The sequence below is a fragment of the Acidobacteriota bacterium genome (assembly GCA_018268895.1).
Lineage (GTDB): Bacteria > Acidobacteriota > Terriglobia > Terriglobales > Acidobacteriaceae > Edaphobacter.
The window spans coordinates 1-56,897 of record JAFDVP010000013.1; the positions used below are offsets into that span (position 1 = coordinate 1).

Annotated in this window: 60 protein-coding genes and 1 tRNA gene; 44 read left to right on the forward strand and 17 right to left on the reverse strand. The window is 55.6% G+C overall.

Annotated elements, in window-relative coordinates:
- From tuf to JSS95_16110, 33 genes are all read left to right on the forward strand, one after another.
- Positions 1-138, forward strand: a 138-nt coding sequence (gene tuf / locus JSS95_15950) for an elongation factor Tu (GenBank protein ID MBS1801305.1), incomplete at its 5' end; no start/stop codon positions are given.
- Between the two features lie 72 nt (positions 139-210).
- Positions 211-528 carry a 30S ribosomal protein S10 gene (gene rpsJ / locus JSS95_15955; protein ID MBS1801306.1) on the forward strand — a complete coding sequence of 106 codons (318 nt, stop codon included), beginning with the start codon at positions 211-213 and terminating at the stop codon, positions 526-528.
- A 63-nt stretch (positions 529-591) separates the two neighbouring features.
- Positions 592-1,323 (forward strand): 50S ribosomal protein L3, encoded by a 732-nt coding sequence (gene rplC / locus JSS95_15960; GenBank protein ID MBS1801307.1) that lies wholly within the window; start codon positions 592-594, stop codon positions 1,321-1,323.
- 109 nt (positions 1,324-1,432) lie between these two features.
- Positions 1,433-2,104 carry a 50S ribosomal protein L4 gene (rplD, locus tag JSS95_15965; GenBank protein ID MBS1801308.1) on the forward strand — a complete coding sequence of 224 codons (672 nt, stop codon included), beginning with the start codon at positions 1,433-1,435 and terminating at the stop codon, positions 2,102-2,104.
- Positions 2,104-2,397, forward strand: coding sequence for a 50S ribosomal protein L23 (locus tag JSS95_15970; GenBank protein ID MBS1801309.1), 294 nt, complete (start codon positions 2,104-2,106; stop codon positions 2,395-2,397). The genes rplD and JSS95_15970 overlap by 1 nt, the downstream gene beginning before the upstream one ends.
- 102 nt (positions 2,398-2,499) lie before the next feature.
- The gene (gene rplB, locus JSS95_15975) at positions 2,500-3,324 is read left to right on the forward strand and encodes a 50S ribosomal protein L2 (protein MBS1801310.1); all 825 of its coding nucleotides are present in this window, start codon (positions 2,500-2,502) and stop codon (positions 3,322-3,324) included.
- Positions 3,325-3,353: 29 nt separating this feature from the next.
- Positions 3,354-3,638 (forward strand): 30S ribosomal protein S19, encoded by a 285-nt coding sequence (gene rpsS / locus JSS95_15980; GenBank protein MBS1801311.1) that lies wholly within the window; start codon positions 3,354-3,356, stop codon positions 3,636-3,638.
- Positions 3,639-3,686: 48 nt separating this feature from the next.
- Positions 3,687-4,208 (forward strand): 50S ribosomal protein L22, encoded by a 522-nt coding sequence (gene rplV / locus JSS95_15985; GenBank protein MBS1801312.1) that lies wholly within the window; start codon positions 3,687-3,689, stop codon positions 4,206-4,208.
- A gap of 91 nt (positions 4,209-4,299) precedes the next feature.
- Positions 4,300-4,974 (forward strand): 30S ribosomal protein S3, encoded by a 675-nt coding sequence (gene rpsC, locus JSS95_15990; protein MBS1801313.1) that lies wholly within the window; start codon positions 4,300-4,302, stop codon positions 4,972-4,974.
- A 71-nt stretch (positions 4,975-5,045) separates the two neighbouring features.
- Positions 5,046-5,480 (forward strand): 50S ribosomal protein L16, encoded by a 435-nt coding sequence (gene rplP, locus JSS95_15995; protein ID MBS1801314.1) that lies wholly within the window; start codon positions 5,046-5,048, stop codon positions 5,478-5,480.
- A 27-nt stretch (positions 5,481-5,507) separates the two neighbouring features.
- On the forward strand, positions 5,508-5,768 hold the full coding sequence (gene rpmC / locus JSS95_16000) for a 50S ribosomal protein L29 (GenBank protein ID MBS1801315.1): 261 nt from the start codon (positions 5,508-5,510) through the stop codon (positions 5,766-5,768).
- A 3-nt stretch (positions 5,769-5,771) separates the two neighbouring features.
- On the forward strand, positions 5,772-6,101 hold the full coding sequence (gene rpsQ / locus JSS95_16005) for a 30S ribosomal protein S17 (GenBank protein ID MBS1801316.1): 330 nt from the start codon (positions 5,772-5,774) through the stop codon (positions 6,099-6,101).
- 103 nt (positions 6,102-6,204) lie between these two features.
- On the forward strand, positions 6,205-6,576 hold the full coding sequence (rplN, locus tag JSS95_16010) for a 50S ribosomal protein L14 (protein ID MBS1801317.1): 372 nt from the start codon (positions 6,205-6,207) through the stop codon (positions 6,574-6,576).
- A gap of 87 nt (positions 6,577-6,663) precedes the next feature.
- A complete protein-coding gene (gene rplX, locus JSS95_16015) occupies positions 6,664-6,990 on the forward strand; it encodes a 50S ribosomal protein L24 (protein MBS1801318.1) in 327 nt (108 codons plus the stop codon).
- A 101-nt stretch (positions 6,991-7,091) separates the two neighbouring features.
- The gene (gene rplE, locus JSS95_16020) at positions 7,092-7,640 is read left to right on the forward strand and encodes a 50S ribosomal protein L5 (protein MBS1801319.1); all 549 of its coding nucleotides are present in this window, start codon (positions 7,092-7,094) and stop codon (positions 7,638-7,640) included.
- A gap of 60 nt (positions 7,641-7,700) precedes the next feature.
- The gene (locus tag JSS95_16025) at positions 7,701-7,886 is read left to right on the forward strand and encodes a type Z 30S ribosomal protein S14 (GenBank protein MBS1801320.1); all 186 of its coding nucleotides are present in this window, start codon (positions 7,701-7,703) and stop codon (positions 7,884-7,886) included.
- Positions 7,887-8,070: 184 nt separating this feature from the next.
- Positions 8,071-8,469, forward strand: coding sequence for a 30S ribosomal protein S8 (rpsH, locus tag JSS95_16030; protein MBS1801321.1), 399 nt, complete (start codon positions 8,071-8,073; stop codon positions 8,467-8,469).
- A 123-nt stretch (positions 8,470-8,592) separates the two neighbouring features.
- Positions 8,593-9,132, forward strand: a complete 540-nt coding sequence (gene rplF / locus JSS95_16035) for a 50S ribosomal protein L6 (GenBank protein ID MBS1801322.1) — start codon at positions 8,593-8,595, stop codon at positions 9,130-9,132.
- A 166-nt stretch (positions 9,133-9,298) separates the two neighbouring features.
- On the forward strand, positions 9,299-9,664 hold the full coding sequence (gene rplR / locus JSS95_16040; GenBank protein ID MBS1801323.1) for a 50S ribosomal protein L18: 366 nt from the start codon (positions 9,299-9,301) through the stop codon (positions 9,662-9,664).
- Positions 9,665-9,718: 54 nt separating this feature from the next.
- Positions 9,719-10,225 carry a 30S ribosomal protein S5 gene (gene rpsE, locus JSS95_16045; GenBank protein MBS1801324.1) on the forward strand — a complete coding sequence of 169 codons (507 nt, stop codon included), beginning with the start codon at positions 9,719-9,721 and terminating at the stop codon, positions 10,223-10,225.
- Between the two features lie 36 nt (positions 10,226-10,261).
- Positions 10,262-10,450 (forward strand): 50S ribosomal protein L30, encoded by a 189-nt coding sequence (rpmD, locus tag JSS95_16050; protein ID MBS1801325.1) that lies wholly within the window; start codon positions 10,262-10,264, stop codon positions 10,448-10,450.
- A gap of 91 nt (positions 10,451-10,541) precedes the next feature.
- Positions 10,542-11,003: a 50S ribosomal protein L15 gene (gene rplO, locus JSS95_16055; GenBank protein MBS1801326.1), complete on the forward strand. Its 462-nt coding sequence runs from the start codon at positions 10,542-10,544 to the stop codon at positions 11,001-11,003.
- 99 nt (positions 11,004-11,102) lie between these two features.
- Complete coding sequence (secY, locus tag JSS95_16060; GenBank protein ID MBS1801327.1) at positions 11,103-12,515, forward strand: preprotein translocase subunit SecY; 1,413 nt, start codon at positions 11,103-11,105, stop codon at positions 12,513-12,515.
- 13 nt (positions 12,516-12,528) lie between these two features.
- Positions 12,529-13,260 carry an adenylate kinase gene (locus JSS95_16065; protein ID MBS1801328.1) on the forward strand — a complete coding sequence of 244 codons (732 nt, stop codon included), beginning with the start codon at positions 12,529-12,531 and terminating at the stop codon, positions 13,258-13,260.
- A 3-nt stretch (positions 13,261-13,263) separates the two neighbouring features.
- Entirely contained in the window at positions 13,264-14,013 is a 750-nt protein-coding gene (gene map, locus JSS95_16070) for a type I methionyl aminopeptidase (GenBank protein MBS1801329.1), read from the forward strand.
- 95 nt (positions 14,014-14,108) lie between these two features.
- Positions 14,109-14,327 (forward strand): translation initiation factor IF-1, encoded by a 219-nt coding sequence (gene infA / locus JSS95_16075; protein ID MBS1801330.1) that lies wholly within the window; start codon positions 14,109-14,111, stop codon positions 14,325-14,327.
- A 134-nt stretch (positions 14,328-14,461) separates the two neighbouring features.
- Positions 14,462-14,575 carry a 50S ribosomal protein L36 gene (gene rpmJ, locus JSS95_16080; GenBank protein ID MBS1801331.1) on the forward strand — a complete coding sequence of 38 codons (114 nt, stop codon included), beginning with the start codon at positions 14,462-14,464 and terminating at the stop codon, positions 14,573-14,575.
- A gap of 156 nt (positions 14,576-14,731) precedes the next feature.
- Positions 14,732-15,112, forward strand: coding sequence for a 30S ribosomal protein S13 (gene rpsM, locus JSS95_16085; GenBank protein MBS1801332.1), 381 nt, complete (start codon positions 14,732-14,734; stop codon positions 15,110-15,112).
- Positions 15,113-15,115: 3 nt separating this feature from the next.
- Entirely contained in the window at positions 15,116-15,535 is a 420-nt protein-coding gene (gene rpsK, locus JSS95_16090; protein MBS1801333.1) for a 30S ribosomal protein S11, read from the forward strand.
- A gap of 139 nt (positions 15,536-15,674) precedes the next feature.
- Positions 15,675-16,307, forward strand: a complete 633-nt coding sequence (rpsD, locus tag JSS95_16095; protein ID MBS1801334.1) for a 30S ribosomal protein S4 — start codon at positions 15,675-15,677, stop codon at positions 16,305-16,307.
- 150 nt (positions 16,308-16,457) lie between these two features.
- On the forward strand, positions 16,458-17,555 hold the full coding sequence (locus tag JSS95_16100; protein MBS1801335.1) for a DNA-directed RNA polymerase subunit alpha: 1,098 nt from the start codon (positions 16,458-16,460) through the stop codon (positions 17,553-17,555).
- A gap of 112 nt (positions 17,556-17,667) precedes the next feature.
- Positions 17,668-18,144, forward strand: coding sequence for a 50S ribosomal protein L17 (rplQ, locus tag JSS95_16105; protein MBS1801336.1), 477 nt, complete (start codon positions 17,668-17,670; stop codon positions 18,142-18,144).
- A gap of 120 nt (positions 18,145-18,264) precedes the next feature.
- Positions 18,265-18,555, forward strand: coding sequence for a helix-turn-helix transcriptional regulator (locus JSS95_16110; protein MBS1801337.1), 291 nt, complete (start codon positions 18,265-18,267; stop codon positions 18,553-18,555).
- A gap of 26 nt (positions 18,556-18,581) precedes the next feature.
- Here the strand turns inward: JSS95_16110 and garD are convergent, their stop codons facing one another.
- The 5 genes from garD to kdgD are packed head-to-tail and all read right to left on the reverse strand — an operon-like array spanning position 18,582 to position 25,386.
- Entirely contained in the window at positions 18,582-20,129 is a 1,548-nt protein-coding gene (garD, locus tag JSS95_16115) for a galactarate dehydratase (GenBank protein ID MBS1801338.1), read from the reverse strand.
- A gap of 15 nt (positions 20,130-20,144) precedes the next feature.
- Positions 20,145-21,728 (reverse strand): aldehyde dehydrogenase (NADP(+)), encoded by a 1,584-nt coding sequence (locus tag JSS95_16120; protein MBS1801339.1) that lies wholly within the window; start codon positions 21,726-21,728, stop codon positions 20,145-20,147.
- 35 nt (positions 21,729-21,763) lie between these two features.
- Positions 21,764-23,110, reverse strand: coding sequence for a glucarate dehydratase (gene gudD, locus JSS95_16125; protein ID MBS1801340.1), 1,347 nt, complete (start codon positions 23,108-23,110; stop codon positions 21,764-21,766).
- Complete coding sequence (locus JSS95_16130) at positions 23,110-24,447, reverse strand: MFS transporter (GenBank protein MBS1801341.1); 1,338 nt, start codon at positions 24,445-24,447, stop codon at positions 23,110-23,112. The genes gudD and JSS95_16130 overlap by 1 nt, the downstream gene beginning before the upstream one ends.
- A gap of 24 nt (positions 24,448-24,471) precedes the next feature.
- Positions 24,472-25,386, reverse strand: a complete 915-nt coding sequence (kdgD, locus tag JSS95_16135) for a 5-dehydro-4-deoxyglucarate dehydratase (protein MBS1801342.1) — start codon at positions 25,384-25,386, stop codon at positions 24,472-24,474.
- Positions 25,387-25,506: 120 nt separating this feature from the next.
- Here kdgD and JSS95_16140 point away from each other — a divergent pair, with 120 nt between their 5' ends.
- Entirely contained in the window at positions 25,507-26,391 is an 885-nt protein-coding gene (locus JSS95_16140; GenBank protein ID MBS1801343.1) for a LysR family transcriptional regulator, read from the forward strand.
- 88 nt (positions 26,392-26,479) lie between these two features.
- On the opposite strand, the gene JSS95_16145 is transcribed toward JSS95_16140, so the two are convergent.
- The 8 genes from JSS95_16145 to JSS95_16180 all read right to left on the reverse strand — a co-directional run bounded on the left by JSS95_16145 (position 26,480) and on the right by JSS95_16180 (position 37,452).
- The gene (locus JSS95_16145; protein MBS1801344.1) at positions 26,480-27,856 is read right to left on the reverse strand and encodes an acetyl ornithine aminotransferase family protein; all 1,377 of its coding nucleotides are present in this window, start codon (positions 27,854-27,856) and stop codon (positions 26,480-26,482) included.
- Positions 27,857-28,259: 403 nt separating this feature from the next.
- Entirely contained in the window at positions 28,260-29,792 is a 1,533-nt protein-coding gene (locus JSS95_16150) for an aldehyde dehydrogenase family protein (GenBank protein MBS1801345.1), read from the reverse strand.
- A 149-nt stretch (positions 29,793-29,941) separates the two neighbouring features.
- Positions 29,942-30,033 (reverse strand) — tRNA-Ser (locus JSS95_16155).
- A gap of 20 nt (positions 30,034-30,053) precedes the next feature.
- A complete protein-coding gene (locus tag JSS95_16160) occupies positions 30,054-30,365 on the reverse strand; it encodes a tyrosine-type recombinase/integrase (protein MBS1801346.1) in 312 nt (103 codons plus the stop codon).
- A gap of 91 nt (positions 30,366-30,456) precedes the next feature.
- On the reverse strand, positions 30,457-30,633 hold the full coding sequence (locus JSS95_16165; GenBank protein MBS1801347.1) for a tyrosine-type recombinase/integrase: 177 nt from the start codon (positions 30,631-30,633) through the stop codon (positions 30,457-30,459).
- 255 nt (positions 30,634-30,888) lie between these two features.
- Positions 30,889-32,334 (reverse strand): sulfatase, encoded by a 1,446-nt coding sequence (locus tag JSS95_16170; GenBank protein ID MBS1801348.1) that lies wholly within the window; start codon positions 32,332-32,334, stop codon positions 30,889-30,891.
- A gap of 254 nt (positions 32,335-32,588) precedes the next feature.
- A complete protein-coding gene (locus JSS95_16175) occupies positions 32,589-35,882 on the reverse strand; it encodes a TonB-dependent receptor (protein ID MBS1801349.1) in 3,294 nt (1,097 codons plus the stop codon).
- A gap of 79 nt (positions 35,883-35,961) precedes the next feature.
- Positions 35,962-37,452 (reverse strand): sulfatase-like hydrolase/transferase, encoded by a 1,491-nt coding sequence (locus JSS95_16180; GenBank protein ID MBS1801350.1) that lies wholly within the window; start codon positions 37,450-37,452, stop codon positions 35,962-35,964.
- Between the two features lie 291 nt (positions 37,453-37,743).
- Between JSS95_16180 and JSS95_16185 the strand changes: the two genes are divergently transcribed.
- Positions 37,744-39,075 (forward strand): hypothetical protein, encoded by a 1,332-nt coding sequence (locus tag JSS95_16185; protein MBS1801351.1) that lies wholly within the window; start codon positions 37,744-37,746, stop codon positions 39,073-39,075.
- 279 nt (positions 39,076-39,354) lie between these two features.
- Here JSS95_16185 and JSS95_16190 read toward each other — a convergent pair whose 3' ends face one another.
- Positions 39,355-40,644 carry an MFS transporter gene (locus JSS95_16190; protein MBS1801352.1) on the reverse strand — a complete coding sequence of 430 codons (1,290 nt, stop codon included), beginning with the start codon at positions 40,642-40,644 and terminating at the stop codon, positions 39,355-39,357.
- 353 nt (positions 40,645-40,997) lie between these two features.
- On the opposite strand from JSS95_16190, the gene JSS95_16195 reads away from it, so the two are divergent.
- The 9 genes from JSS95_16195 (at position 40,998) to JSS95_16235 (ending at position 54,088) form a co-directional block, all read left to right on the forward strand.
- Positions 40,998-41,717 carry a GntR family transcriptional regulator gene (locus JSS95_16195; GenBank protein ID MBS1801353.1) on the forward strand — a complete coding sequence of 240 codons (720 nt, stop codon included), beginning with the start codon at positions 40,998-41,000 and terminating at the stop codon, positions 41,715-41,717.
- A gap of 538 nt (positions 41,718-42,255) precedes the next feature.
- A complete protein-coding gene (locus tag JSS95_16200; GenBank protein MBS1801354.1) occupies positions 42,256-45,579 on the forward strand; it encodes a TonB-dependent receptor in 3,324 nt (1,107 codons plus the stop codon).
- A gap of 55 nt (positions 45,580-45,634) precedes the next feature.
- On the forward strand, positions 45,635-47,254 hold the full coding sequence (locus JSS95_16205; protein ID MBS1801355.1) for a hypothetical protein: 1,620 nt from the start codon (positions 45,635-45,637) through the stop codon (positions 47,252-47,254).
- Positions 47,255-47,402: 148 nt separating this feature from the next.
- A complete protein-coding gene (locus tag JSS95_16210) occupies positions 47,403-49,124 on the forward strand; it encodes a hypothetical protein (GenBank protein MBS1801356.1) in 1,722 nt (573 codons plus the stop codon).
- Positions 49,125-49,182: 58 nt separating this feature from the next.
- A complete protein-coding gene (locus JSS95_16215) occupies positions 49,183-49,989 on the forward strand; it encodes an SDR family oxidoreductase (GenBank protein ID MBS1801357.1) in 807 nt (268 codons plus the stop codon).
- The gene (locus JSS95_16220; GenBank protein MBS1801358.1) at positions 49,980-50,966 is read left to right on the forward strand and encodes a Gfo/Idh/MocA family oxidoreductase; all 987 of its coding nucleotides are present in this window, start codon (positions 49,980-49,982) and stop codon (positions 50,964-50,966) included. The genes JSS95_16215 and JSS95_16220 overlap by 10 nt, the downstream gene beginning before the upstream one ends.
- A 98-nt stretch (positions 50,967-51,064) precedes the next feature.
- Positions 51,065-51,979 (forward strand): dihydrodipicolinate synthase family protein, encoded by a 915-nt coding sequence (locus tag JSS95_16225; protein MBS1801359.1) that lies wholly within the window; start codon positions 51,065-51,067, stop codon positions 51,977-51,979.
- Positions 51,976-53,226, forward strand: coding sequence for an MFS transporter (locus JSS95_16230; protein ID MBS1801360.1), 1,251 nt, complete (start codon positions 51,976-51,978; stop codon positions 53,224-53,226). The genes JSS95_16225 and JSS95_16230 overlap by 4 nt, the downstream gene beginning before the upstream one ends.
- Before the next feature lie 172 nt (positions 53,227-53,398).
- A complete protein-coding gene (locus JSS95_16235; protein MBS1801361.1) occupies positions 53,399-54,088 on the forward strand; it encodes a D-lyxose/D-mannose family sugar isomerase in 690 nt (229 codons plus the stop codon).
- Between the two features lie 84 nt (positions 54,089-54,172).
- Here the strand turns inward: JSS95_16235 and JSS95_16240 are convergent, their stop codons facing one another.
- The 3 genes from JSS95_16240 to JSS95_16250 form a co-directional block, all read right to left on the reverse strand.
- Positions 54,173-54,550, reverse strand: coding sequence for an IS110 family transposase (locus JSS95_16240; protein ID MBS1801362.1), 378 nt, complete (start codon positions 54,548-54,550; stop codon positions 54,173-54,175).
- Between the two features lie 592 nt (positions 54,551-55,142).
- The gene (locus JSS95_16245; protein MBS1801363.1) at positions 55,143-55,364 is read right to left on the reverse strand and encodes a hypothetical protein; all 222 of its coding nucleotides are present in this window, start codon (positions 55,362-55,364) and stop codon (positions 55,143-55,145) included.
- 134 nt (positions 55,365-55,498) lie between these two features.
- Positions 55,499-56,878, reverse strand: a complete 1,380-nt coding sequence (locus JSS95_16250; GenBank protein MBS1801364.1) for a hypothetical protein — start codon at positions 56,876-56,878, stop codon at positions 55,499-55,501.
- Between the last annotated feature and the right edge of the window lie 19 nt (positions 56,879-56,897).

Below are 56,897 nucleotides of genomic sequence, written 5' to 3' on the forward strand. Positions count from 1 at the left end.
ATGGTGATGCCGGGCGACAACATCCAGCTGGAGATCACGCTGCACACCCCGGTGGCCATGGAGAAGGGCCTCCGCTTCGCTATCCGCGAAGGCGGTCGCACCGTCGGCGCGGGAACCATCTCCGAGATTATTAAGTAAATACGAGCGCCGCCCGCTGAAGGCGGGCGGCGACTCTGACAAGTTCTTTGCGTAAAGAAAAGAGAGAAGACGATGGCAGGACAGAGAATCAGGATTCGTTTGAAGGCTTATGACTACCGCGTGCTCGACACCTCCACCGGAGAGATCGTCGAGACGGCAAAGCGCACTGGCGCACAGGTCGCAGGGCCGATTCCGCTGCCGACGATGAAGAACAAGTACTGCGTTCTGCGTTCGCCCCACGTCGACAAGAAGTCACGCGAGGCCTTCGAGATCCGCACGCACAAGCGCCTGATCGACATTCTCGAGCCCACGCAGCAGACGGTGGACGCTCTGATGAAACTCGACCTCCCTGCCGGCGTCGATGTCGAAATCAAGACGGTTCAGAAGTAACAGGTTTTCAGGATCACCTACAGTGCCCGGTAGGCCCAGGCATGATGAGGAAAGGAAAAGAAGATGTCAGTATCAGGAATTCTCGGTAAGAAGATCGGTATGACCCAGCTGTTCGATGACAAGGGAGAGGTTCACCCCGTCACCGTTCTGAAGGCTGGCCCCTGCGTCATCACGCAGCTCAAGACCCTGGCGAAGGACGGCTACGACGCCGCCCAGATTGGCTATGTCGATTTCGTGAAGGCCTCAAAGGTGAACAAGGCCATGACCGGCCACTTCGCCAAGTCGAACGTTCCTCCTGTCCGCGTGCTGAAGGAAGTCGCTGTCGAGGCCCCCGCTGCTGGTGAGGAGTCGAACGGTGTCAAGGCTGGCGATCGCATTCTGGTCGACATATTCTCCGACGAGAAGTTCGTCGACATTATCGGAACATCGAAGGGCCGCGGCTTCGCAGGCGTTATTCGACGCCATAACTTCGGCGGTGGCCCAAAGTCGCACGGTCACATGTTCCAGGTGCAGGGCTCAATCGGTGCATCGTCGTTCCCTTCGCGCGTATTCCCAGGCCAGCGCATGCCCGGACATATGGGACACGATCAGGTGACGGTCCGCAACCTCCGCATCCGCGGCATCGATCTCGACGAGAACCTGCTGATGGTTGAGGGTGCGGTTCCCGGACCCCGCGATGGATACGTGCTGATCTCGAAGGCCAAGGCTCCGCCGCGCGAGCGTCGTGGCTTCGCCGGCGCAACCACGCTTGACCCGCTGAAGGCTTCGAAGAAGGCTTCGCCCAAGAAGAAGTAATAGCGGGATGAACGGTAAGACCTCTGCTCGGGGAATAGACCGGTAAAGCAGACGAACAAAGTCAGGGCGCGCCGCATTGACGGCCGCACAGAAAGAGAACTGAAGGACGATGGCAAACATCAACGTAGTCAATCTCGGAGGGACGAAGGTCGGTGAGTTCGAACTTGCTGACTCCGTATTCGCCGGTGAGGTGAACGACGCGCTTCTTTGGGAGGCGGTAAAGCATTATCGCGCTTCTTTACGCCAGGGAACTGCCGCAACCAAGAACCGCAAGCTCGTCTCGGGCGCAGGCAAGAAGTTGTGGAAGCAGAAGGGCACGGGCCGCGCTCGTGTGGGCTCGATCCGCACTCCACTCTGGCGTGGCGGTGGTACGGTTCACGGACCGCAGCCTCGCAGCTACGACTATGCGTTCCCGCAGAAGAAGCTGATGGGCGCTCTTCGCTCTGCCATTACGGCAAAGATCTCCGAGGGCAAGTTCACGGTCGTCGATTCCTTCTCGGTTCCCGAGGCGAAGACGAAGCTCTTCCGTCAGGCTCTCGATAAGCTTGAGGCGGGTAAGACGACTCTGCTGGTTGAGACCAGCAAGAAGCTCGACGAGAAGCTTTATCTCGGTTCGCGCAACCTGGCGGGTGTTGAGCTGGTTCTGAGCTCCGAGGTTCATCCCTACGACCTGTTGCGCTATGAGCACGCAGTCTTCTCGAAGGATGCCATCGAGGCCCTTCAGGAGACCTTGAAGAAGTATGTTTCGAAGCGTAAGGCTTCGCAGAAGGAGGTCGCGTAATGCCGACCCTTTATACCGTCATTCGCCGTCCCCTGATCACCGAGAAGGGGATGGGCATCAAGGAGACGCAGAATACTCTCGTGTTTGAGGTTGCCGAGAATGCGACCAAGACCGAGGTCAAGCAGGCTGTCGAGACCCTCTTCAAGGTGAAGGTCTCCGCGGTCCGCACTGCGACCGTCGAGGGCAAGGAGCGCCGCCGTGGCAAGTTCGCCGGCTATCGCCCCGACTGGAAGAAGGCTTATGTTCGCCTGAAGGATGGCGAGAAGATGCCGGAGTATCTCGACAGTCTGTAAGCACTGTCGTCCACAGCCGATTCGCAAAAGTATGGATCGGTTTGAACCAAGTTTGAAGTTTCGACACTAGCTCGGGTGTAAAGGCTAGGAGCAAAGAAGACGATGCCGATCAAATCATTTCGACCGATTACTCCATCACTCCGCTTCACGACGAAGCTGGTTAACGATGACCTGACGACCGACAAGCCGCACAAGCCGCTTCTCGCCGTCAAGCAGCGCACCGGCGGACGCAACTCGTCCGGCGCGTTGACCATGCGCCATCACGGCGGCGGTCACAAGAAGAAGCTGCGCCTGATTGACTTCAAGCGCGACAAGTACGGAATTCCTGCGACGGTGACCACCATTGAGTACGACCCGAACCGCAGCTCACGCATCGCGCTGGTCAGCTATGCCGACGGTGAGAAGCGCTATATCCTGCAGCCGATTGGGCTGAAGGTTGGCCAGACCATCATGAGCGGTCCCGGGGCCGACATCCTGGTTGGCAATGCTCTTCCTCTGAAGAACATCCCGGTCGGTACGATCGTGCATAACATCGAGCTGCGTCCCGGTAAGGGCGCGCAGATGGCGCGTTCGGCCGGGGCCCAGGTGAACCTGGTTGCCAAGGAAGGCGATTACGCTCTCCTGAAGCTGCCCTCTGGCGAGACCCGCAAGGTGCTCGTTGAGTGCATGGCGACTGTCGGCCAGGTAGGCAACACCGATCACGAAAACGTGAGTGTAGGTAAGGCCGGACGCAATCGCTGGAAGGGCATTCGCCCGACCAACCGCGGTGTCTCGATGAACCCGGTCGACCACCCGCACGGCGGTGGTGAGGGTAAGACCTCAGGCGGACGTCATCCGGTGACGCCGTGGGGTCAGCCGACTCGCGGATACAAGACGCGCAACAACAAGCGGACCGACGTGTTCATCGTGAACCGCCGCAGCAAGTAAACAGATTTTTAGAGATTCGGAGCTAGCACATGGCACGTTCTACCAAAAAGGGTCCGTTCATCGACGACCATCTCATGACGAAGGTCAATGTCATGAACCAGACGAACGACAAGAAGGTCCTTCGCACCTGGTCGCGCCGTTCGACCATCCACCCGGACTTCGTCGGCCACACGATCGCGGTACACAACGGCCGCAAGTTCATCCCCGTGTACGTGACCGAGAACATGGTCGGCCACAAGCTCGGCGAGTTCGCGGCGACCCGCACCTTCAAGGGCCACTCCGCCAAGACCGAGACCGCGGCAAAGCCGAAATAAAACGGTCAGCGACATAAGCATTTGTTTAGTTTCTAAGGACTGAAAGTCATGGCAAAGGTAGCAGAGAAGACAAGAGAGTTCCGCGCGGAGGCAAAGTTCCAGCGCACCAGCCCGCAGAAGGCGAAGCTCGTCCTGGACCTGATCAAAGGGCTCCGCGTGGAGCAGGCGATCAACACGGTCCACTTCAACAACAAGCGCATTGCGCCGGTGGTCGAGAAGGTTCTGCGCTCGGCGATCCAGAACGCGAACTACCTCTCGCAGGAGCAGGGTCTGGATGTCGACGTGGACAACCTCTACGTCAAGTCGGCCGTGGCGAACGAAGGTCCTCGTATGAAGCGCATCCGGCCTGCCCCGATGGGACGCGCCTTCCGCTATCAGCGCCGGCTCGCCCACATCGTTGTGACCGTGGCCGAGAAGAACAAGGCTGCTGCCGCTTCGGTGACCGAGGAGCCGGTGGCAGCTCCGGCGAAGAAGGCAGCGAAGAAGACGGCCACCAAGACCGCGGCGAAGAAGGCCCCGGCCAAGAAAGCCGCCGCAAAGAAGCCAGCGACAAAGAAAGCCGCCAAGTAAGCGAACTTTCAGCGTCTGCTTTGAGTAAAATAGAAGTTTTGGAGCATCGCCCGCCGGCTCAACCGGCAGGAGCGGAGAGTAAAGGGAAGCTATGGGACAGAAAGTCCATCCGTATGGGTTTCGCCTCGGCGTCAACAAGCCGTGGAAGTCGCGCTGGTTCGTCGAACGCGGCTATGACAAGCTGCTGGTCGAGGACGTGAAGCTGAAGGCGGAGCTGCGCGACAAGCTCAAGGCCGCCGGCGTCAGCTCGGTCGAGGTGGAGCGTCCCGGCAACAAGCTGCGCCTGATTATCCGCACCGCGCGTCCGGGCATCATCATCGGCCGCAAGGGTGCCGAGATCGACAAGCTCAAGGCCGACATTCAAAAGCGCACCAATCGCGAGGTGTTCGTCGACATCCTCGAGGTCAACAAGCCTGAGCTCGATGCTCAGCTGGTTGCCGAGAACATCGCTCTGCAGCTCGAGAAGCGCGTCAGCTTCCGCCGCGCGATGCGCAAGTCGGTTGACTCCGCTCTGCGCTTCGGTTGCAAGGGGATCAAGGTCCGCGTCTCCGGGCGCCTGAACGGCAACGAGATCGCGCGCTCGGAGTGGTATCTGCAGGGCCGTCTGCCGCTGCACACGCTCCGCGCCGACATCGACTACGGCTTTGCCGAGGCGAAGACGACCTACGGGATCATCGGCGTGAAGACATGGGTCTATCGCGGCGATATCTACGAGCAGAAGAAGCGTCGCGAGCAGGGAACGACAGCGGGCGTCTTCACGTCGTAAACGAAGTTTTGAATTTCAGCTAGATCTGGCGAAGGCTAGAAGCTAGCAGCTAACAGCCAGGGGTTTTCGTTATGTTGATGCCTAAGAAGGTGAAGTATCGCAAGCAGCAGCGCGGCCGGATGACCGGCAAGGCGTGGCGTGGCTCCGATCTTTCGTTCGGTGACTACGGCCTGAAGGTCATGGAGTGCGGTTACATTACCGACCGCCAGATTGAGGCCAGCCGTATCGCGATGACGCGCTTTATCAAGCGTGGCGGCAAAGTGTGGCTGCGTCTGTTCCCGGACAAGCCGATCACCAAGAAGCCGGCCGAAACCCGTATGGGTAAGGGCAAGGGCGCTCCCGATCACTGGGTCTGCGTTGTTCGCCCGGGCAGGATTCTGTTCGAGATGGAAGGCGTCAACCCGGAGATGGCCAAAGAGGCTATGCGTCTGGCCGCTCACAAGCTGCCGCTCAAGACCAGCTTTGTGCAGCGCCACGACGTTGCAGCTACGGTTGCAGCCAAGTAAGAGAGATTTGTTTCAAGGAAGAGACACATGGAACTCGAAAAGATTCGTAACCTCAGTGACGATGAGCTCAAGAGCGAGCAGACCAAGGCGGCAGAGCAGATCTTCCGTATCCGCTTTCAGAAGAGCCTCGGCAATACTGAGGGTCTGAAGAAGCTGCGGACGCTGAAGCTGGACGTCGCCCGCATCAAGACCGTCGCCCGCGAGCGCGAGCTGGGAACCGTCAAGCCCGTTGCCGCTGTTTCCGCAGCTCCCGCAAAGAGCACTCGCAAGAAAGCAAAGAAGGACTAAGCCATGGCAGACACAAATAAGACTGAAGCCGCCGAGCAGACCGCCTCCCGTCGTAACGAGAAGGTTGGCCTGGTCGTCTCGACGAAGATGCAGAAGACTATCGTCGTCGAGATCGAGATGCGCAAGGCGCACCCCAAGTACAAGCGCGTCATGAAGTCGAACAAGAAGTTTTACGCGCATGATGAGCAGAACTCGGCCCGCGTGGGCGACGTGGTTCGCATCCGCGAGGCCCGCCCGCTTTCGAAGCTGAAGCGCTGGTCTCTGGAAGAGATCGTCCGCCGAAGCTCGCTGGCGCTGGCCGATGAGAAGGCTCCTGCCGCTGAAGCCAAGTAAGTTCTGTTGGCGCGGTCCATTGCCGATCTGCGCACTGGGAAGTATATGAGACTCAAAGCCAGGGGATGATAGAATCCCTGGCCGCATCACCAGGAGATGAACGATGTCAGTACAGATGAGAACAATCCTTGACGTGGCCGACAACTCCGGCGCGCGCAAGCTGCAGGTGATCCTGCCCCTTGGTGGCGGTCTCGGCAAGAAGGCCGGCCTGGGCGATGTCGTCACGGCCGCAGTCAAAGAGGCTTCGCCGGACGGAACGGTCAAGAAGGGCAAGGTCGTAAAAGCCGTGATCGTGCGTACCCGCAAAGAGTATCGCCGCAAGGACGGGACCTATATCCGCTTCGATCAGAACGCGGCTGTGGTGATCAACGATGCGATGGAGCCGGTCGGAACCCGCGTCTTCGGTCCCGTGGCCCGCGAGCTTCGCGAGAAGAAGTTCCTCAAGATCGTCTCGCTCGCACCTGAGGTCATCTAGTTTTTCGCCGCAATTTCGTGCGGCGACATCAAGCGGATTCCGGCTCCGACAGACCGCCGAGGGCAGGAGAGGTAATTTATGGCAGGCATCAAGATCAAGCGCAACGACACCGTCGAAGTGATTGCAGGCAAAGACAAGGGTAAGCGCGGTCGTGTTCTTCGCGTCATCGCGGACAAGAACCGCGTTCTGGTCGAGCACGTGATGATCGTCAAGAAGCACGTGAAGCCGAACCCGCAGCGCAACATCAAGGGCGGTATCGCCGAGCAGGAGTCCCCGATCCACATCTCGAATGTGATGCTGGTCGACAGCGAAGGCAACAAGACCCGCGTTGGATCAAGGGTTGAGGGCGACAAGAAGGTCCGCATCTCGAAGGTGAGCGGAAACGCGATCGCCGAGAAGAAGTCGAAGAAGTAGCATTTCGGAAGTTTGTAGTTGCAACAAGAATCCAAGGTTCACCCCACGAAACGGTAGACGGCATAAGCCAACCCGGAACCGTGGAGAAAGCGAAGAAGAAGATGGCATCGCGATTCAGAGAGAAGTACGAGAAAGAGATCAAACCGGCGCTCGCCAAGGAACTCAACATCGAGAACGTGATGGCGATTCCGAAGCTGGAGAAGATCGTCGTCAACATGGGCCTGGGCGAAGCGACCCAGAACGTCAAGATCATGGATCCGCTGGTGGCCGATCTTGCGGCGATCACCGGTCAGAAGCCCGTGACCACCAAGGCCAAGAAGTCGATCGCAGCCTTCAAGGTTCGCGAGGGTATGCCCATCGGCGCGATGGTCACTCTCCGTGGCGATGCGATGTACGAGTTCCTCGATCGCCTGGTTTCGATTGCGCTTCCGCGCGTTCGCGACTTCCGCGGCGTATCGTCCAAGAGCTTCGACGGCCGCGGCAACTATACGCTCGGTCTTCGCGACCAGCTCATCTTCGCCGAGATCGATTATGCCAAGGTCGACAAGCTCAAGGGCATGAACGTCACCATCGTGACCACCGCTCAGGACGACAACGGCGCTCGCGCCCTTCTGCGCGGCTTCGGTATGCCCTTCCGTCAGGGAGCGTAACGGCATCGGTCCCGGCCTGGCGGCCCTAAACAGGTTTTTGAAGGATAGAGAGTAAAGGTTATGTCAACTACAGCAAAGCGCGTCAAAGACGCAAGCAAGCCGAAGTTCAAGTCCCGCAAGCACAACCGCTGCCAGCTCTGCGGCCGTCCTCGCGCCTACCTTCGGAAGTTCGGTGTCTGCCGTCTCTGCTTCCGCTCGCTCGCTCTCAAGGGAGAGATTCCGGGCGTCGTGAAGTCGAGCTGGTAAGCTGATACAATAAAATCGCTAGCCGCGTACGGAGTTTTTGTCCGCACGCCCGCTCCAGAGACCTCATTCGAGCCAAGGTTCAGGGTGCAGACGTCTGGAACGCAAAACAAGCAGGCAACAAGACATTCCCGCTGGTTCTCGCATGAGGTACGTCTGCGAGCGAACGGGGGATGAAGGAGAATGAATGAACCTCACCGATCCAGTAGCAGACTTTCTGACCCGCATCCGTAACTCCATCCGCGCCCGTCACCAGAAGCTCGACGTTCCGGCCTCAAAGCTGAAGGCCGAGATCGCCCGCATCCTGAAGGACGAGGGCTACATTGCCAACTACAAGGCGACGGAAGAGAACGGCCAGAAGGTCATTCGCGTTTACCTGAAGTACGGCACCAATAATGAGGCGGCGATCCGTGATCTGCAGCGTGTCTCGCGTCCCGGCTGCCGCGTTTATGTTGGCCGCGACGAGATCCGCCGCGTTCAGGGCGGCCTCGGCATCTCGATCATGACCACTCCAAAGGGTGTCATGACAGGCCGTCAGGCACGTCGCGAAGGCGTTGGCGGTGAGATTCTCTGCGAAGTCTGGTAGTCGCCAGCTTTTGCAGTTCTTGGCTTTATGTAACACCCGGCAGTGAAACTGCCGCAGGCTGCAGTGGAACGAAGATGACGGCAATCAGCTTCGCGACTCGCAAGCCGCTCAAAGGATTCTGAAATGTCTCGTATTGGCAAAAAGCCGATTCCCGTACCCGCCGGTGTTAAGTACACCGTCAACGGCAACACCGTTCTGGTTGAAGGCCCCAAGGGCAAGGTCACCGCGCTGCTCCCAGCCGGTATCACGCTTGTGCAGAAGGATGGCGCTATCGTCACCGAGCGCGAGAACGACAAGCAGGCTGCATTTCACGGTCTCGCCCGCGCCCTGGTTTTCAATGCGGTGCAGGGTGTTACTGCTGGATGGACCAAGGAACTCGACATCGTCGGTATCGGTTACCGCGTCGAGATGAAGGGCAAGGGGGTCGTCGTGTTCACCCTCGGCTACTCGCACCCGATCGAGTTTCCGCTGCCAACCGGCATCGAGGTCGCGATCGACCCGAAGCAGACGCACCTGACCATCTCCGGTATCGACCGGCAGAAGGTTGGCCAGGTTGCCGCCGATATGCGTGCGTTGCGCAAGCCCGATCCGTACAAGAACAAGGGCGTCCGCTACACCGGCGAGAAGCTGAAGAAGAAGGTTGGCAAGACGGGCGCTAAGTAAGGCCCTGGCGTAAGCCGCAAGTTAGGAACCGGAGGCTGGGCCAGGAGCTTGCCCAGCAAGGTTGAGGAAGCTCTGAAGTCTGCCTCCGGTCCCTGTTCCCTGATTTGCAGTACAAAACCGAACGTCGCCGGCACTCTGGCGACGCTGTTAGGAAGGAAAACAAACGATGATTACTCCTCGCAAACGCGACGTTATCCGCAAGCGCGTCCACACGCGCATCCGTGAGAAGATGTCCGGCACAGCGGAGCGTCCGCGCCTGAACGTCTACCGTTCGCTCGATCACATCTATACGCAATTAATCGACGACGCCTCCGGCGTCACGATCGCATCGGCTTCCACGCTCGCCAAGAAGGGTGAGACGAAGAAAACCGGCGGCAACGTGGCAGCGGCCGTCGAAGTGGGCAAGTTGATCGCCGAGCGCGCGCAGCAGAAGGGCATCAAGAAGGTGGTCTTCGACCGCGGCGGCTATCTCTACCACGGTCGCATCAAGGCGCTGGCCGACGCAGCTCGCGAAGCCGGCCTGGAGTTCTAAAAGTTTGTTGAACGGCGCCCCGGAGTGGGCCGCCAGAAAGCTGGATGAGACATTATGGCAACAAAGAAAAAGATCGATGCGAACCGGCTCAACCTGAAGGACCAGGTGGTCAGCATCAACCGCGTGACCAAGGTCGTCAAGGGCGGTAAAAACATGTCGTTTGCCGCGCTGGTCGTCATTGGCGATCCGGCGGAGGGTGTTGTCGGCTACGGCTCAGGCAAGGCCAAGGAAGTTCCGCAGGCCATCCGCAAGGGTATCGAGGCCGCCAAGAAGAACCTCTTCAAGGTGAACCTGACCGAGACGACGATTCCGCATCAGGTTCTGGGCCACTATGGCGCAGGCCAGGTCATGCTGAAGCCCGCCCCCGAAGGTACCGGCGTCATCGCCGGAGGCACGGTTCGCGCAGTGATGACCTCGGCCGGCGTGCAGAACGTCCTGACCAAGTCCATCGGCACCAAGAACCCGCACAACGTGATCAAGGCCACCTTCGACGCTCTTATCCAGCTTCGCAGCAAGGCCGATGTCGCGGCGCTGCGCGGCAAGGCTGAAGAAGAGCTGTAAGCAAGTTTTTTGAAGAAGAGTCAGAGGAGTTTAGCAATGGCCGAAACCAAAGCCAAAATCAAGCTGCAATACTTCCGTTCGAAGATCGCCACGCCGGAGAAGCACAAGCTCGTCGTCAAGGGCCTCGGCTTTACCCGTCTGAACCAGATCGTCGAGCGCGAGGACACGCCGTCCATCCGCGGCATGGTCGCCAAGATCCCCCACCTCGTCCGCGTTGTCGAGTAGGGTGGAGTTGTCGACTCTTAATCGATTGGTTTAAAACCCAATCCCAAAATGCGAGTCGGGAGAAACCTCCCGGCGTTATAGCGAGGAAGCAATGGCAATTCGTAATCTCTCCAATCTGAAGGCCCCTGCAAAGGCCAATAGCAACAAGAAGCGTGTCGGCCGCGGTATGGGCTCGGGCATGGGTAAGACCTCGACCCGCGGCCACAAGGGCCAGGGATCGCGTTCGGGCTCCAGCCTGATGCGCGGCTTTGAAGGCGGTCAGATGCCGCTGCACCGCCGTCTTCCCAAGCGCGGCTTTACCAATATCTTCCGCACAGAGTACACCGTACTTGGCCTGGATCGTATCGCTGAAATCAACGAAGCGTCCAAGGTGACCGAGTTCACCCTCGACAAGATCGTATCCCTCGGCCTTCTCCGTAAGCGCAATGGACTCATCAAGGTTCTGAACAACGGAGAGATCAAGGTCGCTGTGACGGTGCACGCGCACAAGTTCTCGAAGACCGCCCAGGAAGCGATCGAGAAGGCTGGCGGCAAGGCCGTTGTGATCGGCTAAGGCTGACAGCATGTAAAATTCTGGCAGGCGAGGGAGGCGTCCCTCGCATCGCCGTTTCACCCGGAATCATCCGCTTCACCCCCGAGGTCCCGCTCTCCGATGTTCGACAAGTTCGCAAACATCTTCCGTATCCCAGACCTCCGCAAGCGCGTTCTTTTCACGCTTGCGTTGCTGGCTGTCTATCGTCTGGGATCGCACATTCCCACCCCCGGCATCAACGGCAGTATGCTGGCTGAGTTCTTCAACCAGAATTCCGGCTCGGCGCTTGGGCTTGTCGACCTGTTTTCGGGCGGCAACCTGCGCAAGCTGACGATCTTCGCCCTTGGCATCATGCCGTACATCACGGCGTCGATCATCTTTCAGTTGCTCACGGTGATCTATGAGCCGCTGGCGAAGCTGCAGAAGGAAGGCGAGCTTGGCCGCCGCAAGATCACCCAGTGGACGCGCTATGTCACTGTGCTGCTAGGTATCGTGCAGTCGTTCACGATTGCGCTGACCCTGACCAATACATCGACCGGTGCGTCGATGGTTACGATTCCTCGCAGCTACTTCATCCCGATGTGCGTTCTGACGCTCACTGCGGGAACGGCCTTCATCATGTGGCTGGGTGAGCAGATCACCGAGCGTGGTATTGGCAACGGCATGTCGCTGCTGATCTTTACCGGCATCGTTGTCGGCCTGCCAAAAGGCATTCAGGAGCTGTACGAAAAGTTTGAAACTGCTGCATGGGGGGCATTTACACCCGTAGCTATCGCGATCCTGGTTGTCGGCATGATCGCCGTGGTGGCCTTCATCGTCTACGTTGAGCGCTCCGAGCGCCGTATCCCTGTCCAGTATGCCAAGCGGATCGTCGGCCGTCGCATGATGGGCGGACAGTCGACCCATCTTCCGCTCAAGGTGAACTCGGGCGGCGTGATGCCGGTTATCTTCGCCAGCTCCATTCTTTCGGCTCCTCTGCTCTTTTCCGGCATGAGCTTCTTCGGCAGCGGGCCTCTGCGGGATACCAAGATCTTTGGGCCCCTGTTTCAGTATCTTGCTCCAGGTGAGCCCTGGTACGAGTTGCTGTACATGGTGGCGATCGTCTTCTTCGCCTACTTCTATATCTCGATCGTCTTTCGTCCGGACGACATCGCCGACAACATGCGCAAGTACGGCGGATTCATTCCAGGCATTCGCCCCGGGAAGCGCACGGCCGACTTCATCAATGATGTCCTGACCCGCATCACGCTGGTTGGCGCGCTGTACCTGATTATTATCTCGATCATTCCTCAGCTCATTATCAGCGGTATCCATTTCAATCATCTTTGGTTGATTGGTCCCGTCTTCGACAAGTTGCCGAGCTGGATGACCAACGGGCTGGGCGTAACCTTCTACTTTGGCGGCACAAGTTTGCTGATCGTTGTGGGTGTCGCGATGGATACCGTACAGCAGGTTGAATCGCAACTTATCATGCGCCACTACGACGGCTTCACCCCGAAGAGTGGTCGTATCCGTGGACGCAAGAGCTGGTAGGGAAGTGGCAACGTTGACCTCTGAATCCGCACATTCTCCGGCCCCGGCAGATGTATTTCTGCCTGGGCCGGTGCTTCTTCTGGGTGCCCCCGGCGTTGGCAAGGGAACACAGGCGCAACTGTTGATGGTCGGCTATGGTATCCCGCAGATCTCCACCGGCGACATCCTGCGCGACAACATCTCCCGTGGCACTGAACTCGGCAAGTCTGCCAAAGGACTGATGGACCAGGGACAGCTTGTTCCCGATCAGATGGTCAACGACATGGTCGGAGCCCGTCTTACGCAGCCCGATGTCAAGCGTGGCTACATTCTCGACGGTTATCCGCGTACGCTTGGCCAGGCTGAGTGGCTCGATGCACACCTGATCTCTCTGGAACAGAGTGTCGGCGCGGTTGCACTGCCTTTGATCGCGGTGAACATCCGCGTCGATGAGCAGGTGCTTCTCCAGCGCATCACTGGCCGTCGCATCTGCACGAAGTGCAAGCATATCTACAATGCCTACTCGAAGCCTCCGAAGCAGGAAGGCATCTGCGACCTCGACGGCTCTTCGCTGCAGCACCGGTCCGACGATACAGAGGCCGCTTTTACCGAGCGCATGAAGGCGTATAACTCGCTCACTGCCCCCGTGATCGAGCACTACAGCAAGCAGGGCCGCTTTCATGAGGTCGACGGTGATCGCCCGGTCGAAGAGGTTACAGCCAGCATTGAATCGTCGCTTCGCCAGCTTCGCGGAATTGGAGCCTGATCGATGGCGATCATGATCAAGACGCCGCAGGAGATCGAGAAGATGCGGATCTCCGGGATCGCTCTTCGGAAGGTTCATGACGCGCTTGCGTCTCATGTCGTCGCTGGCGCCTCGACGATGGATCTCGAGGAGATCGCAGTCCAGAAGATCGCCGAACTTGGCGGCAAAGCGGCCTTCAAGGGGTACCACGGATATCCTTCTGCCCTGTGCACGTCGATCAACGAAGAGGTTGTCCACGGGATGCCGAATGCGAAGCGAGTGCTGAAAGACGGCGACATTCTCTCGATCGATTGTGGCGTCATCATCGACGGGTTCTATTCAGATGCCGCCGTAACGTATTCCATCGGAAAGCCTTCCGAGAAGACACAGAAGCTGCTCGATGTGACAAAAGCGTCCCTTGAGGCAGCGATTGAGCAGTGCCAGGTGGGGGGGAGGCTCTTCGATATCTCCGCGACAGTGCAGGAGATGTGTGAAGCCGAAGGTTTCGGCGTAGTACGGGAGTTTGTCGGCCACGGGATCGGCCGCAGCATGCACGAGGACCCCCAGGTTCCCAACTTTGGCACACGGGGCAAAGGACCAAGGCTAAAGGCTGGGATGGTGCTGGCGATTGAGCCGATGATCAACGCCGGCGGCCCCGAAGTGAAGGTTTTGAAGGACGGTTGGACTGCCGTGACCGTGGATGGGAGCTATAGCGCTCACTTCGAGCATACGGTAGCCATCACCAAAGACGGCCCTGTGGTGCTTACCCGCTAAATCGGCGCTATTATTTAGCGATCAAGGCCAAAATCTGAGGTATCATAAAAGATGCTGTGTGCGGTATGCCGTGCGCTCATGTACAAGGAGATCGTTTGTCGAAGGAAGATGCAATTGAGGTAATGGCAGTGGTCGTTGAGACCCTGCCCAACGCGATGTTCAAGGTCGAGCTTGAGAACAAGCATCAGGCCCTGGCGCACGTCTCCGGACGTATGCGTAAGAACTTCATCCGCATCCTCCCCGGCGACCGTGTCGCGATTGAGCTCAGCCCGTATGATCTCAACCGCGGCCGCATTGTCTACCGCTACAAGTAGACGGAAAGCAGCTTCTGGCTTTTGGCATTGGCTTCTAGCTGGAAACAAATTGGAATCAGGCAATCAGGCTTGCAGCAAATGGCCTCTGGCTAATAGCTAGAAGCTAGGGGCTGACGGCTGTTTTAGGAGAAGTAATGAAGGTTCGTGCGTCAGTAAAGAAGATCTGCGATAAGTGCAAGGTGATCCACCGCCGCGGCGTGGTTCGCGTCATCTGCGAGAACGCCAAGCACAAGCAGCGTCAGGGCTAAGATTCAGCAACCGGAGGCGGGTCATCCGTCTCCAGCATCCGGCCCCCCGCGGGGCTAGTTCGCCGAAGTCAAGGCGTGCGATGAACCCCGCGGACATAGCCGAAACATCAACCCGCTCCGTGGCGAAGCTTCCGGCGCATAACGATAAGGACTCAAATGGCACGTATTGCTGGAGTCGACGTACCGAACAACAAGCAGGTACGCATCGGACTCACTTATATCTTCGGTATCGGCGACTCGCGCGCTGCGAAGATCCTGGCCAAGGCGGATGTCGATCCGTTTGCCAAGATCGCAACGCTCGACGAGGACCAGTTGAACCGCATCCGTCACGTCATCGAGCAGGAAGGCCAGATCGAAGGCGACCTCCGCAAGGACGTCTCGCTGAACATCAAGCGCCTGATCGAAATTCAGTCGTACCGTGGTCTTCGTCACCGCCGTTCGCTTCCCGTCCGCGGCCAGCGCACCCACACCAACGCTCGTACCCGCAAAGGTCCTCGCAAGGGCACCGTCGCCGGTAAGAAGAAAGCGACGAAATAAGCCATGGCGAAGACTCAGCAGAAGACTGCCGGCAAGGCTGGCAAGAACAAGAAGTTCAAGAAGCGCGAGCGGAAGAACGTTCCGTTCGGTCTGGTTTTCATCCAGGCTTCATTCAACAACACCATCGTCACGATCACCGACCAGACAGGCAATACGCTCAGCTGGAAGAGCTCGGGCTCGCTCGGCTTCCGCGGCTCCCGCAAGGGGACCCCGTTCGCTGCGCAGCAGGCTGCCGTTGGCGCTGCCAACGCTGCCCGCGAGCACGGTCTGCGTTCGGTCGATGTGCGCGTCTCGGGCCCCGGTTCGGGCCGCGAGTCGGCCATCCGCGCGCTCGCCTCGGCCGGTATCGAGGTGCGTTCGATCCGCGACGTTACGCCGATCCCGCACAACGGCTGCCGTCCTCCGAAGCGCCGCCGCGTATAAGAAGTGTTCTCTGGCGTCAGTTCTCAGTTGTCGGTAACTGAGAACTGAACACCGAGAACCGACAACTAACAATGGATCGCGATGAAGCGCAGCCAGCGCGTAAAACGATCGACACCCGAAGTCAGGAGACAAGAAAGTTATGGCACGTTACACAGGACCCGTCTGCCGCCTCTGCCGCCGCGACGGCACCAAACTCTTCCTCAAGGGCGCGAAGTGCTTCTCCGAGAAGTGCCCCGTCGAGAAGCGCAACTTCCCCCCAGGACAGCACGGCCAGTCGAAGAAGCAGAAGAAGGTCGTCGGCTACGGTCTTCAGCTTCGTGAGAAGCAGAAGGCGAAGCGCATCTACTTCACGCTGGAGACGCAGTTCCGCGCCTACTACGAGAAGGCATCGAACAAGACCGGCGTCACCGGCGAGCTCCTGCTCCAGCAGCTTGAGACCCGCCTGGACAACATCGCCTACCGTCTTGGCTTTGCTCTGAGCCGCCGTCAGGCCCGCCAGATCGTTCGTCACGGCCACATTCAGGTCAACGGTCGCAAGGTCAACATCCCGTCCTTCCAGTGCAAGGTTGGCGACGAGATCGCGATTCGCGAAGGCTCGAAGTCGATCGTCGTCCTCGAAGAGGCGAAGAACTTCGCAAGCGGCCAGCGCGCCGCAACCTGGCTCGATATCAACCGCGACAATCTTTCGGGCAAGGTTCTTTCTCTGCCGAAGCGCGAAGATATCCAGCTCCCGGTCAATGAGCAGCTGATCGTCGAACTTTACAGCAAGTAATCGTTTGGTTGTCATCCCGCAGCGAAGCGGAGGGATCTGCTTCCCGCTGCGGGATGGCTTCCAGCAGCATCAACCACAACTTAAACCGCAACCGAACCACCCGCCAGACCGCAAAGTGCTTCGCGGCTAGGACGGATAAAGGAGAAACACATGCTTTGGAGAGGATTCCAGAAGCCCAAGCGCCTCGCAGTCGACAGCGAAACACTCACAGAAAAGTACGGCAAGTTCAGCGCCCAGCCCTTTGAGCGCGGCTTCGGTACAACCATCGGCAATGCGCTGCGTCGCACCCTGCTCTCGTCCATCGAGGGCGCGGCCGTGACGGCAGTCCGCATCGAGGGCGTGTTGCACGAGTTCCAGTCGATCGCCGGCGTTGTCGAAGACGCGACCGACATCATCCTCAACCTCAAGCAGATTCCGTTCAAGCTGAACGGCGACGGCCCCAAGGCGCTCTATCTGCGCTCCGACGCGGCCGGCGTTGTGACCTCCGGTTCGATCGAGGCCGACGGCGACGTCGAGATCCTCGACAAGGACGTCTACATCTGCACTATCTCCGAGGGCGGCAAGATCGACATGGAGATGCGCCTCAAGCGCGGCCGCGGTTACATCTCGGCCGACAAGAACTTCGACGCCGACCTGGGCCTTGGCTTCATTCCGGTCGACAGCGTCCATTCGCCTGTGCGCAAGGTCAACTACCTCGTTGAGGCGGCGCGTCTCGGTCAGATCACAGACTACGACAAGCTCACACTCGAGATCTGGACCAACGGCACGGTGCTTCCCGCCGACGCGCTCGGCCTTTCGGCCAAGCTGCTCAAGGACCACATGTCGATCTTCATCAACTTCGAGGAGGAGATGGAGGCCGGTCACGATGGCGGTCACGATGGCCCGGCGGTCCGCAACGAGAACCTCAACCGCTCGGTCGAAGAGCTTGAGCTCTCGGTTCGCAGCTACAACTGCCTGAAGAATGCCAATATCGCGACCATCGGTGAACTGATCCAGAAGACCGAAGCAGAGATGCTGAAGACGAAGAACTTCGGCCGCAAGTCCCTGAACGAGATCAAGGAGATCCTCGCGCAGATGGGCCTGTCGCTCGGCATGAAGATCGACGAGAACGGCAACCCGCAGCCCGGACCGACGTCCGTCCTGCCGGCAGCGACGCTCGCCGCCAGCTTCGGCCGCTTCGATGACGACGATGATGACGAGGATGAGGACGACGATCTCGCTCTTCCCGCCGATTCGGACAACTTCTAAGAGCAGGGAATAGGGGACAGGGAGTAGGGAGTAGCAAGCCCTTGCTCCCTGTTTCAAGCATCACCCATAACAATCCGGTTGAGCACAAGCTCTGACCGAAGGAGATCAAACAATGCGCCATCGCAATGCAGGTTTCAAACTAGGACGTAACACCAGCCACCGCCGCGCTACACTGCGCAACCTCGTCACTTCGATCGTTTTGATGGACCGCATTGAAACGACCGTCACCAAGGCGAAGGCATCCAAGCCGCTCGTCGAGCGCATGATCACCCTCGGCAAGCGCGGCGATGTTCACGCTCGCCGCCAGGCTGCGGCTTATCTGCTGACGCCTGAGTCGGTCGACCGCCTCTTCGCGGTGGTGGCCCCGCGCTACGCCTCGCGCAACGGCGGCTACTCGCGCATCACGCGCACCGGAGCACGCAAGGGCGACGCCGCAGAGATGGCGTTCATCGAGCTGCTTGGCGCCGAGCAGGAGTTGAACGAGAAGGCGCAGAAGCGCGCCGAAGTTCGCGCCAAGAAGCGCGAAGAGCTACAGAAGCAGCTTGAGGAGCAGACCCCTCAGGCAGGTGAAGAGGGCGAGCAGTCGTAAGATTGTGACTGCTGCAGAAATCCGGAATGGCGCATCCGTCAGGATGCGCCATTCTTTTGCTGGTGACACGTTCTCCATAACGCGCCGTGAAGACGCTGCCGTATCCGGTAAATTAGAGTTGTGGCCGAGTTGAAACCAATCTCACTCTCCGACCGCCAGTTCCATCTGATCTCGCGGGCATTGGCCGATCCTCGCCGGTACGAGATTCTCCAGAAGCTGGGAAACAAAGATGTCTGCGCCTGCGGCGACATTCGGGAGTGTATCCCAGTCAGCGCAGCCACGCTCTCTCACCACATGAAAGAGCTGGAAAACGCAGGCCTGATTGAGTCGGAGCGCGACGGAAAGTTCGTCAACTACACGCTCCGGCGGGATGTGCTCGGAGCATATCTCGATCGACTGAAACAGATCTGAGCCCGGGCCGCAATCGCTGAAGAGCGCTACGTTACAGGGCCAGGATTGAAGAGGGCGTACTCGTTGTGCAGGCCCCACTTGTCGGCCCAGGTCTTGTGCTCGCCGCTTGCCACTTTGAGAATCAGCCGGAAGATCTCCCAGCCAACATCTTCGGTCGTTGCCTCACCCGTGGCAATGCGGCCTGCGTCGATGTCGATCAGGTCGTGCCACCGTTCTGCAAGCGAAGTTCGGGTAGCAACCTTGATAACAGGAGCCATGGCAAGACCGTATGGTGTACCGCGCCCGGTCGTAAATACGTGCATGTTCATGGAAGCGGCCAGTTGAAGCGTGCCGCAGATGAAGTCGCTGGCCGGTGTTGCGGCAAAGACCAGTCCCTTCTGCGTGACCCGCTCCCCGGGAGCCGCTACGCCCATCAGCGCGCTGGTGCCCGCCTTCGCGACGGAGCCAAGAGCTTTTTCGACGATGTTGCCGAGGCCGCCCTTCTTGTTTCCCGGCGATGGATTTGCGCTGCGGTCTGCCTCTCCCTGCGCGAGGTAGTTGTCGTACCAGGCCATCTCGCGGATCAGATCGCGGGCGACGTTCTCGTTGGCGGCCCTTGCCGTAAGAAGATGAACGGCGTCACGCACCTCGGTCACTTCAGAAAAGATCACGGTCGCACCGGCGCGAACGAGAAGGTCGGCCGCGAAGCCCAAGGCGGGGTTCGCGGTCACTCCCGAGAAGGCATCGCTGCCACCACACTGGAGGCCGACGACGAGATCGGACGCCGGACAGGTGACGCGGACGCGCCTGTTGAGTCGCTCGAGGCGATTTTCTGCCATCCCCATCAACGCCGCAACCATGTCGGCGAAGCCGTGATGCTCCTCGTCCTGAAGGCGGATCACGTATGGCTCATCGGCCAGCACCGGTAACGCGCTTGAAGGAAGCATCTGCACGGGCTGCATCTTTTCGCAGCCCAGGCTGACCACTACGGGTTTGCCGCCGAGGTTCGGGTTGAGACTGAGATTGCGCAGCGTGCGTATCGGAATCGCCGCTCCCGGGGCCTGAATGGCAACGCCACAGCCGTAATTATGCGTAATAGCAATAACGTCGTCGACGTTTGGGTACCGCGGCAGTATTTCGTTCTTGATACGGCGAACGGCGTAGTCCACCGTTGCCGCGACGCACTGCACTGTTGTGCTGATGGCGAGGATATTCTTTGTTCCCGCAGTGCCGTCGGCGTTGCGATATCCCTGAAAGGTGTAGCCCATGAGCGGAGCAAGCGGGACCGGCGTTGCCGTCGCAAGTGGAAGCGTATCGAGGGAAGGAGGAGGAGGCGAAATCATCGCATCCTCAGGTACCCATGCGCCTTTGGAGATCGCTCGCGCTGCGTAGCCGATGACAGAGCCATAGCGGACGATGGCGTCCCCAGAGTTGAGATCCGTCAGTGCAACCTTGTGTGCTTCGGGTACTGCTTCGAGCAATGTGAGTCCGGACGGAAAAACACTACCCGCAGGCAGACCGCCGGCATTCACAATAATGGCGACGTTGTCGCGATCATCGATGCGAATATATCGAGGTTTGATGGAATCGGTCATCGCCGCTTGTGATGGCTAGCCCTGTACGAACTTGCCGTCCTGAAGCCTCCATAAATGCAACGGGTTTTGGTCAGTCAATTCTTCAGGCAATAACTCTGCGGGAAAGTTCTGGTAGCAGACTGGTCGCAGAAAGCGGTCGATGGCCGTCGCTCCAACAGAGGTGTGGCGATCGTTGCTCGTTGCCGGATAAGGGCCACCGTGAACCATCGCATACGAGACCTCGACGCCGGTCGGAAAACCGTTTATCAGAATACGGCCGGCCTTGCGTTCGAGAACGCCGACCAACGCCTTCGCAAAAGCAGTGTCGGCAGAGGACATGTGAAGAGTTGCCGTTAGCTGCCCTTCGAGCGACTCGGCAAGGTCGATCATCTGTTGCGTGTTATCGCAAGCGACAAGTAGAGACGATGGACCGAAGACCTCTTCGGACAGGCGTCGATCTTTGAGGAAGGTCGATGCCGTCGTCTTGAAAAGAGTGGGTACGGCAGCACACTGGCCGCGAGGCGTCGCTTGTCCTCGCGCAATCTGCGTGACATCGTCGTGCCCTTCAAAGGCGCGGACTCCGTGCTCATATGCCGCGTGGATTCCATGGCTGAGCATCGTCGAGAAGCCCTTTGCCGAAAATTTTTCGATGACAGCCCTCTCGAAGTAATCGAAGGCCGTACTCTTCATTGCGAAGACGATTCCCGGCTGTGTGCAAAACTGGCCCGCTCCCAGCGTGGCAGAATCGGCAAAGCCCTGTGCCAGAGCAGCGACGTCGCCGCCTAGCGCTCCGGGCAGAAGGAAGACAGGATTGACGCTGCTCATCTCAGCGTAGATCGGAATGGGCACAGGGCGCTTCGCCGCAATGGATGCAATGGCCAGCCCGCCGCGGCGGCTTCCTGTAAAAGCGACTGCGGTGATCGCTGGATGCGCCGCAAGCGCTTCGCCGACACGATTGCCTTGGCCTGTGATCAGAGCAAAGACTCCGGCGGGCAATTTGCAATCAGCGACGGCTTTTTGAATTGCTCGACCGACAAGCTCGGATGTGCCCGGGTGAGATGGATGCGCCTTTGTTACGACCGGGCACCCTGCTGCAAGCGCCGAAGCTGTGTCGCCGCCGGCGACGGAGAAGGCGAGCGGGAAGTTGCTCGCTCCAAAGACGGCAATCGGGCCAAGAGGAATCTTGCGGTGCCTGAGATCGGGTCTCGGCAGAGGTGTGCGATCGGGGAGCGCAGAATCAAGAATGGGAGCAATCCACAAGCCCTGCCGTACAACGCTTGCGAAGAGTCGCAACTGGCCCACCGTGCGTCCACGTTCGCCTTCGATGCGCGGGCGCGGTAGACCGCTTTCGGCCATCGTGCGCTCGATCAACTCGTCGCCGAGGTCCATGATGCACTGCGCGACCGCTTCAAGAAATGTCGCGCGAGATTCGAGCGAAGTATTGCGGTAGGTATCAAATGCTTGTGATGCGAGCCTGCACGCCTGATCGATCTGTTCGACCGATGCACCGTAGAACTCCGGTTCCATCAACTCGCCGGTAGCGGGGTTGATGGCGCGGAATTTTTCCGCTGTTCCTTGAACTGCATCGCTGCCAAGTAGAAGTCTGCCGCTTATCTGCATGAAGCCCATCTCCAATATCGTTGTTCGCCGCATGATTAGATTCGCGGCAGAAGGCATGGTCTCTTGGGGTCAAACCTCCAGCCCGGCATCAGGCACTGCATTGCGAGCGCATCGTCGCGGCTGCCGAGCTCCATGCTCCTGTATAACAAGTTTGCGTGTTCCACCTGCTTCCAGTCCAGTTCTACGCCAAGTCCGGGTGTGGAGGGCACGGCGATCTCTCCGCTTTCGATGCGAAGCGGTTCCTTTGTAAGACGTTGGCCATCCTGCCAGATCCAGTGCGTATCGATCGCAGTCACTTTGCCGGGAGCAGCGGCGGCGACATGAGTAAACATCGCAAGCGATACATCGAAATGATTGTTGGAGTGCGATCCCCAAGTGAGACCCCAGTCGCGGCAAAACTGCGCGACGCGAACGGATCCCTGCATCGTCCAGAAGTGCGGATCAGCCAGAGGGATGTCTACCGCCTTGAGCTGTGCCGCATGCCGAAGCTGCCGCCAGTCCGTAGCAATCATATTCGTTGCAGTGGGGAGACCCGTTGCGTTGCGGAACTCCGCCATGATCTCGCGGCCTGAAAAACCCTTCTCCGCTCCACACGGATCTTCAGCATAGGCAAGGACGGTGTGCTTCCCGGCGCAGAGATGTATTGCTTCATCGAGCGACCAGGCGCCGTTGGGATCGAGGGTAATGCGTGCGTCTGGAAAACGTTCTGCAAGCGCGGTCACAGCCTCCATCTCTTCGATCCCATCCAATACTCCGCCCTTCAACTTGAAATCATTGAAGCCGTAGCGGCGATGCGCGGTCTCTGCCAGCTTCACAATTGAATCTGGAGTCAGCGCCTCTTCGTTCCTGAGGCGAAACCACTCATCGTGACTGCTTTCTTCACTACGGTAAGAGAGATCGCTGCGCTTGCGATCGCCGATAAAGAACAGATAGCCAAGCGCTTCTACCTTTGATCGCTGCTTACCTTCACCGAGCAACGCTGCAACGGGGAGTTCCAGGAACTGTCCGAGCAGATCGAGCATCGCCGATTCGATTGCTGTGACCGCGTGTACAGCCGTTCGCAGGTCGAAGGTCTGGAGACCGCGGCCTTCGCTGTCGCGATCCGCGAACTGGCCATGTACGGTGTTCAGCACAGACTGGTAGCGCGCAATCTGCTGACCGATGACGAGAGACGTGGCTTCCCTGAGTACAGAGCGAATCTTCTCGCCGCCAGGGACCTCTCCAACGCCCGTATGCCCGGCGTTGTCGGTAAGTACAACGAGGTTGCGGGTGAAGAATGGAGCGTGCGCGCCGCTCAGGTTGAGCAACATGCTGTCGTGCCCCGCGACGGGGATGACGCGCATCGACGAAACGACCGGAGTAGGTGCAGATATTGTCTGCATCAGGAGACAGCCCTCTCTGCGGCAGGTGCGAAATCGACGCGATGGATCGTGCCCACAAGCGGCAGATAAGCAATGATCGCGGCAAGCGCTGTAAATCCAACGAAGACCAGCGCGAGGTTGAACGATCCCGTCTTCTGCACAATAAACCCGATGATGATGGGCGTTGTGATTCCTGCGAGGTTGCCGATCAGGTTGAACAGACCGCCGTTGATGCCGATCATGTTTCGCGGTGAGACATCGGAGATGACAGTCCATCCCAGCGCGCCAAAGCCTTTACCGAAGAAGGCAAGCGACATCAGCAGGATGACGACCGTCTGCGTATTGACGTAGTTGCACAGAATCATCGTCATCGAAAGCGCCATGCCCATCACAATCGGAACCTTGCGCGCAAAGGTCAGGGAATGCCCATCTCTCAGCAGACGATCTGAGACGATGCCGCCGAAGACGCCACCGATCGATCCGCAGAGCGCCGGCACCGCGACCAGGAATCCGGTCTTCATAATTGAGATATGACGCGCCTGGTTGAGGTACACAGGAAACCACGTCAGAAAAAACCACGTCAGGGTCGTGATGCAGTACTGGCCAATGTAAATGCCAACCAGCATGCGATAGCCAAGCAGCTTGCGAATGGCTGACCATGTGAGCTGATTCGGATTGGCTCCCGCTGCGAGACTGCGGTCCATGTTTGCCAGCCCGCCGCCTTCTTCGATGTAGCTGATCTCTGCGTCGCTGATGCGCGGGTGAGTCTTTACGCTGTAGATGACCTTGAACCATACGAAGCTAAGCAACAGGCTGAGAGCGCCTCCGAACCAGAAGCACGCCATCCATCCATAGCGATGGACCAGCCATCCCATCACAGGCCCAAATGCGACGAGAGCAAAATACTGCGACGAGTTGAAGATGGCAGAGGCACGTCCGCGTTCAGCAGTAGGGAACCAGGCCGCGACGATGCGCCCATTGCCTGGAAACACAGGAGATTGTGCGAGGCCCGAGAGAAAACGCAGCGCAAACAAAGCAGCAAAGCCCATGGCAGCAGGAAGGAATCCTACAAACCCGGCAAGCAGCGCGCAGATGGACCAACAGACAATGCTGATGCCGTAGATACGCTTTGAGCCGAACCGATCGAGCAGGCCGCCTGCGGGCAATTGCGCAAGAACATAAGCCCAACTGAATCCGGAAAAGAGATAGCCCAGTTGCAGCGGCGTCAATCCGAGCTTGTGCGAAAGGTCGCCACCGGCGATAGAGAGTACGACCCTGTCTCCATAGCTGAAGCAGCTCGCCACGAACAGCATGGTGATGATCAGAAAGCGAACATGAGATTGGCTTCTGTCTGACATTGTCTTCGATCCAATCCGAGGTATCTACGAGCGCCCTTTGATCAATGCAGACAGCTCTTCCAACTCTTTCGCATCGAGGTCGAGCAGCGGCGACCGTACAGAACCAGCCGGACGCCCAATGACCTTCATACCTGCCTTGACGATGGAAACAGCATATCCCTTGCGGCGGTTGCGGATGCGGCTATAAGGCAGAACGAACTCTTTGAGGCCCTTGTAGATCGCCTCATGATCGCGTTTCCGCACCGCCGCGTAGAAGCTGTTTGCGAAGTTCGGCAGAAAATTGAAGATTGCCGAAGAGTACGTAGTGACGCCCATCTCAAGATAGGGAAGTGCGAATGTCTCAGCGGTGGGCAGACCTCCGACATAGGTAAGACGGTCTCCCATCCGTGCATAGATCCGAGTCATCAACTCGATGTCGCCATAACCATCTTTGAATCCGATTAGGTTTGGGCAACGATTGCAGAGCGATTCCAGCGTGTCCTCGTTGATGACGAAGTTGTCGCGGTTGTAGAGGATGACTCCGAGACTGGTCGCCCTGCATACGGCTTCCGCATGAGCGGCCAGGCCGCTCTGCTCTGCGCCAACCAGATAAGGCGGAAGCAGCAGAATACCGTCGGCTCCGGCGGCCTCAGCGGCCTTTGCAAACTCGATCGCCATCGCTGTTCCATAGCCGCAACCCGCCAGCACCGGCACTCTGCCTGCCGTCTGCTGCGCCGCGGCCGAGACGACCTGCGAAAACTCCGGCTGGCTGAGCGAGAAGAACTCTCCCGTGCCTCCAGCGGCAAACAACCCCGCGGGTTTGTACTCCAAAAGCCATTCAATGTGTCCGCGGTAGGGTTTTTCGTCAAAAGCATTCTGCTTGTTGAAGTGCGTGACGGGGAATGAGAGCAGGCCGCCGCCAACAGCCTTCGCCAATTCCTGGGGATTCATGCGCGCCATCAGAGTTGTCCTTTATTTGGCAGAGACTTTGATGTGTATTCTGCCGCACTAAAAATATAAATCGGAGATCGATGCGTAATGGAATTATATTAAGCATCGATTCATGCAGAATAGGACTTAATGTTCGAGCTAAAGCAGCTTCAGTACTTTCTGGTTGTCGCTGATGAACTGCACTTCGGGCGCGCTTCCCGGAGACTGCACATTACGCAGTCTCCCCTCAGCAGGCAGATTCAACTGCTGGAGCACACCCTCGGGTTTCAGCTCTTTACTCGAACAAACCGTAGTGTCCAATTAACCCCGGCAGGACACGCCTTCCGGGCCGAGGCCAGGCACCTTCTTGCCATGGCTGAGAACTCGGTCTCGGTGGCCCGGCGGCATTCGCAGGGACAGGCGGGCATATTGAAGATGGGATTTACCGCAGGTTCCAGCTACCGGCATCTGCCACGTCTGCTGACACGAATTAGTGCTGCGCTGAAGGATGTCGAGATCGTTCTGGAGGAGATGGTGACGGTGCAGCAGATCGAAGCGCTCAAGTCCGGTCAGATCGATCTCGGACTGGGAAGGCAACCGCCGAACCACCAGCAGACCGATGGCGTCTGCATCGCGCAGGAGCCGCTGCGCCTTGCTGTCCCAAGTGGACACAGGCTTGCCCGTAAACAAAATATCCGCCTTGAAGAGATTCAATCGGAGCCGATGATTACCTTTTCACCCAAAGACGGGTTCTACTTCTACGCGCTGATCGATAGTCTCTTTCGTCGCGGCAACCTGTCGCCAACCTACGTGCAGCACGTCAGCCAGATCCACTCGATCCTCGCGCTGGTCAGCGCAGGATTGGGAGTGGCCCTGGTTCCAGAGACCGCAGAAGCGCTTCACTTCGAGAACGTTCGGTTCAGAAAGCTGAACGTTCCCGAAGTTCATGCCGATCTTTACCTGATCTGGCGGAGAAACAGCGGCAATCCCGCCGTGCGGGCCTTCGTCGATGTGATTCGGAAGCGTTCTCTGTGAGAGATGTCTTGGCCGATGATTGCTCTCAAGTGGTCCTGAGCGCTGCGTCACCCACAACGGAGGATCGCAGCGCAACCGGAAGTTGAGGTCAGTAGTTCGCTTTACAGCTTTCGGCGATGCAGCTTTCGAGGATATCCATTGCAATGGTTGCCTCTTCGGGCAGTATGGTCAGGGGAGGAGACAATCTGATGCTGGTCTCACCGCACCCCAGCAACAGGAGACCTTGCTCAAACGCCATATTGACGATCCGGTCGCGCGCAGCGCCGTAAGCCTCGCGGCTCTCCCGGTCTTTGACGATCTCGATGGCGATCATCAGTCCGCGGCCACGGACGTCGCCGACAATCCCATACTTCGACATCCACGTCTCCGCGCGTGCCTTCATCTCGTTGCCAAGGGCGCTGGCGTTTTCCAGCCCTTCTCGCTCGATCACGTCCATCGTCGCCAGCGCTGCTGCGATGGCGACCGGGTTGCCGCCAAAGGTGGAGGCATGGCTGCCCGGCTTCCAATCCATGATCCCTGCCTTTGACATGCACACGCTGAGCGGCATTCCGCTCGCTATGCCCTTGGCCATGCACACAATGTCCGGCTCGACGCCGGTATGTTGCACGGCCCACCACTTGCCGGTGCGTCCTGCTCCGGATTGCACTTCATCCACGACGAGCAGAATTCCATGCCGGTCGCAGATCCCCCGTAACTCCTGCATGAAGACTGTGGGTGCAACCACGTATCCGCCTTCTCCCTGGATGGCCTCAACAAAGATTGCGGCGACCTCTTCGGCAGGCAGGATCGTCTTGAAGAGCTTCTCTTCGATATAATGCGCGCATCCCAGTGCAAACGACTCCTCCGTCTGCCCCGCGGGGCACCCGCGATACGCATAGGGGTACGGTACGTGAACAACGCCGGGAACAAGCGGTGAAAACCGGCGCTTTTGTTGTGTCTTCGAAGCCGTCAGCGAGAGCGCGCCCATCGTTCTGCCGTGAAACGAACCGAGGAACGCAATGATGCTTTGCCGTCCTGTGTGATAGCGCGCCAGCTTCAATGCACACTCGATGGCTTCCGCGCCGGAGTTTCCGTAGTAAAACCTGTGCGGCCCCTTCATCGGCGCCACCTTGCTCAACCGTTCCGCCAGGGCAACCATTCCCTCGTAGTAGAAGTCAGTCCCGCTCATGTGAATGAACTCCGACGACTGATTGTGGATCGCTTTCACAACATCGGGGTGGCAATGTCCGGTCGATGTCACCGCGATACCAGCGGAAAAGTCGAGGAACTCGTTGCCATCGACATCCTCCATGCGAGCGCCGCGCCCGCGCTTGGCAACCAGCGGATAGCTCCGCGTGTAGCTTGGGCTCATCAGGCGATCGTCAGCCTCGATAATCGCCTTTGCTTTAGGGCCGGGTAACTCTGTCTTCAGCTTCGGCCCAAACTGCTTATAGGTCTTGTCATCTGCCACATCATGCGTATGCATACACCCTCTCTTTGGTTTTCGCTAAGGGGAAGCGCCTTAAATGTTCTGGCGCACCGGTCTGTAAGCCGGCGAAGGCATTTGGTGCGTTAGAGCTGTTTTCTGATTAGTGCGCACGGTAAAGGCGCCGTCATTCTGAGCCGCAGGCGAAGAATCCCTGTATCTTGCTTGTGACTGCAGACACTCTGACTACGAGAAGCGCTACACCAATCTGAAAACCGCAATAATCAAGATTGCGAGGATGGGATAAGGAACCTAGTCGCCGAAGAGGTTGGGTCTGCTAAGAACCGGAAGCAGATGCAGCGACTGGTCAGGCGCTGAACGCCCGCTTATCTGCAGGCCGCGATAGTCGATGCGGGCCATAGGTGTCGCTTTCTCTGTAGGCATCGTGTTCATCGTCGTTTCTTCAGCCAATATCGAAACTCACGCCCTGGGCCAGTGGCAGCGCGGTTCCATAGTTAATGGTGTTGGTGGCGCGGCGCATGTATTGCTTCCACGCATCGGAGCCGGACTCTCTGCCGCCGCCAGTCTCTTTTTCGCCGCCAAAGGCCCCGCCGATCTCAGCGCCGGAGGTCCCGATATTGACGTTGGCGATACCGCAGTCCGATCCAGTGGAGGAAAGAAACTCTTCAGCCTCGCGCATGTTGAGCGTGAAGATCGCCGACGAAAGACCCTGCGGCACATCGTTATGCAATGCGAGCGCGTCGGCAAAATCACCGTACTTCATCACATAGAGGATGGGGGCGAAGGTCTCGCGTTTCACGGCCCCTGTCTGAACCGGCACTTCAACCAGCGCAGGCCGAACATAAAACGCACCGGGAAGGTCTTTCGCATTGACTCGTTCGCCACCCGTCACGGTAGCGCCTGCGCTGTGCGCTTCGTCGAGCGCGGCCTGCATTGCGCGAAACGACCGCCCATCGATCAGTGGGCCAACCAGTGTACCTGTGTCACGCGGGTCGCCAATGACGACCGAGGCGTACACCTGCTTGAGCTGGGCGACCAGAGTCCCGTAGACAGACTCATGAACGATCAGCCTGCGCAAGGTCGTACACCGCTGACCGGCTGTTCCCATTGCCGAGAATGCAATGGCCCGCAGCGCGAGCCCGAGGTCCGCGCTTGGACAGACGATCGCTGCATTGTTCCCGCCGAGTTCCAGGATGGCGCGCGCAAATCGTGCGGCGAGACGCGGGCCTACGGCGCGGCCCATCGCTGTCGATCCAGTTGCCGAAAGCAGTGGGACAAGAGGCGAATCGACGAGCTGTTGTCCAATCGATGCGTCTCCGATCAATAAGGCTGACAGGCCTGCCGGAACGTTACCGGCCTTTGCAGCGGCGCGCTCAAAGATAGCCTGTACCGCAAGCGCCGTAAGGGGCGTCTTCTCGGAGGGCTTCCAGACGATCGCATTTCCACACACCAGCGCCAGCGCGGCATTCCAAGACCATACAGCAGCGGGAAAGTTGAATGCGGAGATGATTCCCACCACGCCCAGCGGGTGCCATGTCTCCATCATGCGGTGCCCGGCGCGCTCCGATGGAATCGTCAGTCCGCTGAGCTGGCGCGAGAGACCTGCGGCAAAGGTGCAGATGTCGATCATCTCCTGCACCTCGCCAAACCCTTCCGACAGCAGCTTTCCGGTCTCGATGGTGACAAGACGGCCAAGCACGGGCAGCGCCGAGCGCAGCTCTTCGCCCAGCAGGCGAACCAGCTCTCCTCGCTTCGGCGCAGGTACTGTCCGCCATTCCAGAAAGGCAGAGTGTGCGGTGGAGATCGCTTCAGCAGCGTCTGCTGTGCCGACCGTAGAAACCTGCGCAATCACCTCGCCTGTAACGGGAGTATGAACATCAAGGTTGCCGACTGAGTATTCGTGGCAATCCACACCCAACTGCTTTAGCAGGTCCTTGGTTTCCTGACCGACCGAAGCTGTGGTGTCTACAGTCATATCTTTTGTGTGCATGTCGCGCGGCATCCATTCTTCCGCACTTCCGCACTGCGGGCAAGCAAAATCAAACTGAGATCAGCGCTCATCCGGTATCGAAGAAGACGAATAGAGTGGTTTCAGGGTGTTGATTATGGGGTATTTAGAGAAAGTGGCGGAGAGGGAGGGATTCGAACCCCCGATAGCCTTGCGACTATGTCTGATTTCGAGTCAGGTGCATTCAACCGGGCTCTGCCACCTCTCCGCATTGTAACAACCTATATTTCAGCTATTCGCGATCTTTCTGCGTTTCATCGCTTTTGCCGCAGAATCTCCGGTGTCCGATTTGGTGTCCCTTTGTTTTCTCGCCTTCACCAGTCGATCGACAGCCGAGGCCTGGTGTTCCGGAGCGAGATGGGAATACCGCATGACCATCTGGAGTGTCCTGCGCCCGAGTATCTCTGCGACCGTGCGCAGATCTACTCCAGCCATGACTAGTCTACTGGCAAAGGTATGGCGGTTGCAATGCCACGTATACGCCTCAATCTCCGCCTCTTCGAGCGCGCCGGGAACCAGCCCTGTGAACCTTGAAGCGATGCGTCACTTCGGGCGGAAGGGAAGATCGGCACTGATTTCATCATCTTGCCCTCCCCATGCAGTTTCTTGAGGGTAGCGAAAGCAACCGAGTTTAGAGGCATGGTTCGCGGTTCTTGGTTTTGGGAAGACGAATCTGCCGACGCTCGAAGTCGATCTGGCTCCATCGCAGACCATACTGCTCACTCATCCGCATCCCGGTATGGATGGAGAGAAGAAAGTGAGGCAAGAACTCTTTGAACCGGCGCCCGATGGTTGCACGAAGGCGCATCTCTTCCTCATCGGACAAGAAGCGAACGCGTCCTCCACCCATCTTCCGTCGAATGCGTGCCGCCGGAAGACGGTTGATCTTCTCGTTGTCGATACCAACCCTGAAGAATAATGAGAATGTCGCCTGCCAACGATTCCGGCTACTCGCAGCCCAATCCCTCGTTTCCACCTGCTCAGCCAGCCAGCGACAATGTCGTTCTTCTTGATGGACTCCACAGGGCGTGAGCCAAATTCCGTCGAGAGGTCTTCTGGACGGCTATGCAGGACCGGCTGGTATCTCTTCCAGCAACTGCATCAATCTTTTCTTCAATGCTTCTTGCACGGCAGCATGTCTAGGATCGCCGTAGAGGTTGCGAATTTCATTGGGATCGTTCGCCAGATCATAAAGTTCGAATTCTTCGGGCGATTGTGTATACCAATGGATGAATTTATGCGTGTCTGTACGCACCCCTCGATGTGGCGCGACATTTTCGTTTCCAGGAAACTCGTAGTAGTCGTAAAGCCAGTCCTTGCGCCACTTAGGATTATGTTTATCGACGAGTTCGAGCATCGATTTACCCTGGAATTGCTTGGGTATTGGCAGCCCAACCAGATCCATCACCGTGGGGGCAATATCCACATCCAGCACCATCTCCTTTTTCACGATGCCGGGCTTGATGCGCTTTGGGTAACGAATCATCATAGGAACACGAATTGAGGGCTCGTGCATTAGACGCTTATCGAACAAGCGCCACTCCCCTAGCAAGTAACCGTGATCAGAGCTGTGAATGATGGCTGTGTCTTCCATGATTTTCTTCTCTTCGAGATGCTGGAAGATCCGCCCAACATTTTCGTCAATTGCGACGAGACCAGCATAGTAATCTTTGCAGAGTTCTTCGATAGATCGCACTGCATCAGAGGTATCTGTTGTTCCGATCTTGTTGTCGGCGACCCGGAAGGGCGTGGGCTTTCCTGGGTATCCCTTTTTGTCATCATCGAAGGTTACTGGTTTGGGGATGGGAACACCATTGTACAAATCCAGATGCCGTCGAGCACGGAAGTATGGAGCATGAGGTGTCTGATACCAGAGGAGTAGTGCAAATGGCTTATCGCGCGGCTGTCTTAGCCAATCGAGCACACGGTCAGTGACAAAGTCGTCGCAGTAGCCCTCGTCCCAAACCTGTGGCTCACCAATCTTGCCATTGCGCCCTTCAGCCATCACTGGCTTGTAGTAATTGGTCGCAGGCGAATTAACGCCAAGGTAGTAGTCCCAATAGCGTTCTTTGAGGCCATTTCGGATGTGAACCTTGCCGACGATTGCTGTTTCATAACCAGCATCGCGCAAATAATCTGTAAAAACTGGGATATCCCTGGGTAACGGGACGTGGGCACCTTTGTTATCAAGCGCACCGGTAGATCGTGACCACATGCCGGTCATTGCCGTCGCCCTGGCTGGTGCGCAGAGCGCATTCGTGCAAAAAGCATTTTCGAACCGCACACCTTCATGGCCAATGCGGTCCATATTGGGAGTCTTGAGCAGAGGGTGGCCTGCGATGCTTGTGCAATCCCAGCGCTGTCCCTCGGTGTAGAGAAAGATGATGTTCGGTTTCTTATCGCCTGAAGGTAAAGCGTCCGCTACCTGCAAGCTAACTGCTCCCAAGGCGCAAGCTGCTCCTGCCTGCAGGAATTGACGTCGATCCAGATGTTTTTGTCCAGTCTCCATACGTCCTCACTAACCAGATGATCTTTATGAGCCATAAACGTTATCTCGTATGAATCCGAATTCGCAAAGGGCTCGATCAAAGAGGTTTTGATGTTAAGTTATTCAGATTGGGGTGTAAGAAACGGCGCTATTACCGTGAAGTAAACCGCGTGTATTAACTGCGTAACGAATTTATTATCTGTACTTTTGCGGCATTTGTCGGCAAAAGTAGCTGGACTCCATGACTGGAGTCCAGCTACTCGCGATTATCTTGCCTAGAAAGTAATTCTTGCTGCTATCTGCATCTGCCTTGGGTCGCCGGATGACGTGATGACGCCATATAGTGAATTGCCGATGGTGCCCCCTGGAGCGTTGAACTGTGGATGGTTCAGCAGATTGAACCCTTCCAGTCGGAGGTTAAGGTTGCCTTCGCGCAGCTTAGGAAGCGGAAAGTTTCTCTGTAGGCTGAGATTTAGTTGATTCTTTCCTGGTGCGCGAAGGATATTTCTTCCCGCATTACCGAAGGTATATGGGGCCGTGTTGATATAGCAGGCTGTATTGAACCATTGCTGTGTTGTGTGCGCGCCTCCAGTATTTCCGTTGCACAGTTGAGTTGGACGCGTCAACGTACCTGCATTTGCCGCATCGAAGCTCATGCCGGGTGTAAACGGAAGACCTGTCTGGTACTGATACACCGGTGAAACGGCCCAGCCTCCCAACACTGCTGAGGCTATTGCATTTTGGCCAAGCCATGGTTTGCCCCTACCGAATGGCAGTTCAACGATGCCAGTTAGTACATAACGAAAGCGAACGTCATTGTCGCCCGAAGCGTAGTTTGCGCTCCGGTTGTAGTTGTTCTGGATCGTATTGCCAACACCGCATGTATCGCATAGATCGAGAGCTGGGTTCTGAAGGTCAAATGCATGGCCATACGTCAACGAGTTCAGGAAGGAGTATCCCTTTTCGAAGCGCTTCTCGAACTTTGCAGAGACACCTTCATACTGGCTTGAGTTCCAGTTGTCTACCGTCTTCACAGGAGCGATCGTATAAGCTGCCAACGGACGACGCGAGTTTACCGAAGTAGAATTCAATACCGTCGGCTGGTTACCCTGACCGAGTCCCAGCAACTGCGAGCCGTGGTTGCCCACGTAGTTCACCTCAGCGAGCACATCCCACGGCAATTGCTTCTGGATACTCAGGCTCCACTGTTGTACATAAGGGGTTTGAAAGTGCTCGCGCCAGCTCACCAGGGTGGCTGTTGCAGTTGGCACGAGCACAAACGAACCCGGCGAGATGGGTGTCGGTCGCGGGATGGAGGCCGATGACGACAGCACAAAACCCGTTGCAGGATTCAACTGATCGCTCGATGTTGTTACAGCACCATACCCGAAGAATGGCGGGTTACTCGTCAGACGGTTCGTTACTCCCGTTCCCTCGTCCTGCGCGTAAAAAATGCCATACGATCCGCGCACAGTCATATCCTTTACTCCCGGCACTCTGTACGCAAAACCAACTCGCGGCGCAATATTGTTTCGGTCTGGATAGATCAGTCCGCGCGGAAGGCGCGAGTCGCCTGAGAAGATAAACTGACCGTATAGCGGTCCCGGATCAAGCACGAAGTTCGCCATACGGTTTTGGACCTCAATGAATGGCGAGTCGTACTCATAGCGCACCCCATAGTTCAGCGTCAGCTCCGGCGTTACCTGCCACTGGTCTGCTGCGTAGATGCCGTAGGCAATACCGCGCTCCTCATTCTGTGCTACCGTGCCCGTAGTCAACGTATTGGCGTCGCCTAACAACAGGTCTGCAATTGCATTGCCTGAGGCGCCGCGCGCACGCGGATCCTGCGAGAAGACGCCAGTAAAACCAAATGACGAACGGCCGTTCGATGCCGAAAATGTCTTCGGTCGAATCCACAAAAACTCTCCGCCCATCTTGTACTGGTGTCGTCCATGTGACCATGAAACGTTGTCGGCAAAATCGAAAACGCCTGAAGTCTTCTTCAGTGGACTGTTGCCGCAGCAGGGTCCCTGTGCGCCAAGTCCCGTTATGTTTGACACGTTGAATGTCGGCATTCCTTCCGTTACTGCTTGATCCAGCGAGCCTTGGATTACTTCGTTACGCGGCAACGTTCCGGCGGACTCAATGCCCATTGTCGCCCACGAGAAGCGAAACTCGTTGATCAGGGAGTTCGTGATAATACGTGTATATCCCGCGCCGATGCCCTTTGAGGTGGTCGTCGCTATGCCAGGATCCGATGCCGGAGCTGGCAATGCTGCCTCGTTCGCCGTCGAAGAGTTCGTTTGCGCATACCGACCGAAGACCGAGTCCTTCGACGAGAGTTGGATATCACCGCGCGCGATACCGTTTTTGATATCGATTCTTTCCGGCGCATTGCGTCTGAACACATTCGGCCCCACCGAAGGCGTATTTGGCAACGGATAGTACTGTGCCAGTGCGCTACCAATCGTGTTGAGTCGGCTTGAGGGGATCACATTGCCCGCAAACTGTGTCCTGGTTGCAGCCGTACCTGTACCGGTTGTCGTGTTCGGGTCGTAGATCGGGATCACGAAACCGGCCAAATTCTTCGTCTGCGAGAAATTGCCCGCACGCTCTAACGCGGTCGGGACTGTCGCTGTCTGCGGTGTCTCATCTCTCTGATGTATGCCCTCGTATGCTGCAAAGAAAAAGGCCTTATCGCGGATCACCGGGCCGCCTAGCGAGCCACCATACTGATTTCGCACCAGCAGGGGCTTTGTCGCCGCAAAGTAGTTCTGCGCGTCCAAATTGTCGTTACGCAAAAAATCGTATGCCGAACCGTGGATTTGGTTGGTGCCGCTCTTGGTGATCGCATTCACAACACCACCGGCAGCCGCGCCGTATTCTGCGGAGAAGTTGCTGGTTTGTACCGTGAACTCGCGCAACGCATCCAATGGAGGCCGCACCATGTCACGCGCCCGGTTATCGAGGCCGCGCAGATAGTTCACATTCCGCGCCCCATCCAATAGAAACGCATTTTGCAGACCTGTATTGCCATAAGCGGAAAATGAGTTGTCGCGACCTGATGATGTAGGAATCGCGCCTGGGACATAGTTCGCCGCATCCAGGTAGTTGCGGCCGTTCAATGGAAGGTCCGTCACCTGCTTCGAGCTCACGACTTGAGCAATAGTCTCAGACTTATCTTCGATCAGTGGAGCTTCTCCACTTACGGTCACAACCTGCGTAGCTTCACCAAGCTCCAGTGCGACATCGAGTGAGACTACCGAGCCCACAGATACGGTAACGGCATTGCGGTCCACTGTTTTGAAGCCCTCCGCAACGATGTGTGTGTTGTACCGCCCCGGCTGCAACAGCGGAACTTGTGCAATGCCCTGGCTATTTGACTTCAAGACGCGCACAGTCGCGCCTGTGTCCGTTCCGCTCACCGTGACTTCGGCATCTTTCACTACCGCTCCCGATGCGTCCGCGATGGTTATGCTTAGCTCTCCCGTCGCTGCTTGTGCAAGCAGCTCTGACCTGAAGGAGAACAGTAGTACAAGAAGAGCAAGTACCCTGAGAAGTCGATTCATATTTGTTTAACGGCCGCGCCGTCCTCCATAAATTTGTAAGGTTTGTTCATATGTTGAAATACAGCTTTTGATATGGCCGTTACCTGCTCGACACGCCATACTTTCGCTCTGGATGATCAATGTCCATTGGGTCATCCAACTGCTTTTGGACTTCCTTAAGCTTTGCAATCAGCTCCCGTTTCACCTCGGCATATGCGGGATCATTTACCAGGTCATTCACCTCCCAGGGATCCTTTTCCAGGTCGAAGACCTGGTATCGATTGATTGGCGCGTAGAAGATCAGCTTGTGCTTCTTCGTTCGTATGCTGCGCTGTAGCACATTCAGCCAACCGAACATCGCATCGTTGATTGGTTCTGTGCTCTCGTTTCGCAGCATGGGAACCAATGACGGAAACTCCACATGCTTTGGTGTCTCGATGCCGGCAAGATCACACGTAGTCGCATACATCGAATGCTGATACACCATCTCGTCGACTCGCTTGGCTGCCTTGATGCCGGGGCCAGTGATGATCAGCGGTATCCGCATCGAACACTCATACTGATTTTGTTTGCCCATCAACCCGTGTTCACCCACAGCCAACCCATGGTCGGCTGTCATGATGACGTACGTGTTGTCCGCCTTGCCCGAAGCATGTAAGGCATCCAAAATACGGCCTATCTGCGCATCCATATGCGTGATAATCGCGTAGTACTCACGCCGGTGGACCTTCACGTCGTACTCTGTTCGGGGGAAGGGAGCCAGCAACTCGTCACGTGTCTTATGCTCGCCCTGGTCGAACGGGTGCTCCGGGAGGAAGTTTGGCGGCACTGCAATCTTCTCTACGGGATACATATCCAGGTATTCCTGCGGGGCTTGCCTCGGATCGTGCGGAGCATTGAACCCCACATACATGAAGAACGGATTCTTCTTTTGCGGAATCACCTTCGTCAGGTGTTCTATCGCTGCATCCGCGTACAGTTCACTCGAGTGTTGAATCGTTTCGTCGCCACGTTTGTTTAGCCAGAGTCCCTTTTTCAGCCAGTGCCCAAATAGCGCTTTGTTCATCGGCTGCCAGTTGTTTCCCGAGGCTGGCCTGTTGTACATGTCCGGCGTCGACGGGAGATACCCCGGGGCCACCGGCCCCATCTCGCTGAACGACCGTTGCAAGCCCACAGCGTCTAAGTGCCACTTGCCTGTAATAAACGTGTCATACCCGCCTTCACGGAGTGTCTGTCCCCACATAGGTTTGTCCGTCGCTTGATTGGCGGAGTCCTGACGGTTAGCGCGGAATGACGAGAGCCCTGTGTTGAGCATGGTCCTGCTGGCTACGCACACCGCTCCCGTCCAACTGCCCTGGTGGAAGCAGTGAGTGAAGTGGCATCCCCGTTTCACCAGCCGATCCAGGTTCGGTGTATGTATCTCTGGGTTGTTGATCGAACTGATCGTGCGAAACATCAGGTCGTCCGCAATCATGAACAGAAAATTTGGCCGCTTATCGCCCATTGTCTTAGCAGGCTGCATCGCCTCCGCCTTCTGCAAGCCGGCCAACGCGGCCGAGGAGGTCATTCCTATAAACGTGCGTCTATTCATTTTTTCTTCCTTTGCCAGTTATTCCCTTATCCGTCATTGCCCAGAGACAGACAAAGCAGCACAGCCGCAGTCCGGACAGCTTGAGAGCCGACGCTCCCGAATACATTTTTCAGAGCAGGAGGAATATAAGGATTAGGATCTACAGGTGTAACGAGAATCGAGGAGTTTCACGGTGTATGACACGGTGAAATCTACTGATGGTAGGAGGGATAGCATCCTGAGGAAAGGTTAGCCAAGGGATGCGCTTTTTGTCTACTCTTGTAATCGCAGCCGAATTGGCAAGGAACTTTGATGGGAACAAGATCCGCTATCGAGGCACCAAGCTCTGCCGATCCCGAGATGTCGCGCGAGGCACTTCAGCGCATCCTTGTCAGCCGTACGTTCAGCAAGGCGCCCCGGCTCTGTTCTCTATTGCAATATGTCGTCGAAAACACACTCACCGGAAGGCTGGATAACCTTACCGAGCAGCAGATCGGCATTCAGGTCTTCAACCGGTCACCAGGCTATAACTCTGGTGAAGACACAATCGTCCGTGGTACCGCCCGTCATCTTCGCCAGCGGATCGAACAGTATTATGCCGACGAGGGCCAAGCCGATCATCTGCGTATCAGCGTCCCAAAAGGAGGCTATGTCGCCCACTTTGAGACTGGCACCCTTTCGAACAAGAAATCACCGGAGTTCACCGAGCATGTTGCGCCGCTCACTCCCATCACGCAACCGGCAACTGAATTCACTTCGGCTTCCTGGCCGCTGACCGCTCGCGCCGCCGTAACCTTATTAACAGCGGCGGCCATTCTGCTGCCCATTGCCGTCTATCTCTGGCTACGGCCCGGCTCGCCTGACAGAGCGAGCCACGAGCCCCAGCAACTATGGCGTGCGCTCTTTACGTCCGAGCGCAAAACGATCATCGTGCCCGGCGATGCCAGCCTGGACGCCTATATTGCCTGGGAGCAGCACCCCGTCTCTCTTGAAAACTACGCCAACCAGACCTACCAGCGGCAGGTCACCATAAGCCGGCCGCCTACCGGCCTCGATGTCCCGTTGAGTATACGATCTGTCACCCCCATGGCCGACCTCCGCCTCGTCGCCGAGCTCGTCCGTGCGCCAGCCTATATGGGCATGCCGCAACTCGAGCGCAACATGGAGATTCGCTACGCTCGTGATGTCGCTGTGGCGGACACGCACGACAACAACCTCATCCTCATCGGATCAGAGACGTTTAACCCATGGGTGACGCTCTACCAACCCAACATGGACTTCGTCTCCCACTGGAATTTCTCTACCGATATCTACTCCATCGAGAACAAAGCGCCGAAGTCTGGCGAGCAGAAGCTCTACTCCTATGATCGGCGTCTACAACATCAGCCGCAGAATCCTATCACTCACATCGCCCTGCTCGATAACTCACAAGGACAGGGGCGTGTGCTCATTATCGAAGGCACATCGATGGGAACGACCTACGGCGCCGTCAACTTCCTTACGCATGAACAGCTATGGGGACCTGTGGTCAAGTCAGCTACAGACTCGTTCGGCCGTCTGCACAACTTTGAGATCCTTCTCAGTGGCGACTTCGTCCACGGTGGTGTCAGCAACACACACATCATCGCTCTCCATGTGCACTAATGCCATGTTGCTTCCTTGTGGCTGTCTCCAGTTTGAGACATGCTCACACGGCATGGTTATCCAGTCTGGCCGATATTACGCATGCACATAAAATGTTAACAACCAGAAGCCTTTGTTTGATTATTGGCCGAGACCGCTTTATTGGCGTGGTACAGCTTGAGACGGAGTAAGTTCTGATGGGGGAAGAGCCGCTTACGCTGGATAGGTGTTGACATTAAAGAAGAGAGATTCGTGAGAGCTTCATGGAAGCATGCGGAAGGGGAGACAAATGTCGGATTTTCAACTTTCTTGAATATCTATAAAAAACCAAAAGAACCCGGCAACGAGAGTCATCAACGAACCAAAGTACAAGGCATTCTGCCAACCGAATCTCACAGCAATCGTCGCGGTAAGAATGGGTGAAAGCCATCCACCAATATTCCCGCCCATATTCATCAACCCGGAGAGTGAGCCTGAGGAACGTGGAGATAGATCATTACAGGTAGCCCAAAATGCGGGGGTTGCAAAGAGATTAAATCCGGCGGCCAAAGCCAGCAATACAATGGCATAGGTGTTATTGCTGATTCTGGCTCCAGCGGCCAGCATGATGGCGGAAAGTACTACTCCCAACCATACGGTACCTTGGCGGCCTCGCCGCCGCCCCCACCTCTTTGCTGCACGATCTGAAAACCACCCTCCTAGCGGGGTAAGCACTAAGATGGCAATGAACGGGGTTGAACCCCAGAGTCCTCCTGTTTCAATCGGAAGGTGACGCACGTTCACTAAGTAGATGAAAAACCAAGTGTAGTAAATGTAAGCAGGATAGCCGATGCACAGGTAACTAAGGATTAAGAGCCAAACCGACGGGTTGCGGAATAGGGGCAATAAAGAGATATTTTCCGGCCGTGCCCCTTCATTCTGATGTAGTGCAGTATTGCTCTGCCTGGAAGCTGATCTGATAGCTTGCAGCTCTAACGGATTGACCCCATGGTGCTCTTCCGGTCGATCCGTGGCATATATATACCAACCTACTGCAAGAATGAGGCCAAGGGCGCCGCAGATGTAAAACGATGACTGCCATCCCCACCGCTTCATAATCCATGAGATCGCGATAGGCGTCAGCGCTCCGCCCAACCCGATACCAACCAGAAAAATGCTGTTGGCGGTTCCGCGCCGCTCAGGATTAATCCAATCGGCAATAAGTCTGTTGGAATTAGGGAATGCTGCAGCTTCTCCTACGCCCAACGCGAATCTGACCAAGGCAAACGACCACGCCATCCCCAGCCAGCTAACCCATGGAAAGTCAGCGGCAAATGCCGTCGCAATCGTAAATAATGACCACCACAGAATGGCGACGGTGATGACCTTCTTGGGGCCAAAACGATCACCTAGCCATCCTGCGGGTACCTGGCAGAGTGCGTATCCGACGCTAAACGCACTCAAAATCCATCCCATAGATTCCGTTTTGAACGCGAATTCGTCCTGGATATATTTTCCGGCGATGCTAAGGTTCACTCTGTCGACAAAGGTTAGAGCCGAAATCAGGCCAAGTAAGCCGACGACCTTCCATCGCACATTGGAGGTGGTCACTCGATCGGTAGATAAGGAGCTGGTATGGTTGGAACTTTTCGAGGTTTTTATGGCAATCCTCTGCGTGAAGCTTCTTCATTTGTGCGGATTTTGTTGTTGAGGAGCAGTAGAACGCGAATCCTATGCTGAGATTGGGAAGGTTCTTCAAAATACGATCCACCGATTTAGAGTTCTCACAGAAATTCCTTATCAAGACAGAAACGGGCGAGCAGGTTCCGCAATTATGTTCTTGCCCCGAACCTCTACTCTCTGAAGTTCGTGTAGTGCTTCAGTTTGCATCGTGATGCGCCAGTATTCGGTCATCCTATTTTCTCAATATTGAAATGTCAAGATATCCCTGATAGCATTCTGGTATGTCAATACCTAGCACTGTCGGTTTAAGAGCCAGCCAGTTCGAACATGCTTATGAATTAATACTGAATCAAATCCTTCGAGGTCGGTTACCGCCAGGGTCGGCCGTCTCACGCCGAGGCTTGGCCAACACGTTGAATATAGGAGTGCGACCAGTAACAGAAGCTCTGCAGCGACTTGAATCTGAAGGCCTTATCGAAAGCCTACCGCGAGTAGGGACCCGGGTGAGATTGCCATCGGAGCAGGAAATTCGCGGTCACTATATTGTTCGTGAGGCACTCGAATCGCAATCTGCCCGGTTGTTCGCCGAGAAATCCAGCAATAGAGAGCGTGAGGATCTCGCCGCGATGGCGAGGCGTCTCGATGCACTATATGATGCTGGCGCACCCGACCACTCTAATAAGGAAACCCTGGAAGATTATTCGTTCGAAGTCCATACCATGCACGCGCAATTTCATATGCGAATTGCCGAGTGTACTGGATGCCAAGCTCTATGCGCAGCCATCAGAAGGAATCAAATTCTGGTATTGAACTGGCTTTATGACAATACATTTCAACCGCAACCTAATCCTGGATATTGGCACTCAAAGCTTATAGAGGCATTAAGCAGCGGAAGCGTCGATGTTGCCGACAGAGCAATGCGCGAACATACGCGCTATGGCATCGAAGAGGTGTTGAGACGGAGAGAAAAATACTCCAATTGGGGCAATGGCTACCTGTAATGCCCTCAATTAATTACTGTTGGCACACTTTTACGTTCAATGACAAGAGGAATGTCTCTGAAGTGGATCAAACTAATCCCATACCCCTCCAGTAAGGCCGCCGGCAGAACGTCGTCGCTTCGGTCCTGCCTCTGATCCCTCAAAACGTTCTTGCAATCGGGTCCTTCAGTATATCGGTTTGTCTTCATACATTATCGTTTGAAGGCTTAAAACCAACCCCGGTTTTAGTGTGAGAACCCCTGGAATCGGACGAAATCAGTTACTAAATTCAGCTCGGAGCAATCAGAGCGGCATCCGCGATGCGACTATTGCCGGAGCAAATTTGTCCTGATTGTTCTCGAAGCAGTTTGTAAAACACCAAACTGATATTCCAGTAAATATCAAAAAATATATTGACATCTCAATTTTTGTGAAATACCATCCTCCTCACTGAGATATCACAGTCGCAATTGATTCGTTGGGCCGTTTTCGCTTCGAGGTTGGAAGCGGGAATTAGGAGCTTGACATCAAGCAAGATCTCTGAGGAGAAGGACGTCTTATGAACCGTCGCATTTATATCCTTGTTGCAATTTGCGCCGCTATGATCTCAATTCAGGGTTCATCCATCCCGGCGTATGGCCAGGTAGGGACGGCGACGCTCTCTGGGACCGTTACCGATCCCTCAGATGCGTTGGTTCCGAATGCCAGCGTAGTCCTAGAAGGCACTGAGACGAAGTCCCGTCGTGTAACTGTTTCGGATGCTGCGGGACTTTACGTGATACCCGCGATTAAACCGGGAGTTTATCGGCTCACTGTGACGGCGTCCGGATTCTCCAGCAAGAGTCTGACCGACATCTTGCTTCGGTCAGGACAGTCAACAACACTGAATGTTGCATTGGCCATCGGAGCGCAATCTCAGACTGTTGACGTTAAGGCCACGGCTCCGCTGCTGCAAACAGGAAGTGCCTCGCTCGGCGCTGAAATTAGTCCGGTTGAGATGACGAAGACCCCCTTGTTGGGTAGGAACTTCACGTCGCTTATCGGAATTCTTCCGGGCGCAGGTTCTGTCCCTGATAATCATGGCGACAACTCAAGCGTGAATAAAGTTGCTCTGAATCCGTCGATGTATGGTCAACGGCAGCGCGACAACGATTACACATTGGATGGAGTTGTCAACAACGAGCCGCTATTCAGTACTATCGGGATTTATCCGCCGCCTGAGGCAATCGCGGAGATGAAGGTCGAATCGGGAAGTGATTCGGGTGCTGTCGGCTGGGCGTCTGGCGCCAATATCAATATTGTTACAAAATCTGGCACCAACAACTATCACGGGAATGCCTGGGAGTACTTCCGTGATAGTTCGACAAATGCCAGGACATACTTTATTCCATCAGTCGGGCTCTACAAGTGGCATCAATTTGGAGCTACCTTCGGAGGCCCATTCGCACTTCCTCATCTGCTGCCCAAGTCGAAGTCCTGGTACATCTTTGGCTATTACGAGGGCATCCGCCTCCATAGCGCATCTAATGCTACCTCTCTTGTTCCCACTGTGGCCGAAAGGGGTGGGGATTTCTCAGCGGACCCGGCAATCTACAACCCATATACGACGCCTACTGGCTCAGGCGGAATCAAGTTGCGTCAGCAATTTCCAAATAACCAAATCCCGATGGGAGCGACGAATCTCTGTGCTCCGCAACCAACCTGCGTCAACGCTTCGTCGCTAACGATTCTCAAGCAGCTATACCCGACGCCGAACCTTCCGGACGGAGCTGTGCCAGGAGCCAACTATATTGACACTGCTCCTTCAATTCAGGACGGGGACCAGTGGAGTGTCCGAATTGATCATCAATTCGGTAGCAAAGACGATTTCTACGCTCGCTATAGCGATTCGCTCAATACGTCCTCGACTCAAACTCTGCCGACTCTGCCTACTAACAGTCGGAACCGCTACATGAACGTAGTTGTAAGTGAGACTCACGCTGCCTCTCCGACGTTTCTCTTCACAACACGTTTTGGCATGCAGAGAGTCAATGGACAAGCATTGACTGGGGGACCGGGAGGTGGAATTGGGCCGCAAAATACGCTGAAGGATTCGGGTCTACTTGATGCTTTTGGGCAGTTCCAGGGGAAGAATCAGAATTACGATCTTACTCCGTCCATCAGCATACCTGGCTACGCGAGCATCGGCGGCAGTGGTTCGATTAATGGCCCGGAATACTATATGCAGTGGACTGAGGACATCCAGAAAATCGCAGGCAAGAACGAGTTCGCTTTTGGCGGCCGCATCATGAGGTCTCAGTTTTTTACAAACTCCTCAGCGAGTTCAGACCTCGGGTTCACTTCTACGCAAACCGGAAATTCTTCCGCTCGCACCGGGTCTTCGTTCGCCAGTTTTCTCTTGGGATTGCCGAACAGTGCGGACCGCGTAGGTGGGGATACATCTGCCTACATGCATGGGAATGCCTACAGTCTTTACCTGCAGGACACACTCCATTTGACTAAGAAGTTGACGCTGAATCTGGGCGTCCGCTGGGATTATGCGAGCCCGCTGATCAACGACTCGGGCAGTGGCACATTCGTATGGGAAACAGGGCAGTATCTTTACAACAAGAAAAGCCCAATCACGGGCGAACCTCCGAATGCGCCGCGAGGTATGTTCCCTCCCGATTACACCAATATAGTGCCGCGCATTGGCATTGCTTACGCCCTGGATCCCAAGACGGTCGTCCGCTCCTCTTATGGGGTCTTTTATGACACCTTTGGTATCAACTACGCCCAGAGCCAGCAGGGTAATCGTGGCAATTGGCCGTTTGCATTTCCCCAGACAGTTTCCAGTGTCAATCTGGGATTGCCCACGACCTTGCTGCCTAATCCATTTCCCGGGCCGCTTACAGGTTCACCAACTCCCCTCGGTTGCGCCCAATGCTTAGAAGTGGCAAGATCTGCCACGCGTACGCCATATGTTCAAGAATGGACTTTCTCAATCCAGCGCCAACTAGCTCCTTCCCTCAGACTGCAGGCGGCTTATTTCGGATCGCATGGCGTTCACCTGTCAAGCCAGATCATTGACAATACCGCAGTCACACCTGGCACCACTCCCTACCAGACGCGGCAGAAATGGCCTCAGATCCCGCCTTATACCAGTAATGGCTACAACCAAAACGTCAGCTTCTACGATGGGCTATCTTTAGAGCTCAACAAGCGGTACTCTCACAATTTCTCTGTTCTTGCCGCCTACACTTACTCCAAAGCGATTGACACCATGGACTCGCTCCAGAATGCCCTCAATGCTACGGGTGCGTCCAAATTTCGTCCGACGCGATTTAATTTTGCATCCTTTAGAGGCGCTGCTGGATTCGACATCCGCCATAAAGCTACCGCAGGATATGTTGTCTCACTACCGTCATTCACGACCCACCGGTTTTTCAATGCCATAGTCGGCGGGTGGGGGCACAGTGGGATCATTACCGTGGACAGCGGACTCCCCTACTATGTGGCCCTGACGACTGACAACGAAAACATTGGGACAAGCAGCGGACAGTTTCCCAACATTGTCGGCAACCCGGCGCTCAACCAGCGGAGTATCACAAAGTGGTTCGATACCAGCGCTTTCGCGCTGCCAGCTTACGGGACGGCTGGCAATCTCGGGAAGCATGCATATTACAGTCAACATCTGTTCAATTGGGACAGTTCGATCTCCAAGTCCTGGCCATTGTTCCGGGAACCCCAGTCTATTGAATTTCGAGCCGATTTTTTCAATACAGCTAATTCGCATTCCTTTTCTGCGCCGGGGAGTCAGTTTGGCACATCCCAGTTTGGAAAAATAAGCGCTGCTCGGCAGCCCGGCCGCCAGCTGCAATTCGGTCTGCTGTTGAACTTTTAGTTCGACGGTTTCTCACAGAGAAATTCAGAAGCAACATCTGGGAACAGGAGAGCAAATGAGGATAGGTCGAAGGGACTTTCTCAAGTCTGCGGGTGCAGTGGCTACCATAGGCGCAGTGCGGCCCGCACTTGGCGAGCTCCACCCGAACAACCCGGTACCGCAACTTCAGCGGATGCCATTACTCATGCCCGATGATTTCAGTGATCTTCATTTGACGGCGTGGAGAGTGGAACCAGGTACTCCGGACGCAAACAATCCGCTCATTGAAGGTCACATGCCATGGGACTCGGGTGGCGTGGGTATTCACGGCACGGTATTGATAGATCCATTGGATGGTAAATGGAAGGCATATGTCGTCTGCACGCCGCCGGAAGAAACCTCTAAGGATTGGCCTCACCCTTGGGTTTCTGACAACGCTCGCAAGCGACGGTTATGTCTGTTTGAGAGTAACGATGGAGTCCACTGGATCAGACCGGCATTTTCACCAATTGGTTTTGGAAATCATACAGCCACGAATATCCTGTTTGATTTGGCAAGTGGAGTCTCAGCTTACGGTTCTGTGCTCATCGATTCTTCCAATCACCAGTGGCCCTATGAGATGTTCGTCTTACGCGAGCGTTCGACCGAGGGAACGCCTCCGCTGAACTATCCCGGCAAGATGGCTTACTACCGATACCGGTCGCACGATGGGAAGGCCTGGCAACTCTCCTATGGCCCCATCACCAAACCGATGAGTGAGGATATTGCCTTTTTCTATCGAGATCCTAAAGGTGGATACGTGTCATATTACCGTGTGCCAGGTGCTAGGCCGCCGAAAGGTCAACTGCCCAGCTACGAGACAGGTGCTGCTCGCAGCCTATACCGAGCGACAAGCACCGACGGTAATGTGTGGACACAGGATGAGTCAATGCTTGTAACGGCGGACGAACTTGACCATCGTGATACTCAATACAACGAATTGGTGCCACATAAGGTTGAAGGTGGCTATCTAGGGATGGTCAGCGTCTATCATCCTCTTACACAGACCCAGGACCTGCGCATTGCCGCTTCGCGAGATGGGAACCATTGGTGGTTTCCTGACCGGCAGCCTATTATCGGCAACGCCCCGCTGGGAGATTACGGGGGTGGGATGATCTGGCAAAGTCATAGCCTGATCGTCGAGAACAACACCATCTATATTTACTATGGCGCGACTGAAGGCGCGCACCGGCAGCTCTCCGAAACCCAGGCCCCGTCCAAAACGATCGGTTACGAACAGACAGTGATCAGTGAGGCTTCGGGTCTCTTGCCTTTCAACGCTGCATTATGCCGCTCTTCCTGGCAGATAGATCGCCTCTTTGCTCTTGCGTCGTCAGCGGGAGGGCCGACGGTCGGTATCGCGACTACAAAGTCGCAGGATTTGGCCGGCAAAACTCTTTGGGTTGACATCAAAACGCGACCGGCTAAGAAAAATGCGCCACCAGATTTCGGCGAGGGACAACTCCAGGTAGAGCTCCTCGATGCGGAAGGTCAACCGCTGCGCGGTTTCGGACGTGAGGATTGTGAGTCTCTTAGGGGTGATCACCACGCTTTGATGGTGCGATGGCGCGGTGGTGTGAAGGCCCCGATCGGGGCGAAGATGGCCAGCTTCTACCTAAAGCGCACGTTCCTCTATGGATTTGACTTCCGGGCATAGAAGGTCGTCGCTATATACGGTTGGATTGAGGAATCTTTCGCGAGAAGAAAGCGCAGTCTGAACGGCCACATCTTTCGATGTGCGATCGGACAGGTGATATGCAAGCAATTGATGCGCTCCTTGTTGTTAATGGAAAGGTGGCTGTTGGATGAGAAGAAGAAAATTTCTAGAAGGCATGGTGGCTACACCGCTGCTTCTTTCGAAATGGAATGCAGCAGCCTCTGCACTGGATCAAGGAGCATCGGCATGGGAGACGTTATATAACGGGATCCGACTTCAGCCCAATTGGCCGCCACGTGATACGGCGCTCTCACTTGAACCGATGCTTGTGCCTTACCTGAATGCTCCTCCAAGTGTCATAAATATCGATCTGGGCAGACAACTCTTCGTGGATGATTTCCTCATTGAGCAAACTACGCTCAAACGTACCTATCATCAGCCGGAATATTCTACGGCCAACCCGATTATTGAGCCCGATAAGCCGTGGGAGATCGAAGGGCCTGGACCAGCTGCCGGACCCTTCAGTGGCGGAGTCTGGTACGACAACCAATCCAACTTGTTCAAGCTGTGGTACACAGGCGGCTACTCGAAATACACCTGCTACGCGACATCAAAGGATGGGATTCACTGGGAAAAACCCAATCTCGACATTGTGTCCGGCACAAACATCGTGATTGACCATACGAAAGGCTGGCGGCCTCGACCAGGGAATGAAAGACGGGCGGTGGACACCAACAGCGTCTGGATTGACTACAATGCTGAAGCAGCGCGGCGCTATAAGATCTTCTATACCGCACGATCGGGAGAGAAACCGAGCGACCAGACACCCCTCTGGCATCTCCATTACTGTGATTCGGCGGACGGAATTCATTGGTCAGAGCCAAAGGCGTTGTCTGATCATGTGGGGGATCACACCAATGCCCATTACAACCCTTTTCGGAATAAGTGGGTAATCGGTGTTCGTTACCTTGTCTCGGGCCGTCGGCTCCGGGCATATGTGGAAGGGGATGATCCGGCCCAGGTTACAAGGCTTGCCAACGATATTGTTCCGAGCGCAAATGTCGTTCCATGGCTGGGGGCAGATAGGAATGACCCCCATAATCCCAACCCGGAGTATGCGCGAATCGAACCGCAGCTTTATCAGTTTGACGGTATCGCATATGAAAGCCTTATGCTCGGGTTCTTCTCAATATGGCAAGGGCCAACGAATGAAACGTGCGCCGAGCTGCACATTCCGAAGCGAAACGAAGTGTCCCTGGGTTACAGCCGCGACGGTTTCCACTTCTATCGTCCGGACCGCAGGCCATTTTTCTATGTGACAGAGAAGCCGCACGCCTGGAACTGGGGGAATTGCCAGTCGGCAACTGGTGGTTGCATTGTCGTGGGCGACAAACTGTATCTGTATTTTTCTTCTCGCAAGCTCTCTACTGATAAGTCAACGTTCTGGGATGGCGAGTATGATACGGGGCTTGCTTTCTTACGTCGCGATGGCTTCGCATCCATGGGGTCAGAGTACGAGGAAGGAACTTTGACGACACGAACTCTACAGTTCCGAGGGAAGCATCTTTTCGTAAATACCAACTCAAGTCAGGGTAAGCTTCGCGCTGAAGTGCTCGACTCCTCTGGTGCTGCGATCGAACCCTTTACAAGAAATAACTGTCAGTCTCTTGCGGTTGACAGTACTAAACAGATGATTAGCTGGAAAGGGGGATCGGATCTATCACAACTGGCGGGCAGGCCAGTCAGGTTCAAGTTCTCTCTCCGATTGGGCGAGCTTTACTCCTTTTGGGTAAGTCCGGACGATTCCGGTGCTAGCCATGGATACCTCGGGTCCGGGAGTCCAGGACATAGCGGCTTCGTCGATGTTTAGAGGGAAAAGGGTTATGCGATCGAAGAGGACCACCTAATAAATCTTTTATGTCGGCGTTATGAATAAAGAAATTGTCGAAATGTTCGATCTTGCGGGCCATGTGGCTGTTGTTACAGGCGGTGCGCGACACCTCGGTTTTGACGCCGCCGGCATTTTAGCTGCCGCTGGCTGTGATGTAGCGATAACATCGCGTAATTTGGCGCGATCACAAGAGTCGGCCGAGAAATTACGTCAGAAGTATTCAAGAGATGTATTGCCAATTGAGATGGACCAGACCTGTTACACAGATGTCTCAGAAGCCGCATGCCGGGTTCGGGACTGGAAAGGGCGAATCGACATATTGGTCAACAATGCGGGAGGCAGTGCAAATCACGGAGCCATGCGATTGTTCGACCGAAAGGCACAGGATATCGACGAACTCGTCCGCGTGAATCTCACAGGATTGATCTACTGCTGCCGCGAGTTTGGATCCCTGATGGCTGAGAGGCGTAGTGGTTCGATTATTAACATTGCTTCAATTGCGGGATTGGTCGGTCGGGATCGTCGGATGTACGATCGCGCCGGTATGAAGGGGCAGCCAGTTGATTACGCAGCTGCAAAGGCCGGTGTCATTGGACTAACCCGCGACCTCGCCGCATCTCTTGGACCAATGGGAATCCGTGTGAATGCAGTTTCTCCAGGGGGCTTCGCGAGAGAACTGTGCCCCGAATTTGTCGAATATTACAGCGACCGTACTCCGCTGGGACGCATGGGGAAAGATGGGGTTGATATCAAGGGCGCAATTCTATTCCTGGCGTGCCCGGCAGCGGACTATGTCACTGGTCACAATTTAGTGGTGGACGGAGGATTTTCCATATGGCAGTAAGGCAGCGCATCGTGGTGGTCGGGGCAGGTTCCATCGGCAAACGCCACATACGCTTGTTGCGAGAGCGCGAGGGGGCGCAGGTGGAGGTTGTTGAACCTAACCTTGATGCTCTTGCGTCGCTGCAAACTGAATTTGGAGCGCTGGTTGTACATAAAAGCTTTGAAGCGATGCTCGGTACACATCCTGAAGTTGTCTGGCTAGCCTCTCCCACATCACTGCATGCCGTTCAGAGTATCGCCGCGTTGAACGCCGGGGCTCATGTGTTTTGTGAGAAACCAATGGCATACACGGTAGAAGAAGCACGGAAAGTTGGAGAAGTTGTTTCACGTTCGTCAAGAATTTTCAACGTCGGTTTTTATCTGCATTTCTCCGCAGGAATGCTGTTACTAAAAGAAATAATTGAGCGCGGCGACCTGGGAAGTCTTTTGCATATTCGCGCCCACGTCGGCAGCCATATAACACTTGTCAATTCAATTTCGCGATATCAGGCGCAACATGCTGGCACGTTGTTTTTCGACTATTCCCATCAGCCAGATCTACTTTATTGGCTGACAAAGAAAATGCCTATCGCTCTCCAGGTTTACGGCTTTAACGGAGGAGCGCTGCAACTGACGGCTGAGCCCAATGTTGCGGACATAATATGCGAATACGATTCGCACTTAATCACACATGTCCACCTGAATTACGTTCAAATGCCGGAGCGACACGCCTACGAAGTCATTGGGGATGAAGGTTGGGCGTTCCTGAATTTCAATGAAGGGTTTCTGCTTGTTGGAAACCGCCGCAACCAGACCGCGCAGACCGTGACGTTTCGCCAGGACCGAGATGACATCTTCCGAGCGGAGCACGACGCTTTTTTCGATTCTGTGGAGGGAAAACGCTTGCCGGAGACTTCAGCAGCGGACGGATTGATCTCGACAATGATCTGTGCTGCCGCTCTGGAATCGTATCGTACACAGCAAAGAGTATCACCCTAACCCGCTGGTAGCAGCCGAGGAGAAGGGTAATGAACCTAGTTAGTCTGAGCTGGCAGAAAACTGTGAAGTGACAATGTTTGTCCAAGGAGCGTTAGCACATGCGGTCGGGTGAATCTGTAAAGGATATGTTTCATGGAGTTCTTCCTGCAATCGTTACACCGTTTGATGAGGCGGGAGAGTTTGCTGAGAAAGTATTCGAGCGGCTACTTGCCGACTTGTATCAAGTCGGCGTCCACGGGATGTACGTCTGCGGGAACACGGGAGAAGGATCACTTCAGTCAGTTGCTATGAGGCAGCGGGTTGTTGAGGCGGCGGTTCGATGCTCGCCCAAAGGAAAGAGTGTAATCGCTCACGTAGGCGGTGTGCGGCTCCCGGAGGCTATTCAGCTTGCTCGTCACGCAGAGCGTATTGGCGCCTCTGCTGTCAGTGCTCTGCCTCCTGCTGGAAGTTATAGTTTTCGAGAACTTCACCACTACTACCGACAGCTTGCGGAAGCCTGCGGCTTGCCCTTTCTGGTTTATTTTTTCCCGGATTTGTGCCGTGCCATCGAAACGCTCGATCAAATACTGGAATTGTGCGAGATTCCCAATGTAGCGGGTTTAAAGTTCACAGATTTTGACTTGTTCAAGCTCCACCAGGTCAGCAGCGCTGGAAAAGTCATTTTTAATGGTAGGGACCAAGTACTCGCTGCAGGGTTGTTGATGGGTGCGGATGGAGGCATCGGGAGCTTCTATAATCTCATTCCCCAGCTCTTTGTCGATGTTTACGCGTGTGCACGTACCAAGCAATGGGAAGGAGCTCGCCGTGCTCAAGACCGGATCAACGAGCTCATTCGCATCACATCACGTTTCCCCAATGTCTCTGCGATCAAAACGATGTTGAAATGGCGCGGGTATGATTGCGGGCGGTGCATTGCGCCTAATGAAAATCTGACGGAAGCAGGCGAACTCCAGTTGCGCGAGTTAGTGAAGCAAAGCAGTTTCTGTAATGAGATCCTCGGACCTGCCATATGAGGAGCAAATCCCGCTATGCGTGGATGGTTGTCCTCTGCCTGTGGTTTGTCTGGCTGTTGAACTATCTCGACCGTCAGGCATTCTACTCAGTTTTTCCTCTCCTGCAATCAAACCTCAGACTTTCGAACTTTCAACTAGGTCTACTAAGCACGTCCTTTCTATGGGTGTATGCCATTGCCAGCCCTCTCGCAGGTTACCTGGCGGATCGGTTCGGCAGAAAGAACATTATTGTGATGAGTCTGCTCGTCTGGTCGCTCATGACATGGGCTACTGGGAAAGCCAGAAACTTCCAGGAGTTGCTCTGGGTCCGTGGACTGATGGGAGTCAGCGAAGCCGCCTACCTGCCAGCAGGCCTCGCGATGATTGCCGATTATCACAGGGGGAAAACTCGCTCGCTTGCCACTGGCCTTCACTTCAGTGGTGGATATCTCGGCATCGTGCTCGGCGGGGTTATTGGAGGATGGATCGGAGAACATTACGGATGGCGGAGTGCATTTGTCGTTCTCGGAGTCATTGGCATTCTGTATGCACTTTTCGTAGCGGGAATTCTTCATGAAGACTCCACTGCTGTGGGGCAGGAGGCTCATCACACAAAGGTAGAAAAATCCGGTGTCATAGCATCGCTCAGAGAGCTCTGTTCAACACGTGCTTTTTCCATTCTGGCTGTAGTTTTCGGAATAACCTCGTTGGCGAACTGGCTGGTTTATACGTGGATGCCAATTTATCTCTATGAGCGTTTTCACATGAGCCTTTTATCAGCAGGCTTTTCTGCGACGTTCTATATACAGGCCGGGAGTATGGGAGGAATTGCGCTTGGCGGGATATTTGCAGATCGATGGGGAAGCCGGTGGGCGAGGGGGCGTCTCCTTACTCAGGCCGCAGGCCTCGCCCTCGTGGGCCCCTTTCTTTGCATTGTAGGGATAACGTCCTCTCCTAGGATTCTGCTCGTGGCGCTTGTCGTCTTCGGAATCGGACGAGGGGCATATGACGCAAATTGTATGCCGGTGCTTTGCCAGATTGTGAGGCCGGGGTTGCGTGCCACCGGGTATGGATTCTTCAACTTTGTCGGAACAGTTGCGGGAGGCGCCATTGCCGCTGCGGCTGGGGCTATGAAGTCTTCCCTGGGACTGGGAGGCATTATGGAAGTGGTGGGCGTTCTTCTTCTGGTTGGAGCTTTTCTACTTTTTTGTTTGCCGGTATCGGATGCGGGAAATACAAGTAGTGTCCCTGCTTTTGAGGCGCAGTGAAGGTTTGTTTCAGAAATATCGATCATTGGGGAGCTTATTTCAGGGCGGAGAGGTCTTTGATCCGGCAAGACGTTTTCGGTCGTTGAGCTTGAGAAGTGGACATAATTGGCGTTTGGTCTATCTGGAGCACCTGTTACAGAGTTGAAATTCAACTTCATGAACGCGAGGACTTATCGTGAAACTAAAACGATCTAGAATCAATGCAAGCATCCGTGTAGCAATTGATGAATTTAAAAAAGCCGGGATCAACTTACCACCGTTCGCGTATTGGACAGTCGAGAATTGGAATCGTGTGGGTCGCGAGGCTGATGAGATTCGTATCTGTGCTCTTGGCTGGGATGTAACCGATTTTGGAAGTGGCGACTTCGACGCGATCGGCAGAACGTTATTTACCTTGCGCAATGGATCGATTCGTGAGCCGAGATACTCAAAGCCATACGCCGAAAAATTAATCTTGGATCCGGAAGGACAGCGTGCACCTGCCCACTTTCATCGTTCGAAATGCGAGGACATTATCAACCGTTCAGGTGGGAATATTATGGTTCAGTTGACCAAGGCCAACGAGGAGAATTCCTGGAGTAAGGAGGAATTTATGGTTTCCGTCGACGGTCAGGCTGCGCGGACCTTGCCAGGAGCTATCATCCGACTTCTGCCGGGACAGAGCATCTGCATACCACCGCGTACCATCCATCAGTTTTGGGGAGAAGAGGGGACTGGCATAACGGTGAGTAGTGAAGTCTCCAGCCTCTGCGACGACCAGAGCGACAATTACTTCCTAAACCCTTCCGTCAGATATCCATCAATTGAGGAAGACGAGGAGAGACAATTCTACCTTTGCAATGAGTACCCGCCAGTTGACTAAGAGGAACACTCCTCAGGAGCCATACCGGCGTGGAAGAAGAGATTGCGTCTCCTGTTTAGTAGTAGGCTAAAAAACAGAGATCTACTACGTCAATGAAGGGCAGAGAGACATTGCTCCGTAGTTCCTCGAGAATCGAGACGTTCGCATCCGACAGCTTCCGTTAGCATTCGTGCGTTGATATATAAGGTCCTGCCTTCCTCTCGATCCGCTCGAGTGTTCACTCGGAACTAGCCCAAAATATGCCATGAGATCTCGCGCCGACGGAAATCTACGGAAGTCTCCGATTTCAACCACTAGAGCTACGGCAATCACCGGGCCGACGCCCCGTAGAGCCTGCAGCGCAGTCACGATGGGCGCAGGACTCCAGGCAGGAAGAAGTTCTTGGATTTGGATATCCAATTCAGCATGTCGCGATTCAGCTTGCTCGAGTGCATTGACATAGCCTTGCAATGTGATCTGCATCGCCAAGCTCTCCAACTGCTGGTCGGAGATCCACCTCGTATGCCGATACGACCATGACTTCCCTGCGAAGTGACGATCACGAAGCAGGAGGTAGCTCGCGCCTTACGTACATCAAGCTCACTGCCTGTCGTGCGTTAACCAGATCCCGTATTGCTTCATGAACCGGATCTGGTACCCATATGGGTACCAGATCGCCTGCTCGTAATAGGCGTGCGAGTGCGACAGCATCAATCGCAATCGTTGCCTTATGAACGTCAAGCCCTACAAATAGATGATTGTCTGACATGAAGCCTCCAAGTATGAGTCTTGAGCTACCCGATGACAATCTGTCGTTGCAACCGATCTGGGCAACGTTGTTTCAATAACAAAAACCGAATTGATGCTATCGATTGCAGGGCCTCCGCCGATGTTTACAAAATGCAGAGGTGTATCCGGGGCCTTCTCCAGTTCTGCCTCCACGGTCTTAGCCCGCATTGCTCTGGCTGGTGGAGAGGCTGCTACTCTGCGGTCTACCTCAGTGTTGAACGGAGGGACCAGGTTTTCATCCCCCAATTTCAAGATGTACGTACTCACACCGCTGAGAAAATGTGCGTCAGGTTCCACCAGCGATCTCAACAGCAGCGATTTTTTTGCAAGTGTCGCATAAAGAAATGACTGACAAATCCCACTCTCCATCTGCTTTCGGTTGCAAGATAAGCTGTCCGCAGACTCTCGACAGCTGTTCACTGTCGTCTACTGCAAAGGCTGGATGGGTAACGTCAATGATGGGTAACTCCACTCCTTCCAAGGTCACTGCGCAAAGAACTGGTTTCATCCCAGAAGTCATGTTTCGTCTTGCCCATTTACCCAGCAAGGTCAATGATATCGAACGGCCAGGTGCTGTCGTTGAGGTTTGGAAGTAGCACAACTCAAATAGCTTTCGGCCACATACTCTCAACTACGGTGGATCTAGGTGAACATAAACTCAGCAGACATCCGAGCTGAGACACCTGGTATTAATCGCACCCACTGAGCACTGAATGCATCGGGGAAGATCACCGGGTGATATTCCCCTGCAATCAGCTTGACGGTTTCGTACTTTACCCAGGTACCGTTACCCAAGAAGTCGATTTGAATCTCGATGCTACCGCTCTTGTCAGAGAGTAAGTGAAGCATCTTGCGGCGAAAGTCTGTAAAAAGAAACGGATCAGAGGGTGTTCCAGCAGTGACCATATCCTGCCGCCATGGACCACCCCAGCCCTGCGGCTGTCCCCAAGACCAAAGGTCGTCTGTCTTTCCAAACCAGATTCCGCTCTGCGGTTGTCCGACCACGGCATTGTTATCTACATTGGGGCTGGTCTCATTACCGGCAAGAGCAAGCATGCCGCGGAATGCGGTGTAGTCAGGAATCATACGCAGATGTTGGCAAACGGGCTTGACTCCCCAGATGTGTTCTTCAAATGCGATGGGCTGTAGTTCATAGAACATGCCATGAATATCCATCATGTAGTGTTCGGTCTCGACCTCACGTATACGCATCCACTCGGTCTGCCATGCCTGCTCGAAAGCGTGTGAGGCTTTGGGCAAGCGATAAACCTGCCACTCGCCTTTCACGAGGGCGCGAAAGAGAACTGAACGTTCGTCCCATCCACTGCAAAACATGACATTGCCCATGTTTTGGCGAGCAGCAACATCCATATGGGGCTTGTCCGAAAGACGTTTCCACATCTTACCTCCATCCCACTCATATAACCCTGCCTGAGTCTGACCATATGCGAAGAAACCATTGTTCGTAACGACTACACGACCTTGCGCCGTGTACCCTCCTTTGAAGTGCGGCTGTTGGGTAATGTTCATCAGCTCTGTAAGATTGAAGAGCAGTCGAGGTTTGAGATCGCTCACATCCATCTCGAAGAACAAACCCTCCATCGTTTGAAAATAGACACGATTTTTAGGATCAGTAAGGTGCGGCATCGTAGACGTGAGACGGTGTTCTACCAGACCTTCAATACGTTTCCACTTGCCTGTCGAATCGACAATGTATGGTCCAATGATGCATTGATTGCTCTCGTGATGGATGAAGCGGTTCGCATAAACCCCATTTGGTATATCGAGCGCTTCAATCTTCAGAGAATCATCGATGCGGAACAATCCGAGCCCGGTTCCGGATGACTTTTGACCTGAAGAGTTATAGGTCACTGCATACAGGCCATCGGCCCAAGGCATTAGAGCTCCGACACCGCATTCAGTCCTTGTAGGATCGTTATCGCTTTTCAAGCCTATATTCGGAATTCCAGGCAGAAAACTTTGTGCAAGGGCGTGTCCGCTGCTTGCAGCAAGACCGGCCAAGATGGACCTCCGAGTTATC

What these genes read in the sequence shown, in the direction of transcription:
- rplN (MBS1801317.1), top strand. Translation starts at nt 6,205, where the DNA reads ATGTCAGTACAGATGAGAACAATCCTTGACGTGGCCGACAACTCCGGC.
- map (MBS1801329.1), top strand. Translation starts at nt 13,264, where the DNA reads ATGGCGATCATGATCAAGACGCCGCAGGAGATCGAGAAGATGCGGATC.
- rplO (MBS1801326.1), top strand. Translation starts at nt 10,542, where the DNA reads ATGGCAATTCGTAATCTCTCCAATCTGAAGGCCCCTGCAAAGGCCAAT.
- JSS95_16210 (MBS1801356.1), top strand. Translation starts at nt 47,403, where the DNA reads ATGAGAAGAAGAAAATTTCTAGAAGGCATGGTGGCTACACCGCTGCTT.
- JSS95_16245 (MBS1801363.1), bottom strand. Translation starts at nt 55,364, where the DNA reads ATGAAACCAGTTCTTTGCGCAGTGACCTTGGAAGGAGTGGAGTTACCC.
- rpmD (MBS1801325.1), top strand. Translation starts at nt 10,262, where the DNA reads ATGGCCGAAACCAAAGCCAAAATCAAGCTGCAATACTTCCGTTCGAAG.
- JSS95_16140 (MBS1801343.1), top strand. Translation starts at nt 25,507, where the DNA reads ATGTTCGAGCTAAAGCAGCTTCAGTACTTTCTGGTTGTCGCTGATGAA.
- rpmJ (MBS1801331.1), top strand. Translation starts at nt 14,462, where the DNA reads ATGAAGGTTCGTGCGTCAGTAAAGAAGATCTGCGATAAGTGCAAGGTG.
- rpsK (MBS1801333.1), top strand. Translation starts at nt 15,116, where the DNA reads ATGGCGAAGACTCAGCAGAAGACTGCCGGCAAGGCTGGCAAGAACAAG.
- JSS95_16220 (MBS1801358.1), top strand. Translation starts at nt 49,980, where the DNA reads ATGGCAGTAAGGCAGCGCATCGTGGTGGTCGGGGCAGGTTCCATCGGC.
- JSS95_16100 (MBS1801335.1), top strand. Translation starts at nt 16,458, where the DNA reads ATGCTTTGGAGAGGATTCCAGAAGCCCAAGCGCCTCGCAGTCGACAGC.
- kdgD (MBS1801342.1), bottom strand. Translation starts at nt 25,386, where the DNA reads ATGGCGCGCATGAATCCCCAGGAATTGGCGAAGGCTGTTGGCGGCGGC.
- JSS95_16170 (MBS1801348.1), bottom strand. Translation starts at nt 32,334, where the DNA reads ATGGAGACTGGACAAAAACATCTGGATCGACGTCAATTCCTGCAGGCA.
- JSS95_16130 (MBS1801341.1), bottom strand. Translation starts at nt 24,447, where the DNA reads ATGTCAGACAGAAGCCAATCTCATGTTCGCTTTCTGATCATCACCATG.
- rpsH (MBS1801321.1), top strand. Translation starts at nt 8,071, where the DNA reads ATGAACCTCACCGATCCAGTAGCAGACTTTCTGACCCGCATCCGTAAC.
- rpsS (MBS1801311.1), top strand. Translation starts at nt 3,354, where the DNA reads ATGGCACGTTCTACCAAAAAGGGTCCGTTCATCGACGACCATCTCATG.
- JSS95_16185 (MBS1801351.1), top strand. Translation starts at nt 37,744, where the DNA reads ATGGGAACAAGATCCGCTATCGAGGCACCAAGCTCTGCCGATCCCGAG.
- rplV (MBS1801312.1), top strand. Translation starts at nt 3,687, where the DNA reads ATGGCAAAGGTAGCAGAGAAGACAAGAGAGTTCCGCGCGGAGGCAAAG.
- rplD (MBS1801308.1), top strand. Translation starts at nt 1,433, where the DNA reads ATGGCAAACATCAACGTAGTCAATCTCGGAGGGACGAAGGTCGGTGAG.
- rpsE (MBS1801324.1), top strand. Translation starts at nt 9,719, where the DNA reads ATGGCAACAAAGAAAAAGATCGATGCGAACCGGCTCAACCTGAAGGAC.
- JSS95_16175 (MBS1801349.1), bottom strand. Translation starts at nt 35,882, where the DNA reads ATGAATCGACTTCTCAGGGTACTTGCTCTTCTTGTACTACTGTTCTCC.
- garD (MBS1801338.1), bottom strand. Translation starts at nt 20,129, where the DNA reads ATGACCGATTCCATCAAACCTCGATATATTCGCATCGATGATCGCGAC.
- rplF (MBS1801322.1), top strand. Translation starts at nt 8,593, where the DNA reads ATGTCTCGTATTGGCAAAAAGCCGATTCCCGTACCCGCCGGTGTTAAG.
- JSS95_16215 (MBS1801357.1), top strand. Translation starts at nt 49,183, where the DNA reads ATGAATAAAGAAATTGTCGAAATGTTCGATCTTGCGGGCCATGTGGCT.
- JSS95_16230 (MBS1801360.1), top strand. Translation starts at nt 51,976, where the DNA reads ATGAGGAGCAAATCCCGCTATGCGTGGATGGTTGTCCTCTGCCTGTGG.
- JSS95_16150 (MBS1801345.1), bottom strand. Translation starts at nt 29,792, where the DNA reads ATGACTGTAGACACCACAGCTTCGGTCGGTCAGGAAACCAAGGACCTG.
- JSS95_16025 (MBS1801320.1), top strand. Translation starts at nt 7,701, where the DNA reads ATGTCAACTACAGCAAAGCGCGTCAAAGACGCAAGCAAGCCGAAGTTC.
- rpsJ (MBS1801306.1), top strand. Translation starts at nt 211, where the DNA reads ATGGCAGGACAGAGAATCAGGATTCGTTTGAAGGCTTATGACTACCGC.
- rpsQ (MBS1801316.1), top strand. Translation starts at nt 5,772, where the DNA reads ATGGCAGACACAAATAAGACTGAAGCCGCCGAGCAGACCGCCTCCCGT.
- rplB (MBS1801310.1), top strand. Translation starts at nt 2,500, where the DNA reads ATGCCGATCAAATCATTTCGACCGATTACTCCATCACTCCGCTTCACG.
- JSS95_16205 (MBS1801355.1), top strand. Translation starts at nt 45,635, where the DNA reads ATGAGGATAGGTCGAAGGGACTTTCTCAAGTCTGCGGGTGCAGTGGCT.
- rplP (MBS1801314.1), top strand. Translation starts at nt 5,046, where the DNA reads ATGTTGATGCCTAAGAAGGTGAAGTATCGCAAGCAGCAGCGCGGCCGG.
- rpsC (MBS1801313.1), top strand. Translation starts at nt 4,300, where the DNA reads ATGGGACAGAAAGTCCATCCGTATGGGTTTCGCCTCGGCGTCAACAAG.
- secY (MBS1801327.1), top strand. Translation starts at nt 11,103, where the DNA reads ATGTTCGACAAGTTCGCAAACATCTTCCGTATCCCAGACCTCCGCAAG.
- JSS95_15970 (MBS1801309.1), top strand. Translation starts at nt 2,104, where the DNA reads ATGCCGACCCTTTATACCGTCATTCGCCGTCCCCTGATCACCGAGAAG.
- JSS95_16195 (MBS1801353.1), top strand. Translation starts at nt 40,998, where the DNA reads ATGTCAATACCTAGCACTGTCGGTTTAAGAGCCAGCCAGTTCGAACAT.
- rpsD (MBS1801334.1), top strand. Translation starts at nt 15,675, where the DNA reads ATGGCACGTTACACAGGACCCGTCTGCCGCCTCTGCCGCCGCGACGGC.
- rplR (MBS1801323.1), top strand. Translation starts at nt 9,299, where the DNA reads ATGATTACTCCTCGCAAACGCGACGTTATCCGCAAGCGCGTCCACACG.
- rplC (MBS1801307.1), top strand. Translation starts at nt 592, where the DNA reads ATGTCAGTATCAGGAATTCTCGGTAAGAAGATCGGTATGACCCAGCTG.
- rplQ (MBS1801336.1), top strand. Translation starts at nt 17,668, where the DNA reads ATGCGCCATCGCAATGCAGGTTTCAAACTAGGACGTAACACCAGCCAC.
- JSS95_16240 (MBS1801362.1), bottom strand. Translation starts at nt 54,550, where the DNA reads ATGCAGATCACATTGCAAGGCTATGTCAATGCACTCGAGCAAGCTGAA.
- gudD (MBS1801340.1), bottom strand. Translation starts at nt 23,110, where the DNA reads ATGCAGACAATATCTGCACCTACTCCGGTCGTTTCGTCGATGCGCGTC.
- JSS95_16165 (MBS1801347.1), bottom strand. Translation starts at nt 30,633, where the DNA reads ATGCGCCTTCGTGCAACCATCGGGCGCCGGTTCAAAGAGTTCTTGCCT.
- JSS95_16180 (MBS1801350.1), bottom strand. Translation starts at nt 37,452, where the DNA reads ATGAATAGACGCACGTTTATAGGAATGACCTCCTCGGCCGCGTTGGCC.
- JSS95_16145 (MBS1801344.1), bottom strand. Translation starts at nt 27,856, where the DNA reads ATGCATACGCATGATGTGGCAGATGACAAGACCTATAAGCAGTTTGGG.
- rpsM (MBS1801332.1), top strand. Translation starts at nt 14,732, where the DNA reads ATGGCACGTATTGCTGGAGTCGACGTACCGAACAACAAGCAGGTACGC.
- JSS95_16225 (MBS1801359.1), top strand. Translation starts at nt 51,065, where the DNA reads ATGCGGTCGGGTGAATCTGTAAAGGATATGTTTCATGGAGTTCTTCCT.
- rpmC (MBS1801315.1), top strand. Translation starts at nt 5,508, where the DNA reads ATGGAACTCGAAAAGATTCGTAACCTCAGTGACGATGAGCTCAAGAGC.
- JSS95_16120 (MBS1801339.1), bottom strand. Translation starts at nt 21,728, where the DNA reads ATGCAGATAAGCGGCAGACTTCTACTTGGCAGCGATGCAGTTCAAGGA.
- rplE (MBS1801319.1), top strand. Translation starts at nt 7,092, where the DNA reads ATGGCATCGCGATTCAGAGAGAAGTACGAGAAAGAGATCAAACCGGCG.
- JSS95_16200 (MBS1801354.1), top strand. Translation starts at nt 42,256, where the DNA reads ATGAACCGTCGCATTTATATCCTTGTTGCAATTTGCGCCGCTATGATC.